49 protein-coding genes and 1 tRNA gene (1 of these 50 running past the window's edge) are annotated in these 57,671 nt (G+C 68.2%); 25 read left to right on the top strand and 25 right to left on the bottom strand.

Annotated elements, in window-relative coordinates:
- The first annotated feature begins 3 nt into the window (after positions 1–3).
- The 4 genes from VPH46_RS13855 to VPH46_RS13870 are packed head-to-tail and all read left to right on the top strand — an operon-like array spanning position 4 to position 4,261.
- Positions 4–849, top strand: coding sequence for an oxidoreductase (locus tag VPH46_RS13855; RefSeq protein WP_416612182.1), 846 nt, complete (start codon positions 4–6; stop codon positions 847–849).
- Positions 850–859: 10 nt separating this feature from the next.
- Positions 860–1,981, top strand: a complete 1,122-nt coding sequence (locus VPH46_RS13860; protein ID WP_416612101.1) for an NADH:flavin oxidoreductase/NADH oxidase — start codon at positions 860–862, stop codon at positions 1,979–1,981.
- On the top strand, positions 1,978–2,253 hold the full coding sequence (locus VPH46_RS13865; RefSeq protein ID WP_416612103.1) for a hypothetical protein: 276 nt from the start codon (positions 1,978–1,980) through the stop codon (positions 2,251–2,253). Before VPH46_RS13860 ends, VPH46_RS13865 begins: the two co-directional genes overlap by 4 nt.
- A gap of 49 nt (positions 2,254–2,302) precedes the next feature.
- Positions 2,303–4,261 carry a beta-N-acetylhexosaminidase family protein gene (locus VPH46_RS13870; protein ID WP_416612105.1) on the top strand — a complete coding sequence of 653 codons (1,959 nt, stop codon included), beginning with the start codon at positions 2,303–2,305 and terminating at the stop codon, positions 4,259–4,261.
- On the opposite strand, the gene VPH46_RS13875 is transcribed toward VPH46_RS13870, so the two are convergent.
- Positions 4,258–5,481 carry an ROK family transcriptional regulator gene (locus VPH46_RS13875; RefSeq protein ID WP_416612107.1) on the bottom strand — a complete coding sequence of 408 codons (1,224 nt, stop codon included), beginning with the start codon at positions 5,479–5,481 and terminating at the stop codon, positions 4,258–4,260. The genes VPH46_RS13870 and VPH46_RS13875 overlap by 4 nt on opposite strands.
- A 373-nt stretch (positions 5,482–5,854) precedes the next feature.
- On the opposite strand from VPH46_RS13875, the gene VPH46_RS13880 reads away from it, so the two are divergent.
- A complete protein-coding gene (locus VPH46_RS13880; RefSeq protein ID WP_416612184.1) occupies positions 5,855–6,757 on the top strand; it encodes an ROK family protein in 903 nt (300 codons plus the stop codon).
- Between the two features lie 79 nt (positions 6,758–6,836).
- Entirely contained in the window at positions 6,837–8,069 is a 1,233-nt protein-coding gene (locus VPH46_RS13885; RefSeq protein ID WP_416612109.1) for an NAD(P)/FAD-dependent oxidoreductase, read from the top strand.
- A gap of 57 nt (positions 8,070–8,126) precedes the next feature.
- Here VPH46_RS13885 and VPH46_RS13890 read toward each other — a convergent pair.
- A tRNA-Arg gene (locus VPH46_RS13890) sits at positions 8,127–8,203 on the bottom strand.
- An 83-nt stretch (positions 8,204–8,286) separates the two neighbouring features.
- Here VPH46_RS13890 and VPH46_RS13895 point away from each other — a divergent pair.
- Positions 8,287–8,778 carry a hypothetical protein gene (locus VPH46_RS13895; RefSeq protein ID WP_416612111.1) on the top strand — a complete coding sequence of 164 codons (492 nt, stop codon included), beginning with the start codon at positions 8,287–8,289 and terminating at the stop codon, positions 8,776–8,778.
- 6 nt (positions 8,779–8,784) lie between these two features.
- Here the strand turns inward: VPH46_RS13895 and VPH46_RS13900 are convergent, their stop codons facing one another.
- The gene (locus tag VPH46_RS13900) at positions 8,785–11,025 is read right to left on the bottom strand and encodes a spermidine synthase (RefSeq protein WP_416612113.1); all 2,241 of its coding nucleotides are present in this window, start codon (positions 11,023–11,025) and stop codon (positions 8,785–8,787) included.
- 66 nt (positions 11,026–11,091) lie between these two features.
- Complete coding sequence (gene hemB, locus VPH46_RS13905; RefSeq protein ID WP_416612115.1) at positions 11,092–12,084, bottom strand: porphobilinogen synthase; 993 nt, start codon at positions 12,082–12,084, stop codon at positions 11,092–11,094.
- A gap of 92 nt (positions 12,085–12,176) precedes the next feature.
- On the opposite strand from hemB, the gene VPH46_RS13910 reads away from it, so the two are divergent.
- Complete coding sequence (locus VPH46_RS13910) at positions 12,177–13,061, top strand: diacylglycerol/lipid kinase family protein (RefSeq protein WP_416612117.1); 885 nt, start codon at positions 12,177–12,179, stop codon at positions 13,059–13,061.
- Here VPH46_RS13910 and VPH46_RS13915 read toward each other — a convergent pair.
- On the bottom strand, positions 13,053–14,624 hold the full coding sequence (locus tag VPH46_RS13915; RefSeq protein ID WP_416612118.1) for a carboxylesterase/lipase family protein: 1,572 nt from the start codon (positions 14,622–14,624) through the stop codon (positions 13,053–13,055). The genes VPH46_RS13910 and VPH46_RS13915 overlap by 9 nt on opposite strands.
- Positions 14,625–14,776: 152 nt before the next feature.
- Between VPH46_RS13915 and VPH46_RS13920 the strand changes: the two genes are divergently transcribed.
- A complete protein-coding gene (locus VPH46_RS13920) occupies positions 14,777–15,928 on the top strand; it encodes a fumarylacetoacetate hydrolase family protein (RefSeq protein WP_416612120.1) in 1,152 nt (383 codons plus the stop codon).
- A 33-nt stretch (positions 15,929–15,961) separates the two neighbouring features.
- Positions 15,962–16,747, top strand: a complete 786-nt coding sequence (locus tag VPH46_RS13925; protein WP_416612122.1) for an SDR family NAD(P)-dependent oxidoreductase — start codon at positions 15,962–15,964, stop codon at positions 16,745–16,747.
- A gap of 59 nt (positions 16,748–16,806) precedes the next feature.
- Here VPH46_RS13925 and VPH46_RS13930 read toward each other — a convergent pair whose 3' ends face one another.
- Entirely contained in the window at positions 16,807–17,901 is a 1,095-nt protein-coding gene (locus tag VPH46_RS13930; RefSeq protein ID WP_416612124.1) for a LacI family DNA-binding transcriptional regulator, read from the bottom strand.
- A gap of 148 nt (positions 17,902–18,049) precedes the next feature.
- Between VPH46_RS13930 and VPH46_RS13935 the strand changes: the two genes are divergently transcribed.
- Positions 18,050–20,518, top strand: coding sequence for a glycoside hydrolase family 3 N-terminal domain-containing protein (locus VPH46_RS13935; RefSeq protein WP_416612126.1), 2,469 nt, complete (start codon positions 18,050–18,052; stop codon positions 20,516–20,518).
- A gap of 18 nt (positions 20,519–20,536) precedes the next feature.
- Positions 20,537–21,331, top strand: a complete 795-nt coding sequence (locus VPH46_RS13940) for an SGNH/GDSL hydrolase family protein (protein ID WP_416612128.1) — start codon at positions 20,537–20,539, stop codon at positions 21,329–21,331.
- Between the two features lie 164 nt (positions 21,332–21,495).
- On the opposite strand, the gene VPH46_RS13945 is transcribed toward VPH46_RS13940, so the two are convergent.
- Entirely contained in the window at positions 21,496–22,623 is a 1,128-nt protein-coding gene (locus VPH46_RS13945; RefSeq protein ID WP_416612130.1) for a PLP-dependent cysteine synthase family protein, read from the bottom strand.
- A 132-nt stretch (positions 22,624–22,755) separates the two neighbouring features.
- On the opposite strand from VPH46_RS13945, the gene VPH46_RS13950 reads away from it, so the two are divergent.
- The 8 genes from VPH46_RS13950 (at position 22,756) to VPH46_RS13985 (ending at position 30,947) form a co-directional block, all read left to right on the top strand.
- Complete coding sequence (locus VPH46_RS13950; protein ID WP_416612131.1) at positions 22,756–23,199, top strand: hypothetical protein; 444 nt, start codon at positions 22,756–22,758, stop codon at positions 23,197–23,199.
- Between the two features lie 55 nt (positions 23,200–23,254).
- Complete coding sequence (locus VPH46_RS13955) at positions 23,255–25,273, top strand: TonB-dependent receptor (RefSeq protein WP_416612133.1); 2,019 nt, start codon at positions 23,255–23,257, stop codon at positions 25,271–25,273.
- Between the two features lie 11 nt (positions 25,274–25,284).
- A complete protein-coding gene (locus VPH46_RS13960; RefSeq protein WP_416612135.1) occupies positions 25,285–26,610 on the top strand; it encodes a PepSY-associated TM helix domain-containing protein in 1,326 nt (441 codons plus the stop codon).
- Between the two features lie 137 nt (positions 26,611–26,747).
- The gene (locus VPH46_RS13965; protein ID WP_416612137.1) at positions 26,748–27,062 is read left to right on the top strand and encodes a hypothetical protein; all 315 of its coding nucleotides are present in this window, start codon (positions 26,748–26,750) and stop codon (positions 27,060–27,062) included.
- A 20-nt stretch (positions 27,063–27,082) separates the two neighbouring features.
- Entirely contained in the window at positions 27,083–28,648 is a 1,566-nt protein-coding gene (locus tag VPH46_RS13970; protein ID WP_416612139.1) for a PepSY-associated TM helix domain-containing protein, read from the top strand.
- A complete protein-coding gene (locus VPH46_RS13975) occupies positions 28,645–28,932 on the top strand; it encodes a DUF3325 domain-containing protein (RefSeq protein ID WP_416612141.1) in 288 nt (95 codons plus the stop codon). Before VPH46_RS13970 ends, VPH46_RS13975 begins: the two co-directional genes overlap by 4 nt.
- A gap of 114 nt (positions 28,933–29,046) precedes the next feature.
- Complete coding sequence (locus tag VPH46_RS13980; RefSeq protein ID WP_416612143.1) at positions 29,047–29,910, top strand: UDP-2,3-diacylglucosamine diphosphatase; 864 nt, start codon at positions 29,047–29,049, stop codon at positions 29,908–29,910.
- Positions 29,907–30,947, top strand: coding sequence for a glycosyltransferase family 4 protein (locus VPH46_RS13985; RefSeq protein ID WP_416612145.1), 1,041 nt, complete (start codon positions 29,907–29,909; stop codon positions 30,945–30,947). Before VPH46_RS13980 ends, VPH46_RS13985 begins: the two co-directional genes overlap by 4 nt.
- Here the strand turns inward: VPH46_RS13985 and VPH46_RS13990 are convergent.
- Genes VPH46_RS13990 through VPH46_RS14000 form a run of 3 tightly spaced genes read right to left on the bottom strand, consistent with a single transcriptional unit; the run spans position 30,944 to position 34,214 of the window.
- Positions 30,944–32,707 carry a DUF885 domain-containing protein gene (locus VPH46_RS13990; protein ID WP_416612147.1) on the bottom strand — a complete coding sequence of 588 codons (1,764 nt, stop codon included), beginning with the start codon at positions 32,705–32,707 and terminating at the stop codon, positions 30,944–30,946. The genes VPH46_RS13985 and VPH46_RS13990 overlap by 4 nt on opposite strands.
- Before the next feature lie 35 nt (positions 32,708–32,742).
- Positions 32,743–33,477, bottom strand: a complete 735-nt coding sequence (locus tag VPH46_RS13995; protein ID WP_416612148.1) for a 2OG-Fe(II) oxygenase — start codon at positions 33,475–33,477, stop codon at positions 32,743–32,745.
- Positions 33,474–34,214: a 2OG-Fe(II) oxygenase gene (locus tag VPH46_RS14000; protein ID WP_416612150.1), complete on the bottom strand. Its 741-nt coding sequence runs from the start codon at positions 34,212–34,214 to the stop codon at positions 33,474–33,476. Before VPH46_RS14000 ends, VPH46_RS13995 begins: the two co-directional genes overlap by 4 nt.
- A gap of 101 nt (positions 34,215–34,315) precedes the next feature.
- On the opposite strand from VPH46_RS14000, the gene VPH46_RS14005 reads away from it, so the two are divergent.
- Positions 34,316–36,082, top strand: coding sequence for a 2OG-Fe(II) oxygenase family protein (locus VPH46_RS14005; protein ID WP_416612151.1), 1,767 nt, complete (start codon positions 34,316–34,318; stop codon positions 36,080–36,082).
- A 66-nt stretch (positions 36,083–36,148) separates the two neighbouring features.
- On the opposite strand, the gene VPH46_RS14010 is transcribed toward VPH46_RS14005, so the two are convergent.
- Positions 36,149–39,145, bottom strand: coding sequence for a TonB-dependent receptor domain-containing protein (locus VPH46_RS14010; RefSeq protein WP_416612153.1), 2,997 nt, complete (start codon positions 39,143–39,145; stop codon positions 36,149–36,151).
- A 210-nt stretch (positions 39,146–39,355) separates the two neighbouring features.
- Here VPH46_RS14010 and VPH46_RS14015 point away from each other — a divergent pair, with 210 nt between their 5' ends.
- From VPH46_RS14015 to VPH46_RS14025, 3 genes are all read left to right on the top strand, one after another.
- Complete coding sequence (locus tag VPH46_RS14015) at positions 39,356–39,898, top strand: hypothetical protein (RefSeq protein ID WP_416612155.1); 543 nt, start codon at positions 39,356–39,358, stop codon at positions 39,896–39,898.
- Between the two features lie 80 nt (positions 39,899–39,978).
- The gene (locus VPH46_RS14020) at positions 39,979–41,634 is read left to right on the top strand and encodes a S10 family peptidase (RefSeq protein WP_416612157.1); all 1,656 of its coding nucleotides are present in this window, start codon (positions 39,979–39,981) and stop codon (positions 41,632–41,634) included.
- A gap of 59 nt (positions 41,635–41,693) precedes the next feature.
- Entirely contained in the window at positions 41,694–42,641 is a 948-nt protein-coding gene (locus tag VPH46_RS14025) for a family 43 glycosylhydrolase (RefSeq protein WP_416612159.1), read from the top strand.
- Positions 42,642–43,015: 374 nt separating this feature from the next.
- Here VPH46_RS14025 and recA read toward each other — a convergent pair whose 3' ends face one another.
- The 6 genes from recA to smpB all read right to left on the bottom strand — a co-directional run bounded on the left by recA (position 43,016) and on the right by smpB (position 50,381).
- Positions 43,016–44,110 carry a recombinase RecA gene (gene recA / locus VPH46_RS14030; protein ID WP_204991356.1) on the bottom strand — a complete coding sequence of 365 codons (1,095 nt, stop codon included), beginning with the start codon at positions 44,108–44,110 and terminating at the stop codon, positions 43,016–43,018.
- A 170-nt stretch (positions 44,111–44,280) separates the two neighbouring features.
- On the bottom strand, positions 44,281–44,634 hold the full coding sequence (locus VPH46_RS14035) for a response regulator (RefSeq protein ID WP_125962084.1): 354 nt from the start codon (positions 44,632–44,634) through the stop codon (positions 44,281–44,283).
- 40 nt (positions 44,635–44,674) lie between these two features.
- A complete protein-coding gene (locus VPH46_RS14040) occupies positions 44,675–47,068 on the bottom strand; it encodes a response regulator (RefSeq protein WP_416612161.1) in 2,394 nt (797 codons plus the stop codon).
- A gap of 93 nt (positions 47,069–47,161) precedes the next feature.
- Complete coding sequence (locus VPH46_RS14045; RefSeq protein ID WP_416612163.1) at positions 47,162–49,255, bottom strand: M13 family metallopeptidase; 2,094 nt, start codon at positions 49,253–49,255, stop codon at positions 47,162–47,164.
- Between the two features lie 56 nt (positions 49,256–49,311).
- A complete protein-coding gene (locus VPH46_RS14050; protein ID WP_416612186.1) occupies positions 49,312–49,842 on the bottom strand; it encodes a DUF2062 domain-containing protein in 531 nt (176 codons plus the stop codon).
- A gap of 56 nt (positions 49,843–49,898) precedes the next feature.
- On the bottom strand, positions 49,899–50,381 hold the full coding sequence (gene smpB / locus VPH46_RS14055) for an SsrA-binding protein SmpB (protein WP_132884226.1): 483 nt from the start codon (positions 50,379–50,381) through the stop codon (positions 49,899–49,901).
- Positions 50,382–50,483: 102 nt separating this feature from the next.
- On the opposite strand from smpB, the gene pip reads away from it, so the two are divergent.
- Entirely contained in the window at positions 50,484–51,440 is a 957-nt protein-coding gene (gene pip / locus VPH46_RS14060; RefSeq protein ID WP_416612165.1) for a prolyl aminopeptidase, read from the top strand.
- Between the two features lie 58 nt (positions 51,441–51,498).
- Here the strand turns inward: pip and VPH46_RS14065 are convergent, their stop codons facing one another.
- From VPH46_RS14065 to VPH46_RS14100, 8 genes are all read right to left on the bottom strand, one after another.
- The gene (locus VPH46_RS14065) at positions 51,499–51,705 is read right to left on the bottom strand and encodes a hypothetical protein (protein ID WP_125962088.1); all 207 of its coding nucleotides are present in this window, start codon (positions 51,703–51,705) and stop codon (positions 51,499–51,501) included.
- Between the two features lie 49 nt (positions 51,706–51,754).
- A complete protein-coding gene (locus tag VPH46_RS14070; protein WP_416612167.1) occupies positions 51,755–52,576 on the bottom strand; it encodes a family 16 glycosylhydrolase in 822 nt (273 codons plus the stop codon).
- Between the two features lie 89 nt (positions 52,577–52,665).
- Positions 52,666–53,253, bottom strand: coding sequence for an alpha/beta hydrolase (locus VPH46_RS14075; RefSeq protein ID WP_416612170.1), 588 nt, complete (start codon positions 53,251–53,253; stop codon positions 52,666–52,668).
- Between the two features lie 73 nt (positions 53,254–53,326).
- Complete coding sequence (locus VPH46_RS14080; RefSeq protein WP_416612172.1) at positions 53,327–54,007, bottom strand: RBBP9/YdeN family alpha/beta hydrolase; 681 nt, start codon at positions 54,005–54,007, stop codon at positions 53,327–53,329.
- A gap of 133 nt (positions 54,008–54,140) precedes the next feature.
- Positions 54,141–55,481 carry a dicarboxylate/amino acid:cation symporter gene (locus tag VPH46_RS14085; protein ID WP_416612174.1) on the bottom strand — a complete coding sequence of 447 codons (1,341 nt, stop codon included), beginning with the start codon at positions 55,479–55,481 and terminating at the stop codon, positions 54,141–54,143.
- A 157-nt stretch (positions 55,482–55,638) separates the two neighbouring features.
- On the bottom strand, positions 55,639–56,700 hold the full coding sequence (locus VPH46_RS14090; RefSeq protein WP_416612176.1) for a glycosyl hydrolase family 8: 1,062 nt from the start codon (positions 56,698–56,700) through the stop codon (positions 55,639–55,641).
- A complete protein-coding gene (gene bcsD, locus VPH46_RS14095; RefSeq protein WP_125962094.1) occupies positions 56,690–57,154 on the bottom strand; it encodes a cellulose biosynthesis protein BcsD in 465 nt (154 codons plus the stop codon). The genes VPH46_RS14090 and bcsD overlap by 11 nt, the downstream gene beginning before the upstream one ends.
- On the bottom strand, positions 57,151–57,671 hold the 3' end of the coding sequence (locus tag VPH46_RS14100) for a cellulose synthase subunit BcsC-related outer membrane protein (protein WP_416612178.1). It continues 2,887 nt past the right edge of the window; only the last 521 of its 3,408 coding nucleotides appear in the window; its start codon lies off the right edge, out of view; the stop codon is at positions 57,151–57,153. Before VPH46_RS14100 ends, bcsD begins: the two co-directional genes overlap by 4 nt.

Raw genomic sequence — 57,671 nt, forward strand, 5'->3', positions numbered from 1 at the left:
CCCATGCCCCCATCCTCCCCCGTCTGGTTCATCACCGGCTGTTCCACCGGGTTCGGTCGCGAACTCGCAACCCGCGTGCTCGAGCGCGGTTGGCGAGCGGTGGTAACGGCGCGCAACCGCGACAGCGTGGCCGACCTGGTCGAAGGCCGCGAGGATCGCGCACTGGCCTTGGCGCTGGACGTGACGGATCAGGCCCAGATCACCAGGGCAGTGGCAGCCGCCGAGGACAAGTTCGGGCGCATCGACGTGCTCGTGAACAACGCCGGCTATGGCTATCAGAGCAGCATCGAGGAGGGCGAAGAGGCAGAGATCCGCGCCCAGTTCGACGCCAACGTCTTTGGGCTGTTCGCGCTCACCCGCGCCGTGCTGCCGATCCTGCGCGCGCAGCGTAGCGGCCGCATCCTCAACATCACCTCGGTCGCGGGGCTGATCGGCTTTCCCGCCTCGGGCTATTATGCCGCGTCCAAGCATGCGGTCGAAGGCTGGTCCGATACGCTGCGGGCCGAAGTTGCGCCGCTCGGCATCCACGTGACCTGCATCGAGCCGGGGCCGTTCCGTACCGACTGGGCCGGCCGCTCGCTACGCCAGACGCCCAACCGCATCGCCGACTATGCGGAAACCGCCGGCAAGCGGATGGACGATACCCGCGGGGTGAGCGGCACCCAGGCCGGCGACCCGGCGCGCGCCGCCGACGCGATGATCGCCCTTTCCGAGCAGCCCGACCCGCCGCGCCACCTGGTGCTCGGCCGCTTCGGCCACGACGCGGTGGTCGCGCGGCTCAAGGAGCGGCTCGCCGAGATCGAACGCTATCGCGACATCAGCCTCGCCACCGACTTTCCCGACGCCTGACGGAGTTCGCATGACCGCCCCAGCCCTTTTCAAGCCGGCGACCCTGGGTTCGCTGAAGATGGACAACCGCATCGTCATTGCGCCGATGTGCCAATATTCCGCCGCCGATGGCTGCATGACCGATTGGCACCAGATCCACCTGGGGCAGCTCGCACTGTCCGGCGCCGGGTTGCTGACGATCGAGGCGACCGCCGTCGTGCCGGAAGGGCGCATCACCTATGCCGACGTCGGCCTGTGGGACGACGCGACCGAGGCGGCGATGGCGCGCACGCTGGAGAGCATCCGCCGTCACTCGTCGATGCCGATCGCAATCCAGCTCGCCCACGCCGGCCGCAAGGCATCGACCGAGGTGCCGTGGAAGGGCGGTGCGCAGCTGCCGCCGGGCGATGCGAATGGCTGGCAGACCGTCTCCGCCTCGGCCCTCCCGTTCGAGACGCATGAGAATGCGCCGACCGCGCTCGACCGCGCCGGCATGGACCGGGTGCGCGATGCCTTTGCCGATGCCGCGCGGCGCGCCGACCGGCTGGGGATCGACGCCATCCAGATCCACGCGGCGCACGGCTATCTGCTGCACCAGTTCCTGTCGCCGCTCTCCAACCAGCGCACCGACGACTACGGCGGCACTCTGGAGAACCGCATGCGGTTCCCGCTGGAGGTCTATGACGCGGTGCGCGACGCTTTCTCGGCAAACAAGCCGGTGACGGTGCGGGTATCCGGCACCGACTGGGTCGAAGGCGGCTGGGACGCGGAGCAGACGATCGCCTTTGCCAAGGCGCTGGAAGCGCGCGGCTGCGGGCTGATCCATGTGTCGAGCGGCGGCCTCGATCCGCGCCAGCAGATCCCGGTGGGTCCGAACTATCAGGTGCCGCTCGCCCGGGCGGTGAAGCAGGCGACCGGTCTCCAGGTCGTGGCGGTCGGGCTGATCACCGACTTCGAACAGGCCGAGGCGATCGTGGGCACCGGCGACGCGGACTTCGTCGGCCTTGCCCGCACCATCCTCTACGATCCGCGCTGGCCGTGGCATGCAGCCGCGCACCTGGGGGCGCGGGTTCGCGCCGCCAACCAGTATCTCCGCTCGCAGCCGCGCCAGTATCGCGCGCTGTTCGACTTCCAGGAAAGCGCGGAGTCATGATCGTGGAGAGCAACCCGCCCGCCGCGCCGCAGGCACTGGCGAACAGCCCCCAGCGCGCGGCCGTGTTCGTGAAGCTGGGCCGGCGCCGGGGACTAAGCGCGACGGTGGAGGTGACGCCGGCCGGGTTGCTCGCGATCGGCGGCCTTGTCTCCTCGATCCTCCTGTCGACGGCGGTGCTGGTTCGCAGCGCCGCCGCGGCAAAGCTTCGGGCCGAGGGCGGCCCGGATCAGGGGGAAGAGCAAAGGCGCGCGCTGGAGGCACCCGGCCCCTAGACAGGGGCGGCATGATCTGAGACCTTTTGGTGACCATTCGGAGACCAAAGTGCCTCAGACCCGCCTCCCCCGATCGATTTTCCTCGCCACCGCAGCCGCCGCGCTGTTTCCGGCTGCCGCATCGGCTGCGCCCCAGGGCACGCTTCCTGCGGTTTTCCCGCAGCCGGTGTCGATGCGCCTGACGGGCGCGGCGCTGGAGCTTGGCAAGCAAGCCACGATCGTGGGCGCGGATGCGGCGGATGCGGAAACGCTGGCGCTGGTCCGCAGCGCACTGGCCGCTGCCGGTGTGGAAAAGGTCGGATTCGCCCGCGCCCTCCCGGCGAAATCGGACGGCACCGTCGTGGTGATCGGCACCACGCGTTCGGCTCCCGTCCGCACGGCCGTTTCGCGCCTTGGCGGCACGCTGCCGGATCAGCGCGAGGGCTATGCCCTGCTGAGCGGTGCGCACGGGGACGGCGCGCTGGTCGTGCTCGCCGGACAGGACGCGGACGGCCTCTACTATGCGACGCAGACGCTGCGACAGCTGACCGCGCGTGGGACCATGCCGGCGGTGTCCATCGCCGACCGTCCCGCGATGGCGATCCGGGGCACGATCGAGGGCTTCTATGGCGCGCCCTGGTCGATGGACGACCGCGCCCGGCACCTCGACTTCCTAGGCAGCGTGAAGGCGAACACGTACGTCTACAGTCCCAAGGACGACCCCTTTGCGCGCGACAAGTGGCGGGATGCCTATCCGCAGGCGACGCTCGACGCGCTGAAGACGCTGATCGATCAGGCGCGGCGTCACCACGTCCGCTTCACCTATGCGATCTCCCCGGGTCCCTCGATCTGCTACTCGCGGCCGTCCGACGTGCAGGCGCTCCAGCGCAAGTTCGAGGTGTTCCGCACCATGGGCGTGCGGTCCTTCTACATCGCGTTCGACGACATCGAATATACCAAGTGGAACTGCGACGAGGATCGCGCAGCGCTGGGTGAGCCGGGCCAGCGTGCGGCGGGCCTGGCGCAGGCGAACCTGTCGAACACCATCTACCGCTGGCTGAAGACCAAGGACGGCGACCAGGCCGAACTGATGATCGTGCCGACGGAATATTTCAACACGACCGAATCGCCCTACAAGGCGGCGCTGCGGGAGGTCGATCCTGCGGTGTTCGTGCAGTGGACGGGCACCGACGTGGTGCCGCCGGCGATCTCGATCGGTGACGCCAAGGCGGCGACCAAGGCGTTCGGCCGCAAAACGCTGCTGTGGGACAATTACCCGGTCAACGACTATGGTGAGTCGACCGGCCGCCTGCTGATGGCGCCCTATGCGCGGCGCGAGGCGGGGCTTTCGGGCGAGTTGAGCGGGATCCTGGCCAACCCGATGAACCAGGAGGCGCCGAGCCGCGTCGCGGTGTTCGGCAGCGCCGCATTCGCCTGGAACGACCGGGGCTATGATGCGGATCGGGCCTGGAAGGCGGCGGCACGGATGCTGGCGTCGGGCGATGCCGCCACCACTGAGGCGCTGATGGTGTTCTTCGACGCGCAGCACCTGGCCACCACCTTCGGCAGCCAGCCCTGGCAGCCCTCCGCGCCCCGACTGAAGGCGACGCTGGACGAAGTGACCGATGCGATCACCAGCGGCGATGCGCCTGCACGTGAGGCGGCTCTGGAGCGGTTGAAGACGACGGCGGACGCACTTGCCACCGCCTCCGACACGATCCGGGCGGGAGTGGCGGACCAAGGGTTCGTCGCGCAGAGCCAGCCGTGGCTCGATGCGCTCCAGCTGTGGGGGCGCTCGCTCCAGGCGACCGCGAGCGGGCTTTCGGCCGCGAACCAGGGCAGCCCGCGCGCGGCCGGCTTCTTTGCCCAGGCACGGGCGCTCGCCGCCCAAGCGGAGAAGTTGCAGACGATCCCCGGCACCACGCGCCCGCAGGGGGCGATCAAGGTCGCCGACGGCGTGCTCGACCGGTTCGTGGCCGAGGCGCCCTCGCTGATCTACGTGCCGGGTTCGGCGGCGGCTGGCGACTAAAGGCCTGTCGCCGCCTCTCCCCCGACCAGGGCCGGCGTCTTCCACAAGGCGCCGGGCTTGGGCAGCAGGAAGTGGCTGAACGGCAGCACCGCAGCCCCGACCGCAGGCGCGTCCTCGGAAAGGGCGGCACGCGCGACCGGCGCGATCGCCGGAAGCACGTCGGCCTGATCCTCCATCAGGGCGTTCACCCGGTTTGCCAATTGCTCCACCAGGGCGGTCGGAAGCCGCCCTCCTACCAGCACCGTTGCCGGATTGATGAGGCAGCAGATCGCCGCCATCGGCGTGCACAGCCGCCGTGCCGCCGCCTCGATCCACGCGTCGACACAGGTCTGCGCTTCGGGCGCGAGTTCGGCGCGATGCATGATGTCCGTCAGGCTGAAGCCGGCGGCCTCCAGATGCCGCGACAGGCCTGACAGGGAGACCAGGGTCTGCACCGTCTCACGCCCGCCGTTTCCGTCCGGGGCCAGCATGAAGCCGAGTTCGCCACTGCGCCCGTTGGCGCCGCGGACATAGGCCCCATCCACCACGAAGCCCCCGCCGAGCCCCGACGAAAGCAGCACGTAGAAGAAGCTGTTGTACTTCTGGCCAAGGCCCAGCTGCATCTCTCCGCTCGCCGCAGCCGCTGCGTCATTTTCGACAAAGACCGGGAGGTCGAACGGCTCTGTAAACAGCGACGCCATGTCGATGCCGTTCCAGGCGTCGTATTCCGGAGGCCGCCCTGGTAGCGCAACCAACTCCAGGTCGTCGGGCACGGCGACGCCGATGCCGACCAGCTTCGACGAGGGCACGTCCGCCGATTGCAGCATCCGCTCGATCGAGCGGACGTAGAGGGAGCGGACGTGATCGGGAAGCGCGAACGCGACTTCCTCCGACACCCGGGCGAGGATCCGTCCCGAGAAGTCGACCAGCACGATGGTGATGTGATCCCGGTCGATGTTGATGCCGATCGCGTAACAGGCATCCCGCCGGACCACGAGCTTCGTCGGCGGCTGCCCGCGGCCGCCACGCCGCTGCCCCGCTTCCTCAATCAGGCCATCCTGCAGCAGGCGACGCGTGATGTTGGCGATGGCTGGCGGCGTAAGCCCGGTGATCCCGGCGAGGTCTACGCGCGTCAGCGACCCGCCGACGCGGATCGCGTGCAGCGTCACCCGCTGGTTGTGGTCGGCAGCCCGTTCCAGGTTGGTCCCGGACAAACGGGCACCAGGCGAGTTCTCCATCATGCGAACGGATCCTCTTTCCGGCCGGTAGTTTGGACCCAATGCCGACACCGAACCGCCCCTGGACGCATCTGCCTCTCCTGCTCGCCGGTCTGCCGGCTGTGATCGATAACATGGCATTAATGCCGCACCCGGCGCGGGATACAACCTTTCAGAAGACAAAGGCTTGGGACAGCTTCATTGTCGCCGCCGGCGTGACTCATTGAGTTACGATATTTGATGTACTAATTCGCTCGACAGCGTAGGCGCCGTGGCACGTCGCGGGGAACGACGGCAGCAAAGGGGAGAGATCAACCATGTTTCGGCTGACCCTGATGGCGGCAGCGCGCCGACCATCTCATCCCAGAATGACACAGCAAGGGAACGCCGACGCATGATGACCGACACGCCCACCGCCCCGGCGCTTCCGCTGGTGGGGATCGAGCTTGGCGGCACCAAGTGCATCTGCACGATCGCGCATGGGCCGGATGCGATCCTGGATCAGCGTACGGTGCCGACGACGGTTCCGACGGAGACGCTGCCCGCGATCCTCGCCACCCTGGTCGAGTGGCACGGGACGCACGGATTTCGCGCCATCGGCATCGCATCCTTCGGCCCGATTGACATCAATCCGCTCTCCCCGACCTATGGTCAGGTGCTGGCGACGAACAAGACCGGTTGGCCGGGCGCCGATGTGCTGGGCACCTTGTCTGCCCCCTTCGGCGTGCCGGTGGCGTTCGACACGGACGTCAACGGCGCCGCGCTGGCCGAGATCCGCTGGGGGTGCGCCCAGGGCCTCGAGGACTTCGCCTATGTGACGGTGGGAACCGGGGTCGGGGTCGGGCTGGTCGTGCATGGCCGCCCCACGCGCGGCATCAGCCACAGCGAGATCGGCCATCTGCGCGTGCCGCGGCTGCCGTCCGATACGCTGAAAAGCGTCTGCCGCTATCATCCGGACTGCATCGAGGGGCTCGCCTCCGGCACCGCGCTGGTAGCGCGGCTGGGTGGCCGGCCCGTGGCCGAGGTCGCGAGCGACGATCCGGTGTGGGAGCCGATCGTCTCTGCGCTGGCGCTGATGTGCCACGACCTCGTCTGCACGACGGGACCGTTGCGCATCGCGATCGGCGGCGGCGTCCTGTCCGGACAGCCGCACCTCCACGCCCGCATCGAAGCCGCGCTGCTGGAGAGCCTGGGCGGCTATATGCAGCTTCCGTCCGATGGGCCGTATATCGTGGCACCGGCACTGGGTGCGCTGGCGGGTCCGCTGGGCGCGATCGCGGTGGCGGCGACTGCCGGCTGACGCGGCGGCGCCCGCCCCCTCCCAAAGTGCGTCGGCCGGGCTATAGGGCGGCCCTCACACCCAGCCGGAGAATTCTGCCGTGACCGACCGCTTCGATATCCTGATCGTCGGAGCCGGACACGGAGGGGCACAGGCCGCGATCGCGCTGCGCCAGCGCAAGTTCGCCGGCACCATCGCCATCGTCGGCGAGGAGCCGGAACTGCCCTATGAGCGGCCGCCGCTGTCGAAGGAGTATCTCGCCGGCGAGAAGCCGTTCGAGCGGCTGCTGATCCGCCCGCCCGCCTTCTGGGAAGAGCGCGCAGTAACGATGCGGACCGGGCGGCGGGTGACGGCGGTCGATCCGGCTGCGCGCAGCGTCGCGTGCGACGATGGCACGACGATCCACTACGGCACGCTCATCTGGGCGGCGGGCGGCCATGCCCGCTCGCTGAGCTGCACCGGCCATGATCTGGCCGGCGTGCACTCGGTGCGCAGCCGTGCGGATGTGGACCGGCTGGTCCACGAACTGCCGACGACCGCGAAGGTGGTGGTGATCGGCGGCGGCTATATCGGGTTGGAAGCGGCGGCGGTGCTGACGAAGCTCGGCAAGCAGGTGACGGTGCTGGAGGCGGAGGACCGGGTTCTCACGCGCGTCGCGGGTAAACCGCTGTCGCGCTTCTACGAGGCGGAACATCGTGCCCATGGCGTGGACGTCCGGCTGGGCGTGCGTGTCGCCTGCATCGAGGAACGGGACGGCCGAGCGACCGGCGTGCAGCTGGCGGACGGAGAGGTGCTGCCGGCGGAGATGATCATCGTCGGCATCGGCATCGTTCCCGCGGTGGAGCCGCTGCTGACGGCCGGCGCGGAGGGGGGCAATGGCGTGGCCGTCGACGCGCACTGCCGCACCTCGCTGCCCCATGTCCATGCGATCGGGGACTGCGCGCTTCACGCCAACGCCTTTGCCGACGGGCTGCCCATCCGGCTTGAGTCCGTGCAGAACGCGAACGACATGGCGACCACCGCGGCGCGCGCGATCCTCGACGACCCCGCGCCCTATCATGCCGTTCCGTGGTTCTGGTCGAACCAGTATGACCTGAAGCTGCAGACGGTCGGTCTGTTGGCCGGTCATGACGCGCTGGTCGTGCGCGGGGAACCGGCGTCGCGCAGCTTCTCGCTGGTCTATTTGCGCGAAGGCCGGGTGGTGGCGCTGGACTGCGTGAACGCGACGCGGGACTATGTGCAGGGCCGTGCGCTGGTGATGGCCGGAACGATCGCGGACCCCGCGGGCCTCGCCGACACGGGCACGCCGCTCAAGGCGCTGGCACAGGGCTGACGCTTTCGGCCAGATACACAAAAGCCCTGCCGGGCTGATGCCTGGCAGGGCTTTCGATGGCGCGCCCGGAACGATTCGAACGTCCGACCCTCAGATTCGTAGTCTGATGCTCTATCCAGCTGAGCTACGGGCGCCCGGTGGAGGTGGCCTAATAGGCTCGGCTTCCGGGGGACGCAAGCCCGTTGCGCAGTTTTTCTGCACGACCTAGACCCGCGTCATGCGCAGCCCCGTCCTTCCGCTCGTCGTCCTTCTCCTCGCCTCCGGTTGCGTCAAGGAACGTGGCGACTTCCCTTCGCTGCTGCCGCGCGCGATCGAGCAGCGCAGCGATGCCGAGCCGGAGCGTCCGGTGCCGGTCGCGACCGCCGATCCCGCGCTGGACGCACAGATCGCCAAGCTGACTTCCGCGGTCGATGCGGCAGACACCGCCTTCCGCAAGGCAGCCGATCGTGCCGAACAGTTGGCGCGTGCCGCAAGGGGCTCCGCACAGGGCAGCGAGCGCTGGCTCGACGCACAGACGGCGCTGGCGGAAGTGGACGTCGCCCGCAGTGAGATCCAGCAGCCGATCGCGGAGTTGGAGCGGCTGGCGATCGATCGCGCCGCCGCGGGCGAGCCCGCCTACCCTGCCCTCGACGCGGCGTTGAAGAGCAGCCGCGAGCGCGCCGATGCGCAGGTGCAGCGGGTCCGCACGATCGAAGCGCTGCTCGCCTGATCCACGCTAGTCGGCGTTGATCGTGACGCCGCGCAGCACCGGCACGATCGAGGCATAGTCGTCGGTCCAGGGCGCGAGGCCTGGCTCGCGGCGGAGGGCACGCCACCCGGCATCTGAGCGCACGAGGCGGCCGAAGCTGTCGCCGCGGCCGAGTACGATCCACTCCGACGCGGTCGCCTCCTGCCCTGCCTCGTCGTCCGTCGGAAAATAGTCGAAGGCAGCCGCCTTCCAGCCGGTGCCAGCGACGGTCGCGGCAACCACCTGTTCCATTGCGAGATAGCGGTTGGAGGTGTGCAGCAGCAGCAGCCCGTCGGGCGCGAGCACGCGGGCATAGGTTTCGAACGCTTCGCGCGTCATGAGGTGCAGCGGCACCGCGTCGGAGGTGAAGGCATCGAGCACCAGCAGGTCGAGATCGCTGCTCCGCTCGTCCGCGAGCGAGAGCCGCGCGTCGCCGAGCTTGATGTCGGCGCCGGGCAGGCAGCGGTCGAGGAAGCTGAAGCGGCGCGGATCACTCGCGATACGCACCACCGCCGGGTCGATCTCATAGAAGCGCCAGCGCTGGCCGGGACGCGCGTAGCAGGCGAGCGTGCCGGTGCCGAGACCGACGACGCCCACGCGGGCATGGCTTCCGAACAGCGTCGGGAGCGCACGCATCGCTTGCCCCACGCCTGAGCCGGGAACGTAATAGGTGGTCGGCTGGCGCAGCCGCGCCTCGCTGCCGAGCAACTGCACGCCGTGGAGGGTCGTGCCGTGCGCGAGATCGCGCGCCTCGGGACGTTCGGTGATGGTGTAGACGCCGAAGTAGCTCCGCGTGCGAGCGCCCGGAACCGCCGAGAGCCGCAGCGCGTCATAGACGCCGAACAGGAACAGCGCGCCGGCCAGCACGCCAGCGAATACCGGTCGCACCCCGATCGCGAACAGCCCGAGCAGGGCGAGCGCCACGAACACGACCCCCTGGCGAGCTCCGCCCGACAAGCCGGCTTGATGGTCGAGGCCGAGCCAGACGGCGAACGCGGTCACAGCCAGCATTGCGGCAGCGATGATCCGCCGCCGGGCACGCCCTTTCCCCCAAAGCTGCGCGGTGATCGGCAACAGGAAGTGCTGGGGCACCAGCACACCCGCTGCCAGGATCAGCAGCGGGAACTCATAGGTCCAGTCGAACAGCACGGGTGCGATCAGCCCGGCGAACACGCCGCCGAGCGCCCCGCCCACGGACATGGCGAGATAGAAGCCGGTGAGCCGTTCTGGCGCAGGCCGGTTCTCGTACATGCAGCTGTGAAGGGCGACCGACACCACGAACAGCAGCAGCAGCGCCACGGCGGCATTGGCCGCGGCGTTTCCGTGGTGGCCGGCGATGACCATGGTGCCGAACACCAGCACCGCCACGGGTGCGTAGCGCGTGAGGAAATTGGCGAGGCCACGCCGCGCGGCAAAGGCGACGGTGAAGCTCAGGAGATAGAGGCCGAGCGGCAGCACCCAGAGCAGCGGCACCGCGACGATGTCGGTGGTGAGATAGCTCGACGTCTCGATCATCAGCCCCGAGGGCACGAACGCGAGCGCGATCCACCACCACAAGCGGGCGCGTGTGGGCGCCGGGCTGGTCAGCGGCGCACGGTGGGCGGCCGGACCGCTGCGCGGCAGCAGCAGCGCGCAGGCAAACACCAGCAGGACGAGGAAGAGATAGCCGGCGGTCCAGAGCCAGCTCTGCCCCGCCAGCGCGAGCTTGGGCTCGACCAGCAGCGGATAGGCGAGCAACCCGGCGAAGCTGCCCACGTTGGAGGCGGCGTAGAGCGCATAGGGGTCCCGCCCGCCGGTTGCCGTCGAGAACCAGCGCTGCATCAGCGGAGCCTGGGCCGAAACGGCGAAGAACAGCGGGCCGATCGAGGCGCCGAGCAGCCACGGCACCCAAAGCCCCGGCTCCGCGCCGGCCGGCAGGCGCATTGCCGACAGGCCGATCGGAAGCCACAAGGCAGCGAGGGCCAGAACCGAGAGGTGGGTCAGCGCCTGCGTACGGGGCCGGCGATGCGCGAGCCAATGCGCGTAGGCGTAACCGCCGAGCAGCAGCGCCTGGTAGACCAGCATCGCCGAGTTCCAGACGGCGGGGGCGCCGCCCAGCCGCGGCAACGCCATGCGCGCGACCATCGGCTGGACCAGGAACAGCAGGAACGATCCGGTCAGGATCGTCAGAGCGAAGAGCGCGCGCGCAGGCCCGGGGCGCGGAAACGCCGGCTCAGTCCCCTCCATCATCTGGGCAACAGGTCCATACCGGTGACCCAGTCGGCTCGTCGGGTACGCAGACGCACGCGGTTCAGATCACGCGCCGAGCAGGCGGGCGGCGTGCGCCGCATGATAGGTCAGGACGCCGGTGCAGCCCGCGCGCTTGAACGCCATCAGCGTTTCCAGCACCAGGGCGTCGCGGTCCGCCGCGCCAACCGCGGCAGCCGCCTCGATCATCGCGTATTCTCCCGAGACTTGATACGCGAAAACAGGCACTTCGAAGCTGCTCTTCACCCGGACGATGATGTCGAGATACGGCAGCCCCGGCTTCACCATGACGCTGTCGGCGCCTTCGGAAAGATCCAGCGAAACCTCCCGCAGCGCCTCTTCGGCGTTGGCGGGGTCCATCTGATAGGTCTTCTTGTCGCCCTTCAGCAGCCCGCGCGAGCCGACCGCATCGCGAAACGGCCCGTAGAAGCCGCTGGCGTATTTGGCGGCATAGGCCATGATCTGGACGTTGTGGTGGCCGTCGCCCTCCAGCGCGTCGCGGATCAGGCCGATCCGGCCGTCCATCATGTCGGAGGGCGCGATGATGTCGGCCCCGGCGCGTGCCTGTGCCAGTGCCTGGCGGACCAGCTGTTCGGCGGTCGCATCGTTCATCACATAGCCGCGATCGTCCACCAGGCCGTCATGGCCATGGGTCGTATAGGGGTCGAGCGCGACGTCGGTCAGCAGCCCGACTTCGGGCACCGCATCCTTGATGGTCGCGATCGCGCGGCACATCAGGTTGTTCGCGTTGTACGATTCCTCGCCCAGATCGGTGCGCAGGTGGGAGGGCGTGTTCGGGAACAGCGCCAGGCACGGGATGCCGAGGTCGCGCGCCTCGCGAGCCCGCTCGACCAGCCCGGCCATCGACCAGCGCGACACGCCGGGCAATGCGGCAACCGGCTCCTCGCCTTCCCCTTCCATGATGAACAGCGGCCAGATCAGGTCTGCAGGGGTCAGCACCGTTTCGGCATGCAGCCGGCGGCTCCAGTCGGCGGCACGGGTACGACGAAGGCGAAGGGCGGGATACGCGGCGATAGACATGCCCCGCTGTGTGGGCCAAGCTCCGGCGGTGCGCAAGCGCAGGCCACGCAACCCCGCGTGCATCCGGCGGCCCCTTTGCGCGTTGAGGGTGCATGGACAAGATCCGCTCGGCCGCGCTGGTCGTCAATACGCAGTCCCGCACCGGGCAGGATCAATTCGAGCAGGCATGTGCCGCCCTGTCCGGCCTCCCCTTCGAGGTGGCGCCGTATCCGGTGGAGGATCCCAAGCGGCTGCACGAGACGGTGGAGCAGGCGATGGCCCGCAAGCCGGACCTGCTGATCCTGGGCGGCGGCGACGGCACGATCAGCAGCCTGGTGGACCATCTGGTCGGCACGGACACGATCCTGGGGGTGCTGCCGCTCGGCACCGCCAACAGCTTCGCGCGCACCCTGGGCATTCCGCTGGAGATCGAAGGCGCGGTGGAGGTGCTGCGAAACGGCACGCCGCGGCAGATCGACCTAGGGATGATCGACGGCGACTATTTCGCCAATTGCGCGGCGATCGGCATTTCACCCCAGATTGCCAGCACCATCCCGCACAAGCTCAAGCGCTGGTTCGGTCGTGCCGGCTATCTCGCCTGGGCGACGCTGCAATTCGTCCGTTTCCGCCCGTTCGAACTGGTGATCGGCGAAGGTGCGGATGCCAAGCGGCTGTCGGCGACGGAGGTCCGCATCTCCAACGGCCGGTTCCACGGCGGCGTCGAACTGATCGAAGAAGCGCGGCTGGATAGCGGCGAGATCATCGTTCAGGCTGTGGCCCGAAATGGTCGCCGCGGGCTGCTACGCAACTGGGGCGCGACCGTGCTGGGGCTCGACTCCCGCCGCGACGACACCGTCACCTTCCACGCCCGCGAACTGCGGATCGCGACCCATCCGCCCTTGCCGATCTCGATCGACGGCGAGGTGCTGGCGAAGACGCCGGTGACCGCCCGCATCGCCGCAGGCGTGATCCGGGTGATGGCGCCCGCGTCAGCCTAGGCGGGCTTCCCAGAAGTCGCAGCGGTAGCGTTCGGCGAAGTCGGTCTCCCTGCGGTCGCCTTCGGGTGAAAACACGCGCACGACAGGCTCCGCGCGGGTGAACTGCGGCCAGTCCGCCACCGCCTCGCCACGGGCAAAGGCGCCCCAGACATCGCGCATCCGGCGTGCAAGCACCGCCTGCGCAGGGGTGAAGCGCGCCGGATTGGCGAGCACCCAGCGGGTGCCGAACACATAGGCGAGTTCCCCCGCATGATAGGCGCGCATCGGCATCGGCGCCCAAGGGTGCGGGATGGTGAATGGCGCGTCGGCGTCATCGAAGCGATAGCCGTAAACCGGCGACTGGCCGGCAAGCAGGCGCCGCATGCGATCGGCCGGATGGGCAAAACGTGCGTCGGTAATGACCGCGGCGAAAGCAAGCTGCGCCTCAACCCGCGTTTCCGCCCGGTAGCGGGCAAGCACCGCATCGGCATCACTGCCCCAGTCTGCGCGCACGCGTGCCGCAAAGTCGGCGCGGTTGCGGATGGCGAGGCCGAACATCCGCCCCTCCTCGCTATTGGTGCCCACGATCACTGGGATCTGCTGGTAGTGTCCGTCGGCAAAGGCGCGCGCGGGCTCCTGCGGGATCACCGCGTCGCCCCAGACGGGCCCCCAGCTTTCCGGACCCAGGATACCGCGCCGCACCGGGGCCGTGCGGGCGATCTCCACCGCGGGAAGCGCGCGCAGGCGATCGAGTGCGTAGGGTTCGTGGGCGTCGAGCCGCTCCGCGAAAACCTGGCCGTCGGCCAGGGCCTCCGCTGCCGCCACGATGGAGAGTGGGTCCACCGCCACGCCGCTTTGCAGGATGGCGCGGTGGAACAGCCCCGCTGCTCCCGGGGAGAGCATCTGGTAGGAGGTGCTCCAGGCCCCGGCGGACTCGCCGAACAGCGTCACCTCCCCCGGGTTTCCCCCGAAGGCGGCGACGTTGTCGCGAACCCAGCGAAGGGCCGCCTGCTGATCGAGCAGTCCGAAGTTGCCCGACCCGCCGTCCGGCTCTTCGGCAGCAAGTGCGGGATGCGCGAGAAAGCCGAAGGCGCCCATCCGGTAGTTGGGCGCGACCACCACCACCTGCTGCTCGGTCGCCAGCAGGCTCGGGTCGTAATTGTCTGCGGCGCCCAGCGAGAAGGCGCCCCCGTGGAGGAAGACCATCACCGGCCAGCCCCTGATCGGGGCTGTTCCCGGCGGTGTATAGACGTTCAGATACAGGCAGTCCTCGCTCCCTGCGACGGGCGCGAACCGACCCTGGCCGACGCTCTGCACCGCGGGTGAGCCGGTATGGGTCGCATCCCGCTCACCCTGCCACGGCTCGACGGGCCGCGGTGCTCGCCAGCGAAGCGCGCCCACCGGCGGCGCCGCATAGGGAATGCCGAGGAACGCCCGGCCGTGCCCCGCCGCGACGCCCGACAGGAGACCGGACGCGATCCGAACGGTTTCCCGCCTCGCATCGGGCGCCTGGACGAGGTGCGACACCCGCCCGGGATAGACCAACTCGCCCTGAAGCAACGGCAGCAGACGCTTCCATCTCATCGCGCAAACCTGGGCCATCGAAGAAAGCCCCGCAAGGGGGCGAACTGCGGATGTGGCATAGCGCCCGGGCCGGAGGATGACGCATCGGCGCCATCGCTCACTTGACGGACCGCTTCGGCGTGAACGATACCGCTAACAGGGACGGAGAGGACATGACAGAAACTCAGCACTCGATTCTCGGCGCGCTGCCGGCTGACTGGCGCAGCGCCACCTTGCTCGGCCGCATCGATCGCGGCGCCGGCCCCTCCCCCGTGCTGATCAAGGACGGCATCGTCCACGACATGGCGCGCGTGGCTCCGACCGTCTCCGCACTGGTCGCACAGGGTGTGACGGATGCGACCGGCGGCGAAGCGATCGGCGACCTGGAGACGCTGGGCCTCTCACCCGATGCCGACGCGGCGGTGCGGCTGCTGAGCCCCATCGACCTGCAGTGCGTCAAGGCCGCCGGCGTGACCTTTGCGGTTTCCGCGCTGGAGCGGGTGATCGAAGAAGGGGCGCGGGGCGATCATGAGCGCGCCGCCGAAGTTCGCACGCGCCTGGAAAGTGCGCTGGGCGGCAGCATCCGCTCGGTAGTGCCGGGTTCTGCCGAGGCTGCGGCGCTGAAGGATGCGCTGATCGCCGACGGCCTCTGGTCCCAGTATCTGGAGGTCGCGATCGGCCCGGATGCCGAGATCTTCACCAAGGCGCCGGTGCTTTCCACCGTCGGCTGGGGCGCCGAGGTCGGCGTCCGTTCCGATTCGACCTGGAACAACCCGGAGCCCGAGGTCGTGCTGCTTGCCGACGCGAACGGCCGCGCGGTCGGCGCGACGCTGGGCAACGACGTCAACCTGCGCGATTTCGAGGGCCGATCGGCACTGCTGCTCGGCAAGGCCAAGGACAACAATGCGTCCTGCTCGCTCGGGCCGTTCATCCGGCTGTTCGACCACGGCTTCGGCATCGACGACGTGCGTGCGGCCGAAGTGACGCTGCGGATCGAGGGCGCCGACGGCTACACGCTCGACGGCTACAGCACGATGCGCGAGATCAGCCGCGACCCCGAGACGCTGCTCGCCCAGGCGATGAGCGAACACCAGTATCCGGATGGCTTGGTGCTATTCCTGGGGACGCTGTTCGCGCCCACCCAGGACCGCGACGCGCCGGGCCGGGGCTTCACCCACAAGGTGGGCGACCAAGTGACGATCGCGAGCGCCCGGCTGGGCACGCTGGTGAACACGGTCACCACCTCCAAGGCGGCAGCGCCGTGGAGCCAGGGCATCGGTGCCCTGATGCAGAACCTGGCGCAGCGCGGCCTGCTCGCCCGCTGAGCGCCGCCAGAACATCAGTTAAAAAGGATTTCCGTGTTGCAGCAAACGAGTACGGCCGAACGGCGGGCGATCTACCCGAGCCTGAAGAACAAGCGGGTGATCGTCACCGGCGGCGGCTCGGGGATCGGCGAAGGGCTGACCGAGGCTTTCGTGGCGCAGGGTGCGCGCGTTGCCTTCGTCGACATCGCCCAGGAAGCAAGCCAGCAGCTGGTCGCGCGCCTTTCCCCGGACGCGGAGCATGCCCCGCGCTTCTTCAGCTGCGACCTGACCGACATCGCGGCGCTGCGCGCCTGCTTTGCGGAAATGGAAGCCGAGCTCGGGGGCGTCGACATCCTGATCAACAATGCCGGCAATGACGATCGTCATACGGTGGAGCAGGTCACCCCGGAATATTGGGACGAGCGGCTGGCGGTGAACCTGCGCCACCAGTTCTTCGCCGCGCAGGCGGTGGCCCCGGCGATGAAGCAGAACGGCGGCGGCGTGATCCTGAACTTCGGTTCGATCAGCTGGCACCTCGCGCTGCCCGAACTGGTGCTCTACCAGACCTCGAAGGCGGCGATCGAAGGGCTGACGCGCAGCCTGGCCCGCGACCTGGGGCGTGAGAACATCCGCGTGAACACCATCGTTCCCGGCAACGTCCAGACGCCCCGGCAGGAACGCTGGTACACGCCCGAAGGCGAGGCTGAGATCATTGCCGGCCAGTGCCTGAACGGCCGCATCCAGCCCTCGGACGTGGCAGCCCTGGTGCTGTTCCTGGCGTCCGACGACGCCCGGATGTGCACGGGCCATGACTATTTCATCGACGCCGGCTGGCGCTGAGGCGTCATCAAGCAGGGGGAACGGAGGGGCCTGGATGCGGAGCGTCCAGGCCCCTTTTGCTATCGCTCGGCGCGCACCACGACGCGCGGCCGCTTGCGGGGCGAGGCGTCGGACTGGCGTCGGATCAGGGTGTAGTCGAGGACGAGGCGGCGGGCCGGCTCGTCGTTTCCGGCGCGGCGAGCGCGGATTCGCTCGGCGAGCAGATCCACTGCGGCGCGCGACATGTCGGCGATCGGCTGGTGGATCGTGGTGAGTTCCGGCCAGATGGTGGTCGCAAGCGCGCTGTCGTCGAATCCGCAGACGGTCAGGTCACCCGGCACGTCCAGCCCGCGGCGGTGCGCCACGGCGACCGTAGCTGCGGCCATGTCGTCGTTACTCGCGAAGATCGCCGTCGGCCTAGCCTGCAAGTTGAGCAGGGTCTCGGCCGCATCCAGGCCAGACCGGTAGGTGAAGAGCGCCGCCACCTCGAGTGCCGGATCGTGCCGGATGCCCGCTTCCGCCAGCGCGGCGCGATACCCCTCCAGCCGCAGGGCGCTGGCGGTCTGGTTCGGGTTGCCGATGATAAAGCCGATGCGGGCATGGCCGAGCGACAGAAGGTGCCGCGTCATCGCATGGGCGGCGGCACGGTCGTCGATCGAGACCGCAGTGGCGTCCTCCGGCGGCTTTCCGGTCGCCACGACCACGGTCGGAATGCCCTCTTCCGCCAGATAGTCCAGCACCGCGCGCGAATCGCACAGCGGAGGGGGGAGGATGATGCCGTCGATGCCAGCGACGAGCCGCTGCACGACGCGGCGCTCATCGCCGTCACCTTCGCATTTCTCCACCACCAGCTGGATGTCGCTGCGCCCGGCCTGGTCGAGGCTCCCGACCAGGAACTCGCTGAGATAGGCCGCACTGGGATTGCTGTAGAGCAACGCCATCCGAAGCTGCGCGGCCCCTGCCAGGCTGCGCGCCGCCCGGTTGGGCGCATAGTTCAGGTCGGAGATCGCCTGAACCACCGTCTCCCGAGTGGAGTCCCGGACACTTCCTTCGCCGTTGATGACGCGCGATACCGTCATGGTGGAAACGCCGGCGCGCGCCGCGACGTCCGAGATCGTCGGCGCGCCGCTCTGGCGAGCGCTCCGCGCCCTGGGTTTCCTGTTGCTCTCTGGCATGTTGCGGCTGATGAAGCATCTGCGGCAGCCGCCGCCAAGCCCGCAAAGGGCCCTAAACGCAAAAATTTTCAGATGGCGCACTTTAAGTCCAAATAACGGGACAGGACGCGCCGGTGTGCCGAAAACGGCAACAGGGAGGGAGAGGTAGATGAACAGGGTCTCGACGCTGCGTGGACTGCTCGCCGGTGCGGCGATCTTCGCGACTCCGGTGGTGGCCCAGCAGGCGAACCAACCCGTGCCCGGGCCGCAGGCGAGCACCGCCCACCCGGATCGCTGGCCCGCCGCGAAGAGCCGCGACCTCGTCGATCCGGCCACCGAAGCGTTCGTCACCCGCCTGATGGCTTCCATGTCGCTGGAGGAGAAGGTCGGCCAGATGATCCAGGCCGATACCAGCGCGATCACGCCGGAGGACCTGCGCCGCTACCCGCTGGGGAGCATCCTGGCCGGCGGCAGCTCGCCGCCGCTGGGGGCCCCCGATCGCTCGCCGGCAGCGCCGTGGGTCGCGACCAGCCAGGCGTTCAACAAGGTCGCGCTGGAGAAGCGCCCCGGCCATGTGCCGATCCCGCTGATGTTCGGCATTGACGCGGTGCACGGCAACAACAATGTCGTCGGCGCGACGATCTTTCCCCACAACAGCGCGCTGGGCGCGATGCGCGATCCTGACCTGATCCGGCGGATCGGCGCGGCGACGGCGGCCGAGACGGCAGCGGCTGGCTTCGACTGGGCGTTCGGGCCGACGCTGGCGGTGCCGCAGGACGATCGCTGGGGCCGTGCGTTCGAAGGCTATTCGGAGGATCCCGCCGTGGTCCGCTCCTACGCCGGGGCGATGATCGAGGGGTTGCAGGGGCGCGGGAAGGCGACGGGCGGCGGCAAGGGGCCGATCCAGCAGGGCCATGTCTCCGCGAGCGTGAAGCACTTCCTGGGAGACGGCGGCACCAAGGACGGCGTCGACCAGGGCGACACGCAGGTCGACGAGGAGACGCTGATCCGCATCCACAACGCGGGCTACCCGGCCGCGGTGAACGCCGGCACGATGACGGTGATGGCATCGTTCAGCAGCTGGAACGGCGCCAAGATGCACGGCAACAAGTCGCTGCTGACGGACGTACTGAAGGGCCGGATGGGCTTCGACGGCTTCGTCGTCGGCGACTGGAACGGCCATGGCCAGATCCCGGGCTGCACCAACGCCGACTGCCCGGCGACCTTCAACGCCGGGCTCGACATGGCGATGGCGCCGGACAGCTGGAAGGGCTTGTTCGAGACCACCGTCGCGGCGGCAAAGGACGGCCGCATCCCGATGGCGCGCATCGACGATGCCGTGCGCCGCATCCTGCGGGTGAAGGCGAAGCTGGGCCTGTTCGATCTTGCGCGCCCCTATGAAACGCGGGCCGACGTGTTCGGATCGGCAGAGCACCGGGCGGTTGCCCGCGAGGCCGTGGCCAAGAGCCTGGTGCTGCTGAAGAACACCGGCGTGCTGCCGATCAAGGCGAGCGCGAACATCCTGGTCGCAGGCGACGCCGCCGACGACATCGGCCGCCAGTCGGGCGGCTGGACGCTGAGCTGGCAGGGCGACGGCAACACCAATGCGGACTTCCCGAACGGCCAGTCGATCTATGCCGGCATCGCCCAGGCGGTGAAGGCCGGCGGCGGCACCGCAACGCTGAGCGCCAACGGCAGCTTCACGAAGAAGCCGGACGTCGCGATCGTCGTGTTCGGCGAGATGCCCTATGCGGAGATGCGGGGCGACGTTCGCACGCTGGAGTTCCAGCCGGGCGACAAGCAGGCGCTCGACCTGCTGAAGAAGCTGAAGGCTGCGGGCGTGCCGACCGTGTCGGTGTTCCTCTCCGGCCGTCCCATGTGGGTCAATCCGGAGATCAACCAGTCGGATGCGTTCGTCGCCGCCTGGTTCCCCGGTACCGAGGGCGCCGGCGTGGCCGACGTGCTGGTGGGCGATCGCAACGGGCGGCCGCGCCGCGACTTTGCAGGCAAGCTCGCCTTCAGCTGGCCGAAGACCGCGGGGCAGTTCACCCTCAACAAGGGTGCCCCCGGCTATGACCCGCTATTCCCGTTCGGCTATGGCCTGTCCTACGCGCGCGGCGGAACCGTCCCGCGGCTGGCGGAAGTCGCGGGTGTGGACGCGAGCCTCGGCAACACCAGCCTCTACTTCGCGCGCGGCCAGGTACCTGCCCCGTTTAAGCTGGCGGCCGATGCAGGCGTGACCGTCGCGGCGGTCGACGGGCCGCAGACCCAGGAAGGCGCGCGCCAGTTCAGCTGGAACAGCGCTGGGACCGTGCGGATCACCGGGCCGGAGATCGACCTGACGCGCGAGACCAATGCCGACCTGCTGCTGCAGGTGACCTATCGCGTCGGTACGCCCGCAAAGGGGCCGGTGACGCTAGGCTTCGGCGCCGGCCGCATCGACGCACGCACCCTGTTCGACGCGGCAGGCGCCCAGTGGCGGACGGTGCGGGTGCCGCTCAAATGCTTCCGCGACAAGGGGGCTGACGTGGCCAAGGTGGGCGAGGTCTTCTCCGTCACCAGCAGCGCGCCGCTGCGCTTCGCGGTCGCCGACCTCCGGCTGGTGACCGACCCCGCCGGCGCCGTCTGCCCGAACTGATCCTTGCGGAGACCCGTGATGAACCATGCTGTCCGTCTGTTCTTGGTGCCGCTTCTCCTGGCGGCACCTGCCTCTGCCCAGGTGAAGCTTCCGGGCGATCCCCATGCCAGCGATCCCGTGGGGATTGTCGCGGACCCCTGCCCCAGCCGTGCCGAGGAGACCGATCCTCAGGGACGTGAGATGCGCAAGCTGCACCAGGTAACGCGCGACTGGGCGCAGCTGTGCCGCTATCACCGCGACAATGCCGCGGTCCGCGGGCAGCCGGTCAGCGTGGTCTTCATGGGCGACAGCATCACCGACGGCTGGATCAAGGGCGATCCCGATTTCTTCAAGGAGGGACGCATCGACCGCGGCATCGGGGGGCAGACCACGCCACAGATGCTGGTGCGCTTTCGTGAAGACGTGATCGCGCTGAAGCCCAAGGCGGTGCACATCATGGCCGGCACCAACGACATCGCCGGCAACACCGGAGCCGCGACCATGGCGATGGTCCAGGGCAACATCCAGGGCATGGCCGAACTGGCGCGGGCCAACGGCATCAAGGTGATCCTGGCGTCGATCCCGCCGGCCGCAGCCTTTCCATGGAGCCCGGAGACGCGCCCGGCGCCGCAGATCGCAGAGATGAATGCATGGCTGAAGGGCTATGCGGCAGCCGAAGGCTTCACCTATGTCGACTATCACCCGGCGCTCGCAACGGCCGAGGGCGCGATGAAGCCGGGGTTCGCGAACGACGGGGTGCACCCGACACCAGCCGGCTATGCGGCAATGCGGCCGGTGGCGCTGGAGGCGATCCGGCGGACGCTGGGCAAGTGACTTCGCGGACCGGGTGAAGCGGCCTGCTGACTCTGTATCCCCGCGCCGGCGGGGATACTGGGCCGAGCAAAACGGAGCGTGTTGCTCGGCGCCCTAGGCTCCTGCCTTCGCAGGAGCACGGAAATATGCAGCCGAACGCTTTGGTTTCGCTGCATTTTGCAACCTCAAATGCCGGCCTGACGCTCGCCCTGCCCGACGATGCGCTCTATCCGCGCCGCGTGGTCGGGACAGACGAGGCCGCGGCTCGCCATCCATTCGTCGGAGAAGCAGGTGGAGGCATAGCGCTCGCCGGGATCGCACAGCAGCGTGACGATCGATCCCTGCTCCCCACGCGCGGCCATCTCCTCGATCAGCGTCAGGCAGGCGATGAGGTTGGTGCCGGTGGACGGACCGCAGCGGCGGCCGAGCACCGCGGAGAGCTGGCGGGCGGCGCCGAAGCTCGCGGCGTCGGGCACCGCGATCATCCGGTCGATGACGTTCGGCACGAAGGACGGCTCGACCCGCGGGCGGCCGATCCCCTCGACCAGCGTCATCGGCCCGTCCCAGGCGGTGACGCTGCGATCGGCGAAGTAGCGGTGGAAGACGGAACCCTCAGGGTCGGCGACGCACAGCCGGGTCGCGTGGCCGCGGTAGCGGAGGTAGCGGCCGATGGTGGCGGAGGTGCCGCCGGTGCCAGCCCCGCACACGATCCAGGTCGGGATCGGATGCGCCTCCAGCGCCATTTGCGCGAAGATCGACTCCGCGATGTTGTTGTTGCCGCGCCAGTCGGTCGCACGCTCGGCATAGGTGAACTGGTCGAGGTAGTGGCCACCGGTTTCGGCCGCGATCCGCTCCGCCTCGGCATAGACGGTGCGCGGGTCGGCGACCTTGTGGCAGCGGCCGCCCAGATGCTCGATCGCGGCGATCTTCTCGGGCGAGGTCGAGTGCGGGAGCACGGCGACGAACGGCAGCCCGAGCAGCCGGGCGAAATAGGCTTCCGACACCGCCGTCGAGCCTGAGGAGGCCTCTACCACGGTGGTGCCCGCATCGATCCAGCCGTTGCACAGCGCGTGGAGGAACAGCGAGCGGGCGAGCCGGTGCTTGAGGCTGCCGGTCGGGTGGCTCGACTCGTCCTTCAGGTACAGGCGCATGCCGCCGGCCGCGGCCGAGAGCGGCACCTCGATCAGGTGCGTGTCCGCGGAACGTCGCTGCTCCGCCGTCAGCCGCGCGATGGCGTCCGCCACCCAGCCGCGATCGCCCGGGCGCGACACGCGCGATTGAACTTCCCCAGGGGCTGTGTCGTTACGGAGCACGGATGATCCTTTCGTGGCACCACTCTGCGCGCGCTCGTCGCGCAAGCCTTGGGGCAGGTCAATGCGGCGGCCCTGCGGCCGGTGCAGAGCGCCGCACGTGACTTGCCTGCACCCTCCCGGTACAGCGGAGTTGTGACCGCGCTTCGCCGCCACCTCCTGGCCCATCGCCGGTCGGCCGCCTGGCTGATCGCGGCGGCGCTGTTGATGCGGCTGCTGATCCCGACCGGCTACATGCTGGTAGCTTCGCCGGCTGGCCTTCCGACCTTTGCCATGTGCTCGGGCTATGGCGCGGTCCTGCCCGCGGCGGCCGCGCTCGGGGCGGGCCATGGCGCCCACGACAGCCACGCGACCACGGGCGGCGGGGATCACCACGGCCAGCAGCACGATGCCAAGGAGCAGCCCCCTTGCGCCTTCGCGGGGGTCGCGACGGCGGCGCTTGCCGCGACCGATCCGCTGCTGCTGGCGATCGCGCTGTTCTTCATCCTGGCGGCCGGGTTCCGGCTGCCCGTGCGGGCGCCCGTCGCGGCGAGCCCGTTCCTGCGTCCGCCGCTCCGGGGGCCGCCCGCCACCGCCTGATCCGCTCATCACGTCAAAGGCGTCCCCAAGGGGGTCGCCGGATCAGGATATTTGCATGACCTTGTTTCGAACCGCCGCATGCGCGGCGTTCGTCGTCGCGGCCTCTCCCGCGGCGGCGCAATCGAGCGACCGTGACGTCGCCGACACCAGCCTGACGGTGGGATCCGTCGTCGTCACCGGAACCCGCCTCCCCCGCTCCGGGGAAGAGGTGCTCACCTCCGTCGACGTGCTGGGCGCCGATCTCGCCCAGCGCCAGAGCGTGGACAATACATGGGAGCTGTTCGCGCGCCTGCCCGGCGTGACGCTCACCGACTTCAACCAGGGCAATACCTCCGGCCGCTTCTCCATCCGCGGCTTCAATGGCGAGGGGGAGATCAACGCGGTCAAGCTGCTGATCGACGGCATCCCCAGCAACGCCAACGACGGCGGCATGGTGTTCATCGACATGGTGATGCCGCTGGACATCGCCGCGGTGGAACTGGTCCGCGGCACTGCGGACCCGCGCTATGGGCTCCACAACATCGCGGGCAACGCCAACATCCTGACCCGCATCGGCGGCACCTACCTGGACGCGCGGGCGCTGGCGGGGGCGTTCGGGACCTATGAAGGTCAGGTCTCCGCCGGGATCGAGCGCGGCGGCTTCAGCCAGAACTACTTCGTCGGTTATCGCCAGACCGACGGCTTTCGCGAGCATGCCGACCTGCGCCGCGCCAACCTGGCGGGCAAGTGGTTCTATGATCTGGGCGGCGCCACCGTGGGCGCGATCGCGCGCTATTCCACGGCGAAAGCGCAGGAGCCGGGTTATCTGACGAGCAGGGACAATGCCGAGAACCGTTCCACCTCCTACGCGATCTCCGAGACGGACGGCGGCAAGCGGCGGCTGGGCGAATACAGCCTGCATCTCGACGCGGATGTCGCGTCGGAGTTGAGCCTCGCTGCCAAGGCCTATGTCACCACCCAGTTCGACGACCGCTACGTACGCTTCTCCGCCAGCGTGCCGCAGCAGCGACGGCTGACGGAGGAGACGCAATATGGCGGGCTGCTCACGCTCCACTATCGTCCAGAAGTGGCGTTCCTGCACCGGCTGCAGATCGAAGCGGGCGGCGACGTGCAGGTGCAGGATAACGAGAGCCGCCGCTGGCTGACCGAGCGTCGGGTCGCGACGCGGCAGACCCGGGACCAGGCGTTCGACCTCACCGTCTATGGCGGCTATGTCCAGGCAGTGATCGAGCCCACCGCTTGGCTGAAGATCACGCCCGGCTGGCGGGTGGATCGGGTGTCGGGCGCGCTTGAGGACGGCCTCGCCGGGGCGCGCTATCCGGTCAACGACTATGGCACCATCAGCCAGCCCAAGGTCAGCGTCGCGGTGACGCCGCTGGCGGGGCTGACCGCCTATGCCAACTATGGCCGCACCTTCCAAATCGGCGCGGGATTGGGCGCCTATAAGGTGCCGCCGCGGACGACCGATCTCGCCCCTTCGATCAACACCGGCTGGGAGGCGGGGGTGAAATACGCCCGCGGCAGCTGGCTGGAGGGGCGCGTCGCCCTGTGGCGGCAGACCGCAACCGGGGAGATCAAGCGCCGGCTGAACGATCCCAACGGCGACTTCGACAATCTGGGCGAGACGCGCCGGCAGGGGATAGACGTGCAGCTGAACCTGAACCCGGTTCCCGGCGTGAGCCTGTGGGGCGCCTATTCCTACCAGCATGCCCGTATCCGGACGCCCGATCCCGCCACCCCGGCGCAGGCGGGGAACTGGATCGACCACGTTCCGCAGAACCTGTTCTCGGGCGGGCTGGACCTCGTCCCGGCCGCACGCTGGCGCGTGTCGCTGTGGGGCAACGGCCAGTCCTCGTACGAGCTTACCGCCAACAACGATCGCGGCCGGTACGGCGCCTATGTGGTGGTGTCGGGCGAGGTCGCGTTCGAAGTGACGCCGCAGGTCGAGCTTTCGGCACAGGTGAAGAACCTGGGCGACGAGCACTATGAATATGTGTGGTGGGACGGCACCCAAATGCTCAACGCCCCTGCGGACCCGCGCGCGCTGTATGGCGCGGTGCGGCTGCGGTTCTGAGGGAGGTGCGCGTGGCGACGTCCGCAGCCGCGACCGGCGGCCTCTATCGCGCAGTGTGGCGCTGGCATTTCTATGCCGGGCTGCTGGTGCTGCCCTTCCTCAGCTGGCTCGCGATCACTGGCGCCTTGTACCTGTACAAGCCCGAGCTGGAGCGGCTGATCTATCCCGATCTGGTGATGGTGCAGCCCATGGCTGCGCCGCTCCCGCTTGGCACCATCGTGGAGCGGGTGCGCCGTGAAACCGGCGGCGTCGTGGCGGAGGTGGATCGGCCCGCCAGCGCGGCCGAAAGCTGGCGGATGCTGGTGACCACGCCCGAGGGGAGGCAGCGGACCGCATGGGTGGATCCGTATCGCGGAACCGTGCTGGGGCTGACGCGCAAGGGCGGCGCGTTACAGACCGTGCGCGATCTTCACAGCCTGATCCTCACCGGCTCCATCGGCAACGCGCTGATCGAAGCGGTGGGCGGCTGGGCGATCCTGCTGGTGGTCACGGGCGTGTACCTCTGGTGGCCGCGCGGCGGCAGCCCGGCCTTGCGCGTGCGCGGCACACCGGCAGGCCGCCTGTTCTGGCGCGATCTCCACGCCGCGATCGGCATCGTCGCTGGCGCAGTGGTGCTGTTCCTGGCCATCACCGGCATGCCGTGGACCGGCACCTGGGGCAATGCGCTGCGCGGCACGATCGCCAGCCAGGGGCTCGGCCGCCCCGAGCCGCCACAGGCAAGCGCGATGCCGGGCCACGGCGCCCACGCAGGCCATGACGTGGCCGAGGCCCTGCCCTGGTCGCTGCAGGAAGCGCCGATGCCGCATGGCAGCCATGGCGACATCGGAATCGACCAGGCGGCGGCGCTGGCGGCGCGCCATGGCATGACGGCGCCTTGGGTGCTGAGCCTGCCCGCGGCGCCGGGCGCCCCCTATCTCTTCTCCCGGACGATCCGCCGGGCGGAGGACGGGCGCGCGCTCTATCTGGACGCAGGCAGCGGCCGCGTGCTGCAGGACGCGCGCTTTCCCGGCTTCGGCGCAGGCGCAAAGCTCGTCGAGTGGGGCATCGCCACGCACAAGGGAGAGGAATATGGCGAGCCGAACCGGCTGCTGATGCTGTTCGGATGCATCGCCGTGGTGCTGCTGTCGATCACCGGCGCGGTCATGTGGTGGAAGCGGAGGGCGCCGGGGACGCTTGCCGCCCCGTCCCGCCACCCGGACCGCCGCGCTGCCCGGGCGCTCCTCGTCATGATGGCGGTGGCCGGCGTCCTGTTTCCGCTGACGGGGCTCACCATGCTGGTGGCACTCGGGATCGAAGGATTCTTGCGAATGGCTCGCACGGAGCCTTTACAGTTGTGACGGGCGGTTTATTGAGAACCACACGCAATAGCGGAGTGGGGAATTACCGTGACCGTGTCCTTCGGCTGCCTTCAGGCTGCACGTCCTGTCCCGTTCGCGGCGGCATTCCCTAGCGTCCTCGCTCCGGACAGCGGTCGGTGAGCGCCGCCGCTGCCAAGCACAACGGTGGTCACCGCCAGTCGCTGGCGCTCAGCGCCCGCATCGTGGCGGCGACGCTCGGCAATTATGTCGTGACCTCGCTGGCTACGGCGCTGCTCGCGCGGACCTGGCCGATCGCGCCGGCGCAGGCGACGATGGCCTCGACGCTGCTGGCGTTCGTGATCTTTCCGGTGATCGCGCTCACCGCTTTTGCCATTCGCTCCCCCTGGAAGCTCTGGGCGGGGCTGATCGCCGCCGCCGTCCTGCTGGGCGGCGGGCTCTGGCTCACGCTGGCATCTGGAGGCCGGCTGTGAAGGACGGGTTCCGCCAGTGCATGGCCTGGCTGCACACCTGGACCGGCCTGCTGTTCGGCTGGCTGCTGTTCGCGGTGTTCGCGACGGGAACGGCCGCCTATTTCCAGGACGAGATCACGCGCTGGATGCGGCCCGAAGTGAGCGGCCATCCCTCCACCGTGCAATCCGCCGAGGGCGCGGTGCGCTGGCTGGGCGAGCATGCCGGAGACGCGCGCAGCTGGTACATCACGCTGCCGAGCGCGCGCGGTGCCGAGACCACGGTGTTCTGGGTACCCGGCGAAAAGGCGGGTGCGCCGGCCAAGCGCGGTGGGCGCGGCGGTCGCGGACGCGGCGACACGCAGGCGGTGCTCGACGGTGAGGGCAACAAGGTTTCCGCACGCGAGACGCGGGGCGGCTTCTTCCTCTACCGCTTCCACTTCGACCTTCACTACATGCCGGTGCTGTGGGCCCGCTACCTGGTGGGCATCGCCGCGATGTTCATGCTCGTCGCCATTCTTTCGGGCATCATCACCCACAAGAAGATCTTCGTCGATTTCTTCCTGCTGCGGTTCGGCAAGGGGCAGCGCAGCTGGCTCGACGCGCACAACGTCACGGCGGTGATGGCGCTGCCGTTCCATCTGATGATCACCTATACCGGGCTGGTGACGCTCGCCGTCCTGTACATGCCCTGGGGCATTGCCGCGAACTATGCGGAGCCCACCGGCTACTATCAGCAGCTGCGGGGAGAGGCTCCACCGGTCGAGCGCTCGGGAATCGCCGCGCCCATGGCACCGATCGCGCCGATGTTTGCGGAAGCGCAGCGCCGCTGGAACGGTGCCGATGTGGGCGTGGTCACCGTCGCCAACCCGGGCGACACCACCGCGACCGTGACGCTGGTCCGTGCGATGGGAAGCGGCATCGGCACGCGCGGGCCCTCTCTCACCTTTTCGGGAGAAACCGGCACGCTGGTATCGGCGAGCCCGGACCAGGGCGGCGCGGCGGCGACCGAGAGCGTGATGGTCGGCCTTCACGCCGGCCGCTTCGCCGACATCGGCCTCCGCTGGTTCTACTTTCTCTCCGGCGTGGGCGGTACGATCATGGTCGGCAGCGGCCTGGTGCTTTGGACGGTGAAGCGTCGTGCGAAGCTGCCCGACCCTGCCCGACCGCATTTCGGCTTTCGCCTGGTGGAGCGCCTCAACATCGCGACGATCGGCGGGCTGATGGCGGGCATCGCGGCCTATTTCCTCGCGAACCGCCTGCTGCCGGTGCAGATGGATGGCCGCGCGGAGTGGGAGATCCACAGCATGTTCATCGTCTGGGGCGCCTCGCTCGTGTGGGCGATCGCCCGCCCCGCCCGCCGCGCCTGGGTAGAGGTGCTGACGGCCGGCGCGGTGCTCTATGCCGCCATCCCGGTGGTCAACGCCGTCACCACGTCGCGCAATCCGATTGCGAGCATCGCCGCTGGCGACTGGCTGTTCCCGAGCTTCGACCTGGTGATGCTCGCCATCGCAGCGGCGCTCGGGTGGAGCGCGCGCAAGGTCCACCGCAGCACGTCAAAGGCGACCGGTGTTCGCGCGCCGCGTGCAAAGGAGCTCGCACTCGCATGATCCACCTGCTCCTCCTCCTGGTCGCGGCGCTGAGCTTCAGCGCCCTGATGCACGGCCTGCCGCGCCATCAGGGACCCCTGCTGCACCGCATGCTGCCCCGCCTAGCGAGCCGGCGCCTGCGGATCGCCGGCTGGGCCGGCATCGCGCTCGGCACCGCACTGGCGGTACTGGCCTTCGGCTGGGGCTATGGCCTGATCGTTTGGCTGGGAGCCTGCACGTTAGGCGCGACCGCTGCGGTCCTGCACCTCGCCTTTCGCATCCAGGCCCGGCGGCACGTGCGCTGACTCCATCCGTGACACGCACGTGACCGGGCGATGACAGCGGCGTCACCCGATTGCAAAGCGCCTGTAGCCTGTCCGCCCTAAAGCTCCCCTCGGCCCGACGATGGGAGTTCGCACATGCCGCGCACCGCACTCGCCCCCGCCCTCAAGACCCTTCCCGCCTGGATCGCCGAACCCGAATCCTACACGCCCGAGGCGCCACGGCGGGCGTTCCGGACGGTGTTCGTGTCCGACGTCCATCTGGGCACGCCCGGCAGCAGCGCACGCGCGCTGGTGGAGTTCCTGCGCTCCGTCGAATGCGAGACGCTCTACCTGGTCGGCGACATCGTCGACGGCTGGCAGATCCGCAAAGGCTGGTACTGGCCGGCCAGCCATAATGACGTGGTCCGCACCATCCTGAAGTTCGCCCGGCGCGGCACGCGCGTCCTCTACCTGCCGGGCAACCACGACGAGGCTTTCCGGGATTATGTCGGGCTGGAGTTCGGCGGCGTCGAACTGCTGGACGAGGACATCCACACCACCGCGGATGGCCGCCGCCTGCTGGTGCTGCACGGCGATCAGTTCGATGGCGTGGTGCTCTACGCGCGCTGGCTCGCCTTCCTGGGGGACCATGCCTACACGCTGCTGCTGAAGGCGAACCGGCTGTGGAACGCAGGCCGCAGGCGGATGGGCCTGCCCTATTGGTCGCTCTCGGCCTACGCCAAGAACCGGGTCAAGAACGCGGTGAGCTTCATCTCCCGCTTCGAGGAGACGGTCGCCCATGCCGCCGCGGAACGCGGCGTCGACGGGGTGGTTTGCGGGCATATTCACACCGCGGAGATCCGCCGGATCGGCGACGTGACCTATTACAACGACGGCGACTGGGTGGAGAGCTGCACCGCGCTGGTGGAGCACGCCGACGGCCGCATGGAGTTGATCGACTGGCATGCCGAGGCGGCAGTCGCTGCCGCGGCGCATGCCGGCCTGGCGGTCCCGGCATGAGGATCGCGATCGTTACCGACGCCTGGACCCCGCAGGTGAACGGCGTCGTCCGCACCCTCGTCGCCACAATCGACGAATTGCGCCGACGCGGTCATACCGTAGAGACCGTGACCCCGGACGGGTTCGTCACTTGGGCATGCCCAGGCTATCGCGAGATCCGCCTGGCATTTGGCCAGTCCTGGGCAGTGGCGCACCGGCTGGAGCAGTTCCGGCCCCAGGCGGTGCACATCGCGACCGAGGGGCCTCTCGGCTGGGCGGCGCGGCGCTGGTGCCTCGATCGCGGCCAGCGCTTCACCACCTCGTTCCACACCAACTTCCCCGACTATCTGGCGCTGCGGACGCATCTGCCGGCGCGGTGCTTCTGGCCTGCATTCCGGCGGTTCCACCAGCCCTCCAGCGCCGTGCTGACAGCCACGCCATCCGTATCCGCGCGGCTCGCGGCGCAGGGGCTTCGCCATACCAAGCCGTGGTCCCGCGGCGTGGACCCGGCGATCTTCCGCCCTGGCGCCCCCCGATCGGCGCTGCGCCGCACGGCCGGACCCGTGATGCTGCATGTCGGGCGTGTCGCGGTGGAGAAGAACCTGGAGGCTTTCCTGGCGCTCGACCTTCCGGGAACCAAGCTGGTGGTCGGTGATGGTCCGGCGCGGCCGATGCTGGCGGCCCGCTATCCGGAAGCACGCTTCCTCGGCACGCTGCACGGGGCGGCGCTTGCGGAGGCCTATCGTGCGGCCGACGTGCTGGTCTTCCCCAGCCGCACCGACACCTTCGGCCTGGTGATGATCGAGGCGCTGGCCTGCGGCACGCCGGTTGCCGCCTTCCCAGTCGAAGGGCCGATCGACATCCTAGGGCCCGAGGGCCGCGGTCTGGGCGGCCGGCGGATCGGCGCAGTGGACCGGGACCTGGCAAGCGCGATCCGCATCGCGCTCGCTGCAGACCGCGACGCCTGCGCAGCCGAAGGCAGGCGCTACGGATGGTCGGCGTGTACCGACCAGTTCCTCGCCCACCTCGCTACCGAGCGGGAGGCCCTGGCGGGCTAGGCGGCGGCCGCGTTCGGGTTCTTGCCGCCACCCTGGATCCAGCGGTCGATCTCCTGCTCCAGCACCGGCAGCGGCACGGAGCCGAGCCCCAGCACCACGTCGTGGAACCAGCGCTGGTCGAACGCGGTGCCGAGCTGCCGCTCAGCGTCGGCGCGCTTGCGGCGCAGCGTCATCTCGCCAAGCTTGTAGGCGAGCGCCTGACCCGGCCAGCTGATGTAGCGATCGACCTCGGTCTCGATCTCGTGCTGCGATAGGGCGGTATGCTGCGCGAGATAGGCGATCGCCTGCTCACGGCTCCAGCCCTGGTGGTGGACGCCGGTATCGATCACCAGGCGACACGCGCGCCACATCTCGTAAGAAAGCCGGCCGAAATCCTCATAGGGCGTGCGGTAGATGCCCATGACGGTGCCGAGCCATTCGGTGTAGAGCCCCCAGCCTTCGCCATAGCCGGAGAAATAGGTCTGGCGGCGAAAGGCGGGGCGGTCCGGTCCCTCCAGCGAGATCGCCGCCTGCAGACTGTGCCCGGGATTGCATTCGTGCAGCGTCAGCGCCGGGATCTGGTAGAGCGGGCGCGACGGCAGGTCGTAGGTGTTCATCGAACACGCCTCCAGCCCGCCGCGGCCGGCGGTGTAGAAGGGCGCAATCGCATCCGGCACCGGCACGATGGTGAAGCGGTAGCGCGGCAAGCGGCCGATGGTGTTCTTCAGCTGGCCGTCGACCCGCTTCGCGGCATAGGCGGATACGCCCAGCAGCTCGTCCGGCGTGCGTGCGTAGAACTTGGGGTCGGTGCGCAGGAACTTCAGGAACTCGGCCATGCTTCCCTGGAAGCCGGCCGCCGCCTTGGTCTTCTCCATCTCCGCGCTGATTCGCGCGACTTCCTTCAGCCCCAGCGCATGGATCTGCTCGGCGGTGAGGTCCAGCGTCGTATATTCACGGACCTGCGCCTGGTAGAAGGCCTTGCCGTCCGGCATCGCCTCTGCCGCCAGCGTGGTGCGGGTTTTCGGCAGATACTCGCTTCGGAAGAAGCGCAGCAGCCGATCATAGGCGGGCGCCACCTGGCCGGCGATCAGCGCGCGCGCTTCTTCGCGCAGCTTTGCCTGCCCGGCCGCCGGAATGCTCGACGGCATCGTCGCGAACGGCGCGTAGAAGGGGTTCTTCTCCACCTCTGCCACCGCATAGGCGGCGATCGAGGAATCGCGGCCGGCGAGCGTCACCCGCGGCACGCTGAAGCCGCGCTTCAGGCCGGCCCGCATGTTGGCGATCTGCTCGTCGAAGTAGCGCGGGACGTCGCGCATGCGGCCGAGATAGCGCCGGTACTGCTCTGCACGGGCATAGGGCTGGCGCGCAGCCAGGCCGGACCAGAAATTGCTGTCGGCGTTGAGCGGCATTTCCCAGTGGCGAAACTTCTGGTTGGCGATGTTCGCCTCCAGCGTCGTGCGGAAGACGGCAGCGTTGATCCGCTCCTCCGGCGAAAGCTCCGCGGCGGAAATCGCGTCGAGTTCCCGGGCGATCCCCTGCCAGTAGGTGAGCCGGCGTTGCTGGGTGGCGGCGTCGACGTGGGGCAGATGGTCGCCGCTCGCGCTCCAGCTGTCGTCCTCGGCGACGCGGGCGAACTCGTTCTGCCGCCATGCCCACTCCTTTTCGTAGAGCGTCCGCAGCCGTGCGTCGGCAGCGCCGGCGGGCACGCTCGTCTGGGCGAGCGCCGGCATCGGGGCGAGCGGAACGAGCGACAGCAGCACGGCAGAGGCAAGAAGACGCATGAAGGAGCTTCCCCGGATTCTGGAGTGGACGAAGGTCAGGCGCGCGGTGGACGGGAACGCAGCCAGCCGGTGATCGCATAGCGGCGGTACGCAGCCTCGGGCGCGACGCGGGAGACGCTGTGAAGCTGCGGGACGGCGAACACATCCAGCGTGTTGAACCCCGGGGACATGCCGGTGACCGCGCCACGTTCCTCGTGGAAGAGCAGCAGCCCGCCCCACTCCGTCCGCCATTGCGGCGTGAGGCCGAAGACATAGGCCGCATGACGGTGCTTGCCGGGGACCTCGTCGGTATGTCCGGTCAGGAAATCTCCAGGCGCATAGGCGGTCGCCTGCCCGTCCGCGAAGTCGATCGCGTCCACACCGGTGAGCTGGCGAAGACGGTCACGCGCGGCCCCGCCCGATATCCAGCGGGTGAAGGTGGAAAGCTCCGGATCGCCCGGATTGCCGCCGCCATCGCCGTCGGTCAGCCGGAGCGTCTCGTAGCGGTACTGAAAGCCGGACCGGGCGCCGGCCTGTACCGCCGCCTCCAGTGCCTGAGCCTGTTCGGCAGACATGGCGGCGCGGGTGGGGCGATCAAGCTCGAACAGCTTGTCGCCGCTGTTGACCAGCTGGCGCCAGTCCTCGCGCCGGCGCAACTCTGCATGGAGCAGTGCCGGCACCGGATCGGCGAGGAAGCCGTGGATGCGGATGCGCCCTCGCGCGGCAAACTCTGCCGCGAGCGCGGGCCAGTCGAGCGCGGGGTTGAGCTGGAGCCCGTCGAGCACGCTCACCGATCCCGGAACCAGCCGGTGATCGCATAGCGGCCGACCGGGGCGAAAGGAGGCACGTAGCTGACGTTGTGCCGCTGCGGTACGCGGAAGAGGTTCAGGCAGTTGAAGCGGGGTTTCATGCCCGCGATCACGTCGTCGTCATCGTCGTAGAAGAGCAGATAGCCGCCCCAGTCGGGGCGCCATTCCCGCGCGAGGCTGAGGACGTAGGCGACCTGCCGCCCCTCCTCGCCAGTGCCGCGGTCGTCGTGCATCGCGAGGAAGTTGTTGGGCGCGAAGAGCGTCGCCTGCGCATCCGCCTTGATGAGCGACGGCATGCCGGTGATCGCCCGCACGAAGCCGAGGAACTCGGGCGTGTTGATATATTCGAGGACCAGTTCCAGCGGATGTCCCGGCGCCCATTTGCCCAGATAAGCGTCCAGCATCGGATACTGGCCGTAGATGAAGCCATAATCCCCCTGCCCCACCCCGGAGCCGATCGACTGCCACAGGCGCCCGTGCTCGGCCCGCGGCATGGCACGCACCGCATCCGCGCGGACCGACTTCGGCGCCGATCCCGGCTCGCGATAGGCCAAACCGTACGGCGTCTGCCGCTGGATCACGTCGGCGAGCACATCGACCGAGCGAGGGGTGAGCAGGTCGCGCACCTGCAGGCGGCCGGTTCCGGCGAACTCCCGTGCAAGTGCCGCGACATCTTGCGCGGGGTTGAGGTCGAACAGCGGCAGGGGCTCGTTGGGCATGCCCCCACCTTCCGGGCTCGGAGCCGAACATTCAAGCGCTTGTGTTCGTCCGCACACGAAGTCCTGCTGGACAGGCGGGAGCAAAGCTTAAACCATGCGCCATGGACACCAGACTTCTCCTTGCGCGCGCTGAATCGGCATTTCGGGCAGGCGATCTGAACGGCGCGCGCGCGGAACTGGAGCCGGTGATCGCACAGGAGAACGCACCGGCGGCAGCGTTTCATCTGATGGCGCTCATCGCGCGGCGGCAAGAGCGCCTTGCGGACGCCGGCGAACTCTTTCGCCAGGCGCTGGCGCGCGCGCCGCAGGACGGGCAGATCAACAACAATTACGCGAACTTCTGTGCGCACACGGGCGACGTAGAGGCAGCGCTTCGGCATTATTCGGTCGCGGCAGGAGGCTCGCGAAAGGCACGCATCGACGCGCTGGTAAATCGCGCCGTGCTTCGGCAGCAACGAAAGCAGCTGGACGAAGCGCTGGCCGATGTGGATGCGGCGCTGGCCTTGGACCGGCGGGCGGCGAACGCGCACAGCATCCGCGGCACCATCCTGCGCGACCACGACCGGCTCGACGAAGCCGCGGCGGCATTCGACCAGGCGCTGTCGCTCGAGCCGGCGCGGCCGACCGCCTTGCGAGGGCGCGCGCGTGTCGCCCTGGAACGCGGGGAGGCAGATGCGGCGGCGCGGTTTCGTCACTGCGCGACGGCGGGTGCGGCCGGGCCGGACGTGCTGCTGGGACTGGCCAATGCGCTGGAGGCGGATGGCGATCCGGGCGGGATGGCGTTGCTGGAGGACGCGGTGATCCGGGTGCCCGAGTGGGTGGAAGCGCATGAGGAGCTTGCCCGCATGCGTTCCGAAGCCGGGCTCGCCGATCGCCTGACCGAGAGCCACGAGGCGGCGCTCGCACGGGTCCCAACGAGCGTCGCGCTGCACCAGTCCCGCTGGCGCCTGCTGCATCGGGCGGGCCGGCACATGGATGCGCTGGCGGCGCTGGAGGCGGCACGAAACACGCTTGGGCAGCGTCCAGAATGGCTGCTGGAGGAAGCCGATCTGGCGATCGAGGCGCGCGATCTGGATCGGGCGCACCGTGTGCTTGACGCTCTGCCGGACGCCGAAGAGACGCTGATGCCGCGCGCGCGATGCGCATTGGCGCAGGGAGACGCGCACCTTGCCGCCCGGCTGCTGGAGCGCCACGTGGCGGCGGATACCGCAAGCGTCGCGGGCTGGGCCTTCCTCGACCTGGCATGGCGGCTGCTCGACGATCCGCGCCACCAGTGGCTGAGCGGCCAGCCCGGTCTTTATGCTCCCAGGCAACTCACCATCGACGCGGCCGAGCTGGCGCAACTGGCGAATCTGCTGCGCGACCTGCATCGAAGCCGGGCACATCCGGTGGGGCAGTCGCTGCGCGGCGGGACCCAGACGCGCGGTCGCCTGCTTGCCCGGACCGAGCCGCAGCTACGCCGGCTGAAGGCGCTGTTGCTGGAGGCGATCACGGCCCATATGGCCGCCCTTCCGCCGGCAGACTCGCGTCATCCGCTGCTCCGCCATCGGGATGCCCTGCCCCGTTTCGCGGGATCCTGGTCCGTACGATTACACGGTGCCGGCTTTCACGTCAGCCACATCCATCCGCGCGGGGTGCTGAGCTCAGCCTTGTATGTGAGCGTGCCGGAAACGCTTGATCGCGTCGCACGCGAGGGGTGGCTGGAGATCGGGCGCCCGCCGGACGCGGCGAACCTTCCGCTGGGACCGCTCGCCCAATTCGAGCCGCAGCCGGGGCAATTGGTGCTGTTCCCAAGCTATCTGTTTCACGGCACCCGGCCTTTTTCCAGCGGAGAGCGGCTGACCGTGGCCTTCGACGTGTTCTTCTAGGCCGGACAAGGAAATGGCCCGGGGTTTCCCCCGGGCCATACCTTTTTGCTCCGCTGCGCGAGCGCGTCAGAAGCGGAAGCGAACCGCCGCGTAGAAGTCGCGACCCAGCACGTCATAGACGCCCGGATAGGTGTTCGCCTGTTCCTGATCGTCGCCGATCAGCTGCGGCTTCACATTGCCGACGTTGTTGACACCGAAGCTGAAGTTGTAGGTGTCGGTCAGGTCGAACGAGAAGGCGAGGTCGATGTAGTTCTTCGCCTTGAGCTTCGGCACGGCCAGCTCTGCCGGATCGACGTCCGCGTTGGCGATCGAGTCCGCCTTGACGCTGGACAGGTACCGCCAACGCAGGCTGGCGGTCATCGGACCATCGATGAGCGACAGGCGCGACGACCACTTGTACTTCGACTGCGGGGTGCCGCAGTAGTTGGCACCGAAATACCCCGCACAGGTATAAGGTGCCTCGCCGACCACCGGAGCGAACTCGTTCTTCTCCGTCCAGGTACCCTGGAAGAAGGCGTTGAGCTTGCTCTCGGCCCCGAACAGACCGAAGCCCAGCGTCTGGGTGTAGTCGGCCGAAACGTCGATACCCGAAGTCTTGAGGCTCGCCGCGTTGGCATTCACCGCCGTGACGAAGCTCGGGTTCTGGATCGTGCCGTCGTCGTTGCGAGAGATCGCCTGGCAGTAGATGCTGTTCACGTCCCGGAAGACGTTATAGCAAAGGTTCAGGATGCCGCCGACGCCGCCGCCCAGCGAGGTGACGACGTTGTCGACCTTGATGTTGAAGTAGTCGGCAGTCAGGTGGAAGCCCGGCAGGAAGCGGGGCGCCAGGATGACACCAGCGGTATAGGTATCGCTGACTTCTTCCTGAAGGTTCGGGTTACCGCCGAACACGCCCTCGATCTGGGTAGCAGGCTGCAGCGAGGTGCCGGAGCCCACAGCACCGGCGGGAACGCCGGTGGCGGTGCAGATGGCGACGAGCCCGGCGTCGTTCTGCGCACCCGGCGTTGCGCAGGGGTCGGTCGCGCCTGGGAAGCCGTTGGACTGGCCCCCGAACAGCTCGGCAACGTTCGGCGCACGCACCGCCCGCGAATACTGGCCCCGGAAGGTGATGTCCCGGATCGGCGCCCACTGCGCACCGCCCGTGTAGGTCCAGACGCCACCGACGCCGCCCAGCGAATAATCCGAATAGCGGAACGCGCCGTTCAGTTCGAGACGCTCTGCGAACGGCATGCCGCCCAGCAGCGGAACCCGAAGTTCGCCGAACACTTCCTTGACGTTGTAGCCGCCTGCGGTCGGATCACCACCGTTGAAGCCCACGACATCGCCCGAAGACAGCGCCTGATCGGGGATGAACTGGCTTTCCACCGAGCGATACTCGGCGCCCAGTGCAAAGCCGACGTCGCCGCCACCCAGACCGAAATCGAACAGCGAGCCCGAGATGGATGCCTGCGCCACCTGCAGCTCGGAGATATCCGTATTCTGCGTGGTGATCGAGATCGCCGCGACTTCCTCGGCCGAAAGCAGGTTCGGTCCGAAGATGTTCAGGCGATTCGCCAGCAGCTCGGCCGCAAATGCGGAGCGCGAGACGTTGCCGTACTGGATGTTCGAGTTCCGGGTACGGGCGTAGCTGTAATAGGCGTCATACTTGATGTCGCCGGTCACCGCGCCCGTGGTGCCGATCAGGACACGGAACGCGTTGCGATCGTCGAGCGCCTGACGCGAAGAGACCGCGTTGGTGCGCGACGCGAGCGCGACGTTGACCACGCCCGGGTTGCCGTAGCGCGCCGTGCCGCCGGCCGCGATCAGCGCTGCGTCGATCGCAGCTTCCTGCGCATCGATGGCAGCCAGCGACGAGGCATCCGCCGCCGAGAGGAACGGGTTGTCCAGCGCGATGCCGAACGTGCCGCTGATCGGCGTCGCCGCCAGTTCGTTCTGAACGCGGTTGTTGACGAACGACACCTCCAGATACGGGTTGAACCACTCGTTCACCTCGTAATTGGCGTAGGCGCCCAGCATCCAGCGTTCTTGCGGAACCTGGAGCAGGTTGTCCGGTGCGTAGTTGTAGTAGTCGTCGGTCGTGAACGGGCGCGACGTATTCGGGCCGGTGTAATATTGACCAAGCGTGCCGTTCGCCGACAGCGAACCCGCGCCGCGGGTGAAGTTCGTGCCACCGGTGCACGCCGCGCCAGTGCCACCCACGCAGACTGTCGAGGGGTTCACGTAGAAGCGGCCGTTCGGAACCGACGGGCTCCCCAGCGGCACCAGGCTGGTGCCGTCGTCGCCCAAGGCAACAGCCGAGAAGTCCCGTGCCCCCTGGAAGATCGCGCCGCGCTGGTAATACTCACCATAAGCCGTGATGTGGCCGCGACCCTCGTCGAAGTCGGTGCCCATCGCGAGATAGGTGTCCCAACGACGGCCATCGCCTTCGCCGGTGATGCTGTACTGGCTGCCGGCTTCAACGCCGTTGATGTCGTTGCGGAGGCGGAAGTTGACCACGCCCGCAATCGCGTCCGAGCCATACACGGCCGAGGCGCCGCCGGTGACGACGTCGACGCCGTCGATCAGGAACGCCGGAATCGTATTGAGGTCGACCACCTGCGAGGTGTCATAGAACATGTACCGGCGACCGTTGACCAACACCAGGTTCCGGTTGGAACCGAGACCGCGAAGGTTCAGCGTCGCGACGCCGCCACCAGGGTTGTTCGAGAATCCGGTCGATCCCGGAATGACCTGCGGCAGCGTGTTCATTACACTTTCGACGTTCACTGCGCCGGAAAGCTTGAACTCTTCCTGGGAAACGACTGCGAGCGGGCTGTCCGAAGTCAGATCGCGGCGTGCAATACGCGATCCCGTAACAACGATCGTACCCTGGTTTTCGTCAACACTCTGGTTCGGCTCGCCGCTGCCGGTCGGCACGGCGCTGATGCCGACATTCTGGGAGGTTGAGGTGCTTTCCTGAGGCGCATCCTGTGCGAAAGCAGGAAAGCCGAGTGTAGCGGCCATCAATACCAAAGGTGCGGCGCCGGCGCGCAGCGCCAGGCGGCGTCCACGATTGCGATTCATGCAGTTCCCCTTCTGTTGCCCCCGAGCCAGACGGGCTCGAATCTTTCAGGATCATGCCTCTCGAACTTTTGTTCGTCCGCCTACGATGCACTGCACAAAAATAGTTGCAAGACTGCTTTCACGATGAAAGAAAATGGCGCGACACTGTCGCATAAATGCAACGTTCAGGAACAGCGCGCCGCCATCGGCGCGCGTTGGGGGATCGAAGTGATGGCTTCCGCACATAGGGCTTTGGGAATGGCGTTCGGGCTGGGACTTGTGCTCGCCTCCCCCACTGCCCTCGCCCGCCAGGCCGACCCGGGTCGGGCCGAGCCCCTGCAGGCCCTGCTCCAATGCCGCACGATCACCGACGCGGCGGCGCGACTGCGCTGCCTCGACGCCCGCACCGCAGAGGTGGAGGTGCTGCTGAACAAGGGGGATCTGGTGGTGGCGACCCGGACCCGGATCGCGGAGGCGCAGGCGGCGCAATTCGGCCGCAGCGCTCCCGCCCCGCCGATCGCCGTGCGCGAGCAGGAACAAGCGCCGCCTCCGCCTACCCGCATCGATACCAGCATCAAAGGCGTCAGCACGACGCCCGATGGGAAGTGGGTCATGGTGCTCGCCGATGGCGCGCGGTGGCAGCAGATCGACGGACGCATCCTGGCGCGCGATCCGAAGCCGGGAATGGCGATCGCAATCCGCCGGGCGGCAATGGGCAGCTATCTGGCGAATGTGGCAGGCCAGCCTGCCATGCGGGTGCGGCGGGTGAACTGACCCTGCCGATGGCGCGGCCAGCCTCGTGTGAGCGGCCGGGCGCCGGTGCCGAGTTCGTGTTTTCTTCTGGGGGTTTGTGGATGTCGATCGGTTCCAGGTTTCTCGTCGCCGTGCTGCTTTGCTCTTCCGCCGCAGCGACTGCCCAAGGGGCTGCGGAGCCCAAGGTGGAGCGCGGGCGCGCGGGGGCCGAGGATCACAAGGACAAGATGAAGGAGCAGGCCGAGGCAGGCTGGGCCATTCCTCCGGTCGAGGAGCAGGAAGCGCGATCCAAGGGCCGCGTAACGGTCAGCGGCAGGTCGCTCGGCTATACGGCGACCGCGGGCACGCTCACCGTGCGCGACATCGAAGGCAAGCCGACGGCGAGCATGTTCTACACCGCCTACACGCTCGATGGCACCAAGCCCGGCACCAGACGCCCGATCACCTTCTTCTACAACGGCGGTCCCGGCAGCCCGACCTTCTGGCTGCACATGGGCTCCTTCGCCCCCGTTCGCCTGAAGACCACCAACCCGGAGTTCATCAAGCCGGCGCCTTATGATTTCGGGCCCAATGGCGAGACGCTGCTCGACAAGACGGACATGGTGTTCCTGGACGCGATCGGCGCGGGCTATTCCCGGCCGCTCGGCGATGCGAAGCCCGAGGCTTTCTACGGTGTCGACGAGGATGCCGATGTGTTCGCCAAGGCGATCCTGCGCTACGTGACGAAGAACGGACGCTGGAACAGCCCCAAGTTCCTGTTCGGCGAAAGCTACGGAACGTTGCGATCGGGGGCGCTCGCCTATCAGCTGCAGGACCGGGGCATGGCGCTGAACGGCGTGGTGCTGCTCTCCTCGATCATGAACTACGGCTATCGCCAACCCGGGCTCGATCAGCTGTACCTGAACTACCTTCCGAGCTTTGCAGCGACCGCCTGGTATCACCGCAAGCTGCCGAACCCGCCTGCCGACGTGGCAACGGCCGTCGCCCAGGCACGCGCCTTTGCGGTCGGACCCTATGCCGCAGCACTCGCCAAGGGGCAGACCATCTCGCCCGCGGAAGAAAACGCGATCGCCGAGCAGATGAGCGGGCTGATCGGACTCTCGCCCGCCTTCATCAAGCAGGCGAACCTCCGCATCGACCTCGCGCGCTTTCAGAAGGAGTTGCTGCGCGACCGGCGGCAGACCATCGGCCGGTTCGACTCCCGCTACACCGGGATCGATCCGGACGCGGCGGGCGAACGGCCGGAGACCGATGCCTCCTCGGACGCGATCAGCGGCGCGTTCATCGCGACTTTCCACGATTATGTGACTCATACGCTCGGCTACAAGACGGAGATGCCGTACCGGCTGAGCGCCCGAGATGCCGCCGGATGGACGTGGAACTGGCAGCACAAGGCGCCGGGACGTGGCTTTGGCGCGCAGAACAACCCCAACACGGCGCTGGACCTCGGCGCGGCGATGCGCGCGAACCCGTATCTGAAGGTGCTGTCGCTGAACGGGTACTACGACATGGCGACGCCGTTCTTCGGAACCGAGAACGACCTGGGGCACATGATGCTGGAGCGGTCGCAGCAGGGGAACCTCTCGTTCCGCTACTATCCCGCGGGGCACATGACCTATGTGAACCCGGAAGCGCTGCACCAGATGAAGGTCGACTTGGCGGGCTGGTACGACGAAGCGGTCGAGGCGGCGGGCAGCCCCGTGCCGCCGCAGGCGCCATCGCTCTCCGCAGGCGAGCCTGGGCAAGGGCCGAACTGAGGCTGGCAGCCGTTCGGATACGCTTGCGCTACGAGCGGCTGCACCGGCAGAGTGTGCGGATGACGTACAGGATGCTTTCCCACCACCGTCGTAGCGCGCTTGCAGGCGCGGCGGCTGCTGTGCTCCTCTCCGCCACGGCGGGTGCGGCGCAGGACGTTCCGTCGGTCTTTGCGGGGGCCGACCCCTCGGCCATGGTGGCCAAAGGCAAGATGTGGATCTATCCAACCGGCGGGGACGGCCTCCAGGCTTGGTCCACGGCGGACCGGCGGAACTGGAAGAAGCACCCCCTGCTGCGGTTGAGGGACATTCGCTGGACCAAGGCGGACGGCGCGCCGATGCACTACCTCTGGGCACCGGACATGGTCGTCGATCAGGGCCGCTACTATTTCTACTATTCGATCGGCCCGCAGAATCCGACGCCGAGCCGACTGGGCGTTGCCGTCTGCTCCAGCCCTGCCGGCCCCTGTACCGACAGCGGCAAGCCGCTGCTGACGGGCGGCGACGGCTTTGAGGCGATCGATCCCAGCGTGTTCATCGACCCGAAATCCGGACGCCGACTGCTCTACGCGGGGGGCAGTGCCGGTGCGAAGCTGCGGGTGTTCGAACTCGCCCCGGACATGGTGACGATCGCGCGCGAGATCCCAGTGGAGCAGCCGCCGCACTTCACCGAGGGCGCGTTCGTCCATGAGCGCAACGGCGTCTACTATCTTTCATACAGCCACGGTCGGTGGAACCGCTCGGACTATTCCGTCCATTATGCGACCGCATCCTCGCCGACCGGGCCCTGGCAGTATCGCGGCGCGATCCTGACGGCCGATGCCAAGTACAAGGGCCCTGGGCACCACAGTTTCGTGCGGGATCCGAAAACGGGTGAGTGGCTGATCGTCTACCACCGTTGGGAGGGGCAAACCGGTAACGGCCCCTATGTCGGGGAACGCCGGGTCGCGATCCAGCAGATCCGCTATGACGCGTCCGGGCTGATCCAGCCGGTCAAGATGAGCGACTGACGCAGCGAGCGTGCTGGTCTGCCGGGCCGCCCGCGCGAGGGAAGTCGCGGCACCTTTTGGCGATCTGGACGGCCGCCGGAGCCGAGCGTCGATGCGGAGACCCTTGGGGCACTTCGTGCGTCACCGACCGGCGCCGGCGACCTGGGGCCGTGAGGCGAAGGCTTACGCTGAAATTCCGCAGCCATCGGTGCTGAGCTCCGGCCTCCGCCGGGCTACGCAGTGGGTGAGCTCTCCTTCCTCGGCTTGAAGCCGCGCTGCCAGGAAAGCTCCCCAGCATTCGGCAGCGAGAAGATCCTGGCCGCGGCCGTCATCGCCATAAAAAAGGCCCACCGGCGGGAGCCAGCGGGCCTTTTTCTCAGTGCATCAGCGGGCGATCAGAGATCGTCGCCATCGTCCTCGGCATCGGGGCCGGTCATCATTTCCTCGGCGACCTTTTCCGTGCGTGCACGGATCGCGCGCTCCAGGCGATCGCGGAGTTCGTCATTCTCCTTGAGGAAGGTCTTGGCGTTCTCGCGCCCCTGCCCGATGCGGACCGAGTCGTAGCTGAACCAGGCGCCTGCCTTCTCCACCAATCCGGCCTTCACGCCCAGGTCGAGGATTTCGCCGATCTTGGAGATACCCTCACCGTACATGATGTCGAACTCGACCTGCTTGAACGGCGGGGCGACCTTGTTCTTGACGACCTTCACCCGCGTCGAGTTGCCGATGATGTCCTCGCGATCCTTGATCTGTCCGGTGCGGCGGATATCGAGGCGGACCGAAGCGTAGAACTTGAGCGCGTTACCGCCCGTCGTCGTCTCCGGATTGCCGTACATCACGCCGATCTTCATGCGCAGCTGGTTGATGAAGATCACCATGCAGCGCGAGCGGCTGATCGAGCCGGTGAGCTTGCGCAAGGACTGCGACATCAGGCGGGCCTGAAGGCCGACGTGGCTGTCGCCCATCTCGCCCTCGATCTCCGCCCGCGGCACCAGCGCCGCGACCGAGTCCACCACCAGCACGTCGATGGCGTTCGAACGCACCAGCGTGTCGGTGATTTCCAGCGCCTGCTCGCCGGTGTCGGGCTGGGAGACGATCAGTTCGTCGATGTTGACGCCCAGCTTCTTGGCATAAACGGGATCGAGCGCGTGCTCGGCGTCCACGAACGCGGCGGTGCCGCCGTTCTTCTGCGCCTCTGCGATCACGTGGAGCGCGAGCGTGGTCTTGCCCGAGCTTTCCGGGCCATAGACCTCGATCACACGGCCGCGCGGCAGGCCGCCGACGCCAAGCGCGATGTCGAGGCCGAGCGAACCGGTCGAGATCGCCTCGACCTGCATGGCTTCCTTCTGGCCCAGCTTCATCGCCGAACCCTTGCCGAACGCGCGGTCGATCTGCGCGAGCGCTGCGTCGAGCGCCTTCTGCCGCTCGCCCGCAGCCTTGTCGTTGGTCGCTGCCATCTTGCTGTCGATCACCTTGAGGTTTGCCGCCATTCGTGGCCTCCATCGCTAGAGCAACCGCGCGAGCCGTTCAACGCGTTGTTCGCCATGTATTCCATTTGTTCCGTGAGAACAAGAGGCGAACCACATGAGACGGACGCACCGCGTCACGCCCGTGGATGGAGCGCTCCGGACGTACAACAACTGGAAAAACAGAACGGCGCTTAGCCGAGCTCGGTAAGCGCCTTCTCCACGCCGTCCATGGTGAACGGCTTGGGCAACACCGGGCGGTCGCGGTGCGTGGGCTCCACCGCGTCGCCGGACCCACCGGTGGCAAGCACGAACGGGATGCCGGCAGCGGCGAGCGCGTCCGCGATCGGCCAGCTCTTCTCACCGCCGCGCAGATTGACGTCGAGGATCGCGGCATCGATGCCGCCCTCCTCGATCCGGGACAGCGCATCGCTGACGCAATCGGCGGTGCCGGCGACGGACTTGCCGAGGATGTCGAGGAAATCCTCGAGCATCATCGCGATCAGGGGCTCGTCCTCGACGATGAGGATACGCTGGGGAGCTGTCATGCCCGCGCGTCTAAGCAGATGGCGGCACGAACGCCAAGCCTCATTTCGTTGCCAGAACGTCACGAGCAGCTTCGCCAAGCTGCTGAACGGAGAAGGGTTTCGGCAGAAAGGCGACGTTGCCGAGATCGATCGAGCGGCGAAGCTGCTCCTCGGCATAGCCCGACATGAAGAGGATCGGCAGATCCGGATAGATGCGCCGCACGTGCCGGGCCATGGTCGGCCCGTCCATCGCCGGCATCACCACGTCGGATACGAGCAGGTCGATCTGCGGATGGTCGGCGAGGAGCTCCAGCGCGGCTTCGCCATTCTCCGCCGTCAGCACCTTGTAGCCCTGGCGCGTCAGCGCGCGTTCGGCGACGGAGCGCACCATGTCCTCGTCCTCCACCAGCAGGATCGTGCCGGTGCCCCAGATGTCGCTGGGCCGCTCCCGCCGCGGCAGCACGGGCGCGGGCGGAGCAGCGATCGCCGGCGCCGAATGGACGGGAAGATAGATGGTGAAGGAGGTCCCCTGCCCCACCTGCGAGTCGGCGAAGATATAGCCGCCCGACTGCTTGATGATGCCGTAGACGGTCGAGAGGCCGAGCCCGGTACCCTTGCCCACTTCCTTGGTGGTGAAGAAAGGCTCGAAGATCTTGGGCAGCACGTCCGGCGCGATGCCGGTGCCGGTATCGGTGATGCGCACCGCGGTATAGTCGCCGACGGGCAGCACTTCATTCTCCATCGCCCGCACCTCGGCCGCGCCGATCGCCAGCGTCTCGATCACGAGGCGGCCGCGGCCGTTGGGGTTCTTGGCGACCATGGCGTCGCGCGCGTTGACCGCCAGGTTCACCACCACCTGCTCGAGCTGACCCGGGTCCGCGCGCACGGGACCGAGGTTGCGACCGTGCCGCACCACCAGCTCGACCGCCTCTCCCAGCAGGCGCTTCAACAGGTTCGACACTTCGGAGATCACGTCGGGAAGCTGCAGCACCTGCGGCCGGAGCGTCTGCTGGCGCGAGAAGGCGAGCAGTTGGCGGGTCAGGCTTGCCGCGCGATTGGAGTTGGCGCGGATCTGCTGGATGTCGTCATAGTCGCTGTCGCCGGGGGTATGGCGCATCAGCATCAGGTCACAATGACCGATAATAGCGGTCAATATGTTATTGAAATCATGGGCGACGCCGCCGGCCAGCTGGCCCACCGCCTGCATCTTGGTGGCCTGGGCGACCTGGCGCTTCAGGCGCGATTCCTCGCCGGTATCCTTGAGGGTCAACAGCACCGCAGCGTCGCCGAGCCCCCGCCCGCCCCCGATGGTGAGCGCGATCGGCTCGTCGGGGTGGCTGATCAGCCGCACCGCCATGTCCGAGGCGTGCTGCGCCCCTCCCGCGAAACGACGAATTGCATCGGCAAGCGCGCCCTTGTCCTCCCGCACGACGAGATCGCCCGGGTAGAGCGGCGGTGCGTTGGTATTGACGCCGGTTGCGCGTGCAAAGGCGTGGTTCATGTGCAGGAAGCGCCCGTCGCGGTCGACCAGCGCCATGCCGACCGGAAGCAGCGACACCAGCGCGCGCACGTGCCCCGCAGCGCCGCCGGAGATCGGCGCCACCGCCTCCGTCGCCTCCTCGTCGAGCAGCACGACCAGCATCGGTGCCCCTTCATCGGGAAGGAACGGCACCTGGAGCAGCCGCAACGGGTTGCCGCCTGCGCCCTCGCGTTCGAAACGGATGCGCCCCTCGCCGTCCGTCGTGAGGAAACGCGCGAAGTCGCGGCCGGCGATCGAGCCTTCCTCATGCCCCAGGGCCCGGGCGCGCAGCACGCGATTGGCGGAACGGATACGGCCGTCGGAGCCGAGCAGTGCGGCCATGATGCCCGCCCCGCCCAGCCGATCGCCATGTGGGCCCGACAGCCACTGCTCCGCCTCCACCGAAGCGGTGGCGCGGCCGCCACCGAAGAAGCGCCACACCAGCGTCCCGTCGCCGACGCGCTCGATCGCCGCTTCCAGTACATTGCCGTCCGCACGGATCCAGGCGGAGGCGCGGCCGTCGCGCCACGCGGCGCGGCCGGCGGCTGCAAGCTGGGCTGCCCCCTCCTCCTCCAGCGGAAGCCCCGGCGGGGTCGGATAGCCGCCGAACCGCTCGGCGAAGCGGCCGTTCGCGCAAACCAGCTGCCCTGCGCGATCGGTGACGGCAAGCGCTTCCTCGCTCGCTTCGGCAAGGGCGTGCGCGAGCGCCCAGTCGGCGGGCGGCGCCTCGACCGCAGGCACGCTCGAAAACCGGTACCAGGCGAACAGCGCCGCCGGCACGATCAGCGCCGCCGCGAGGAAGCCGGCCGCAAGCACGGGCTCCCCGACCATCTTGAGGACGAGAAGCGCCGCGACGAGGCCGATGCCGAGCGCAACGAAGAACGGGAGACGGTCGACCTTGGCCGGACCATCGGTGGCGGTGGAAACGCGTGCCATCGCGGCGTGTTGGGCGCCCTGCCGGGCACCGTCAAGCGGGCTGACCGCAGGCCGGCGCGCACCACGGTTGACGTGGCGCGCGCCGGGGCGGGATCACCAGATGCGGACGCGCGCGTCCGGTGCCAGGTACAGCTTGCTGCCGGGTGCCGGCTTGAAGCCTTCATACCAGGGATCGAGGTTGCGCACGACCCCGGCGCGCTGCTGCGACGGCGAGTGCGGGTCGGTCAGCAGCCGCTGGCGAAGGTTCGCCTCACGGTAGCTGCGCCGCCACACCTGCGCCCAGCCAAGGTAGAAGCGCTGCTCACCGGTGTAGCCGTCCACGACGCCGGCCGGCTTGCCGCCCAGCGCGTGCTGATAGGCGTCCCACGCGACGGTGAGGCCGGCGAGGTCGGCGATGTTCTCGCCGAGGGTCAGCGCGCCCTTCACGTGCAGGCCCGGCAGCGGCTCATAGGCGTCATACTGGCGGACGAGCGCTGCAGTGCGTTGTTCGAACCGCGTCACGTCCTCCGGCGTCCACCAATCGGTGAGGCTGCCGTTCGCGTCATACTTGCGGCCCTGGTCATCGAAGTGATGGCTGGTCTCGTGGCCGATGACAGCGCCGATGCCGCCATAGTTCACCGCCGGATCGGCATTGGGATCGAAGAACGGCGGCTGCAGGATCGCGGCCGGGAACACGATCTCGTTCATGACAGGGTTCGCATAGGCGTTCACCGTCATCGGGGTCATGTACCATTCCCACTTCTGGATCGGGCGACCCAGCTTGGAGAAGTTGTCGGCATGCGCCCAGTTGGCGGCGCGGATCGCATTGCCGAGCGCATCACCGGCGCGGATCTGGAGGTTGGAATAATCCTTCCACTTGTCCGGATAGCCGATCTTGGGCGTGAAGGCCGCGAGCTTGGCGCGCGCCTTCTGCTTCGTCTCGGGCGCCATCCACTCGAGCTGGTCGATCCGGCGGCCCATCGCCTCGGTGACGTTGCGGACCAGCGCATCGGCCGCGGCCTTGGTCTCCGGCGGGAAATACTTGGCGACGTAGACCTGGCTGACCTCGTCCCCGAGCGCGTCGCTGGTGAAGTCGACCGCGCGTTCCCAGCGCTGCTGCTGCTCCGGCGTGCCCGAAAGCGTGGTGCCGTAGAAGGCGAAGCTCTCCTGGTCGAACGCCTTCGGCAGGACGCCGGCATATTGGTCCAGCGAGCGTACCAGCATCTGGTCCTTGAGGACCGACACCGGAGCTGCAGCAATCGCCTTCGCGATGCCTGCCACCGCGCTCGGCTGCGCCACGATCACCGTGTCAACATTCGCTCCCATGCCCTTGAAATAGGTCGGGAAGTCGAATCCGGGGGCCTGCTTCTGAAGCTGCGCCAGCGTCAGCTTGTTGTAGGTCTTGTCGGCGTTGCGGCTTTCGACCCGGGTCCAGTGCGCCTTGGCGATGCTGGTCTCATAGGCCAGGATCGCAGCAGCGCGCGCCTGCGCATTGGGCTCGCCCGCCAGGGTGAACATCTTGGCGATGTGCGCGACATAGGCGTTGCGCGTCTCGACCATCTTGGCGTCGGTGGAGAGGTAATAGTCGCGGTCCGGCAGGCCGAGGCCCGACTGGCTGAGGTTCAGCGCATAAACGTCCGGGTGCTTGTCGTCCGGGCCTACATAGCCGCCGAACGGACCCTCGATGCCGTTGACCGAAGCCTCGGCCGCGAGCGCTGCATAGCCGGCCTTGCCGGACAGTGCCTTGATCTTGCCGAGCCAGGGCTGGATCGGGGCGAGGCCCTTGGCGTCGATCGACGCCTGATCGAGGTAGGTCGCATAGGCGACGCCGATCTTGGAGTTCGCGTCGGTGCGCACGCCGTCCAGGATCTCGCGGGTGCGGCTGCGCGACAGGTCCTCCAGCACCGTGAACATGCCGAAGTTCGACTTGTCGGCAGGGATCGGCGTGGTTCTTTCCCACGTGCCATTCGCGAAGCCGTAGAAGTCGTCGCCTGGCGCAATCGTGCGGTCCATGCCGGCTTCGTCGAAGCCGAAGGTGCCGATCTGCGGCTTGGCACTGTTGGCGGCGCTGACCGGGCCGGTCGCAGCCTGGCCGACGACCTGCGTCTGCTCGGCGACGGCGGCGGGGTCGGCGGCGCCAGTCGTGGCGCACGCGCCGAGCAGCGCGGAGCCCGCGAGCAGAGAGGATAACAGAAGCGAACGCCGCATGATGTGTCCTTCACACTGGGTGGAATGCGGCTGTCTTAGTGGGCGGGGATCACCCGTCAATTCAAAGACGTATCCTCATGCCGTGCGGAACGGCGATGGCGGCGGCGCCACTTGCGCCCGATCCATAAGCGCCACCCGAACGCGCTGCCGAAATAGCCGAGCAGCGCACCCAGCAGGGAGAAGAACAGCAGCCCGACGAGCGTCGCGGGACCGGCATCGACCAGCAGCCAATCGAGCCAGCCGACATTGACCTGCGCATGGGTGGCAAGCGGTTGGCCGGGCACCTTCGCATCGAACCGCAGCAGCCAGGCCCCGACCCAATAGGCTGCCACCCACAGCGGCGGCGTCGTGATCGGATTGGTGAAGAAGGTGGTGAGCGCCGCGGCGGGAATGTTCGCCCGCAGCGGCAGCGCCAACACGGCGGAGGCCGGGATCTGGCCCATCGGGATCAGAATGCCGGTCACCATCCCGAGCGCGACGCCGCGCGGCACCGAACGCCGGGTGAACCGCCACAGCTCCGGGGCAAGCACGCGATGGGCCACCGGGCGGAGCCAGCGGTTCTCGCCCATGCTCTCGCGCGTCGGCATGTTCGCCGCCGCCCACCGCAGGATGCGGACGCCGAGCTGCTTGTCGTGCAAGCGCGTCAGCCGCGATCGCGCAGCAGGCGCTGCTGCTCGCGCTTCCAGTCGCGTTCCTTGATGGTGTCGCGCTTGTCGTGCGCCTTCTTGCCCTTGGCGAGCGCCAGCTCCACCTTCGCGCGGCCGCGACTGTTGAAGTAGATCGACAGCGGGACCAGCGTCATGCCCTCGCGCGCGACGGCGCCGTGCATCTTGTTGATCTCACGCATGTTGAGCAGCAGCTTGCGGGGGCGCTTCGGCTCATGGTTGAAGCGGTTGCCGTGGCTGAACTCGGGGATGTTGGCGTTGATCAGCCAGACCTCCTCGTCCTTCACCTCGGCATAGCTTTCGGCGATCGAGCCCTCGCCAAAGCGCAGCGACTTCACCTCGGTACCGGTGAGCGCGATGCCAGCCTCGTAGGTGGTCTCGATGAAATAGTCGAAGCGTGCGCGCCGGTTCTCGGCGACGGTCTTGCGCTTGTCGAAGGTGGCGGGTCTGGGTCGGGCCATGGGAGGCCGGACATAGGCGCTCGCATCGCGCGAGGAAAGGTACTCGACGGCGCGATGTGCACGCCGCTGGACGACGCGGCCGCGCAACTGCAAGAACGGCGCATGACCGGACCGCTGCGCAGCCTCTACCCGCCGATCGAACCATATGAGACCGGCATGCTCGACGTCGGCGACGGGCACAGCATCTATTACGAACGGTGCGGCACGCCGGGTGCCAAGCCCGCGGTGTTCCTGCACGGCGGTCCCGGCGGCGGCATTTCCGCCGATGTGCGGCGCCTGTTCAATCCGGCGCGCTACGACGTGCTGCTGTTCGACCAGCGCGGCTGCGGACGCTCGACCCCGCACGCCTCGCTGGAGGCGAACACCACCTGGCATCTGGTCGCCGACATCGAACGGCTGCGCCGCCACGTCGGCGTGGAGCGCTGGCTGGTGTTCGGCGGCTCCTGGGGTTCTACCTTATCGCTTGCCTATGCCGAAACGCACCCGGAGCGGGTGAGCGAGCTGGTGCTGCGCGGGATCTTCACGCTGACCGAGCGCGAATTGCACTGGTACTACCAGTTCGGCGCGTCCGAGGTGTTCCCGGACTATTGGGAAGCGTTCCAGGCGCCGATCCCGGAAGCCGAGCGCGGGGACATGCGGGGCGCGTACCGCCGGCGGCTGGTGAGCGACGATGCGGAGGCGCAGATCGAGGCGGCCAAGGCGTGGAGCTTGTGGGAAGGGCGGACGATCACGCTGCTACCCGACCCTAACCTGAGCGCCGGGTTCGAAGACCCGCACTTCGCCCTAGCCTTCGCGCGGATCGAGAATCACTATTTCGTGCACCACGGATGGCTGGAGCCGGACCAGCTGATCCGGGACGCGCACCGGCTCCGCGGCATCCCGGGAACGATCGTGCACGGGCGCTACGACATCGTCTGCCCGCCGCGCACCGCATGGGCGCTGCACCAGGCGTGGCCGGAGGCGGACTTCCGGCTGGTGGAAGGTGCCGGCCACGCGTGGAGCGAGCCGGGGATCCTGGACCAGCTCGTCCGCGCTACCGACCGGTACGCGGTGGAGTAATCGTCCCTCAACCTTGGTACCCAGCCGATGGGCAGGGACAGTATCGTCTCCTGGGTGCTTAGCCCGACTTCTTCGGCGTAACCCAGACCGACACCGGCACCACCACCTTGCCCGGTGCGGGCTTGCCCACTTCGACGCGGTCGGCGGTGACGAGCTCGCCCGTCTCCAGCGTGAAGGAAGCCCACGGCTTCGGCATGCGGCCGAAGCTCATCCGCTGGATCGGCTGGCCCGTGGTCGTGTTCATGATCGTTGCGATGATACCCATCGCCGGGTCGATAGCGGCGCCGTCCTGCCGCTGTCCAGCCGCCGTGCGATCAGTTGTCGTGCTTCCAGTAGCGGACATAGTCGATGGCCATGCGCTGTGGAAAGCTGCGGTCGTCAATGCCCTTCGCCCCGCCCCAGTCGCCGCCTACGGCAAGGTTCAGGATCAGCGGATAGGGCCTGGTGAACGGCCATGCCGTTGCCCCGCCCGGCTGATCGTTCGCAACCCGCATATAGGCGCGGCCGTCGACGCCGATGGTGATCGAATCCGGCCTCCAGTCGAGCTGGTAGTTGTGGAAGGCGGTGCACGCGGTCGCCACCCGCTTCTGCGCGCCGCGCTGCGTCCCGAGCCGATGGTTGAAGGCGCCGCTGTGCAGGGTCGCATGGATGACGTTGGGGTCCCAGCCGACCATCTCCATGATGTCGATCTCGCCACCGGCGGGCCAGGAGGCATCTTCCGGAATCATCCAGATGGCGGGCCAGGCGCCGCGGCCGCAGGGGAGCTTGGCGCGCACCTCATAGAAGCCATAGCCGAGCGTCCGGCGGGTCACGAGCTTGGCGGAGCTATAGACCTGCCCGCCCCAGTCGGGGAACTTCGCCTTGGAGAGCGGCTCCCGCCGCGCTTCGATCACGAGCACGCCGTCTTCGATGCGGGTGTTTTCCGGCCGGTCGGCCGCGTAATATTGCTTCTCGTTGTTGTACCAACCCGCGGCGTTGCGGGAGGTGTCGAACCGCCAGATGCTTCGGTCCACCTTCTTGGCCGCGAATTCGTCTGCGAAACTGGCCGGAGCGGCGGGCGGCGCCATCGGGGCGTCCACGGCATAGTTGGTGGCGCCAAGCGTCGCCGCCTGCACCGCGAGCAGCATCCATTGCATCGGCATCTCCTCCGCTTTCCCGGTCTCCAGCCGCCGGATGCGACGATCCTAGGCGCTACCGGCAAGACTGGGAAGCGGATGACAGCCGTCTACGCGCCCGCACCGAGCCCGCGAAGTGCCCGCGCGCGCTGCACGTCGTGCTCGACCACCGCAGTGGTGAAGCGCCGGAACAGGCGCTGTGCCTGCCGCCAGGAGCCGCCGGCGGGTGCGCTCCGTTCCCGGGTGCGCACGAGCCCGCTGCCCCAGTCGGAAGCGATGCGCTGCAGCTCCGCATCCTTCTCGTCGATCGCGTCGTCGATCACCAGCGAGGAGAAGGGCATCGCGATCCGGGGCGCGGCGAAGCGGTCACGCAGGTCCTCCCGCGCTTCCCCCGGCGCGAACAGCAGCGCGCCCGCGACCCGGGCGGCATAGTTGGCGGGCGACAGTTTCGCCCACCAGCCGACGGCGAAGCAGCTGAGGCCGCTAGCGATCAGCAGGACCGACCGGTCCGACTCGGTGACGGCGCGGTCCAGCTTGGCTGCCCAGCGTGCCCGGTCGGACCGCGTCGCGAAGCCCCCGCTCAGATGCCGCGCCCCTTCGGCCGGCCATCCCAGCTTCCGCCATGCAGGCAGCGGGTCTTGCGGGTCCGAAAGCGTGATGACGGAGAGATCCTCTCGCCACATCGCCAGACTGGTCATAGGCAGCTCCCTTCCCTGTTTTATGCGGCGGTCGCGATCCCTCGCCGCCTTGCTTATTTCCCTGACGCCGAGCTCACGTCCCGTGTGCCTCGAAGCCGCCGGAGCCCGCGCGGCGCCGTACCTCGCGTGCGACCAGGCTGCGTGCCTCGGTAGGGGCGGTGCCGTGCCCGCCCGCTTCGAAGCTTTCGAGGAGGACGCCGTCGAGCAGTTCCTGTCCCGCGCGCCAGTCGCCCAGGCCGCTGTCCGCGTTCAGGTGGCCGCGCTCTCCGGCATCGATGAACTCGCTGCCCCAGTCCGCGGCAAGGCCGCGCGCACGCTCCAGCGTGATCCAGGGGTCGTCCCGGGAAGCGACCACGATCGAGGGAAACGGCAGCCGCAGGCGCGGCGTCGCGGCAAAGCCCTTGACCTCGGCAGGCGCCTCCGGCCGATCGACGTCCGCGGGTGCCACCAGCAGCGCGCCGACGACGGGCCCGTCCGGCAGTTGCGGCGAAAGCTCCGCCCACCAGGCGACCGCAATGCAGCCCAGGCTGTGCGCGGCCAGCACCACCGGCGCCTCCACCCGGCGGATTGCCTGGTCCAACTTGGTGACCCAGCTGTTGCGATGCGGGGTGTGCCACATGCCGAGATCGACGCGCACCGTATCGGGGCGGCGCTGCTCCCACAGCGTCTGCCAGTGGGAGGGCCCCGATCCGTTCAGGCCCGGCACCGTCAAGATCGTCGGATGCAGTGCTTCGTTCGAAGAGGAACTCGCCATCGTGCTTCTCCTGGTTCCGAGAAGAACCCTTTGACTATAACGCCCGCCAGCCAGTTCGAAGATAATCCTACTATGTAGCTAGACAATCAAGCTGCGCCCGAACGGCCTTGCCGTGCGGCCAATGATGTGCCCGTCAGGCGGAAAGCGCCTGTCGCGGCTGGAGGTCCGCAGCGCCGCCGGCTTCGTAGCGTGCCAGATCGAGCATGCCGGCGCGCTTGGCGACGATCGTCGGCACCAGCGCCTGCCCGGCGACGTTCACCGCGGTGCGCCCCATGTCCAGGATCGGATCGATCGCGAGCAGCAGCCCCACGCCGTCGAGCGGCAGCCCGAGCGTGGAGAGCGTGAGCGTCAGCATCACGGTCGCGCCCGTCATGCCGGCGGTGGCGGCAGAGCCGAGCACCGAGACAAACACGATCAACAGATAGTCCGCGAAGTGGAGCGGTACGCCGAAGAACTGCGCGACGAAGATCGCCGAGATGGCCGGGTAGATGGCCGCGCACCCGTCCATCTTGGTCGTCGCGGCAAGCGGCACGGCGAAGGACGTGTAGGCGCGCGGCACCCCGAGCGCCCGCTCCGTCACTTCCTCGGTCAGGGGCAGAGTGCCCACCGACGAGCGCGAGACGAAGCCGAGCTGGATCGCCGGCCAGGCGGATGCGAAGAACCGCAGCGGGCTGAGCCCGTGCGCCGCCAACAGCAGCGGGTAGACGACGAGCAGGACGAGCGCGAGGCCGAGGTAGATCGCACCTGCGAAGGACCCAAGGCTTGAAAGCGTCCCCCAGCCGTAGCGGACCGCGGCATCGCCGATGAGCGCGGCGGTGCCGATCGGCGTCAGCGCGATCACCCAGCGCAGCAGCCGCCGGAAGATCTGGAGCGCCGATGCGTTGAACGCGAGGAACGGCTCGCCCGCCGCACCGATCCGGACTGCCGCCGCACCCACTGCAATGGCCGCGACGATGATCTGGAGCACGTTGAACGACAGCGTGGTCGAAAGCTTCGCGTCCGCCTGCGTGGTGGTGGCGCCGATGCCGAGGAAGTTTGCGGGGATCAGCCCCTTCAGGAAATCGACCCAGCTGCCGGTGGTCGCCGGCACCGCGGCCGCTGCCTGATCCACGCCCGCATGGAGACCCGGCTGGATCACGATGCCCAGCACGATCCCGATCGTCACCGCGATGCCCGCGGTGATCGCGAACCAGACCAGCGTCTCTACCACCAGCCGGGCGGCGTTGCGCAGCTCGCGAAGCGCGGCGATCGAGCCGACGATGGCGGTAAATACCAGCGGCGGCACCAGCGCCTTTAGAAGCTGGACGAAACTCTGCCCCACCGTGTGCAGCGTCTGCGCGAGCCAATTGGCGTCCCCGCCCGGAATCGAGCGTGCGAGCAAGCCGAGCAAAACGCCCGCCACCATGCCGAGGAGAACCTGAACGCCGAACGAAGGTAAGCGAACCGCGCTGCCGCTTGCAGAAACCTGGGTCATGAACCCGATCTGGGGTTCGCCAGGAGACATCCCAACGTAGCTTTTCTGCTGGACGGAAAAGCTGGCGCCCACTCGGGATTACGGCCGGGCCATCAGCATGCGCAGCGTACCTGCCGTCGTTCCGGTCGAAGTCCTGAACGACGGCGGGTACTACGGCTCAGAGATAGGCGAGTGCCTGCAGGACGCTGGCGTAATAATCAGCCTGCGGGGTCGGCGCCGGCAGCGGCTGGCCGAGCAGGCGGCGTACGCCCACCATCGCGCCGCTCGATAGCGCAAAGGGTGCGGTCTGCCCGGTGCGAACATCGATCCACGCGGGAATTGGCCCGGCGCCATAGCCGCGCCAGAAGCGCGCGATCGCGTCCGCCTTGGCACCGCGCCCCGCCATTGCGAGGTAGAGCGGCACGCGTACCGCGTCGAAGCCGAAGCGCGGATCACGCCCCGCAGCCGGCGACATGCTGCCGTCCGGCGTCACGTCCACCCAGTCGGTGGGCAGTGCATGCTGGCCGAAGCGCGCCCGGGCGATCAGCGCCTCCCCGCCCTTGATGACGGCATCCCACTTCTTGTCGCCATCCGCCGCCCGGAACCGTTCGAGCGCGGGCCACACGTAATAGGAAGGATTGAGCGTCAGCCGGCCCTGCTGCTCGAACCCGGTGCCGCCAGGAACCAGGAAGAGGTCGTTCCCGACCTGCCGCAACATGGTGTCGTGCAGCGCGTTCCGGATGGCCGCGGCCCGCTCCGCCAGGAAGCGCTCGCGCCAACGGTCTGCACCGATCATCAGCCCCCAGGCGATCAGCATGTCGCCGTCGGTGGCGTTGTTCGGATCGCCGACGGGCTGGGCGGCATTGGGGTCGTAGCGCCAGGAATAGAGCGGGTCGCTGCTGCGCGTCAGCGTCTTTTCCGTCCAGGCGAGGATGCGATCGAACGCGTCGCGGTCGCCTGCCGTGGCGGAAAGGACGAGCGCATAGCCCTGCCCTTCCGTGTGGCTGACGCCGTTGTTGCCGGTATCGATCACCCGGCCGTCCGGCTGCACGAAGCTGCCCTTGAAGCCGGTCCAGAGGGACGGGATCAGAGCAGGGTTGCCGCCTGTCACCGGGGGCGTCTTGCGCGGTGCGGCTGCATTGCCGGCGGTGTCGTGGCCATTGTCCGCCGCGCGCCCCGAGCATGCGACGACGAAGCTGCTGCCGGCACCGAGCAGCAGCGCGCGTCGATTAAGCACCATAGAAGAATTCCACGCTCCGTTCGCTGGAACCGAGGACACGCGTGCGGATGCTCGCGCTGCCGCCGAGCTGGCCGAGCCAATGGTCGTAGATGCCGGCGAGCACGGCCACCGCAGTGTCGTGCCAGCGACCGTCGTCCATGCCGTGCGGCGCCGGCGGCAACTCCGAATGGAGGATCTGCAGCCCGCCTTCGGCAAAGCGCAGCACCACCCGGCCCCAGCCGCTTTCGGCCCAGAAGGCGTTCATGGCGGCAAATATCTCGTCGTTGGACTGCGCCTCGCCGAGCGGATAGGCACGCGCGATGCGGGCGCCGATGGCACGGAAGAACGCCTGCGCCTGCTCGGGCTCCGCTACCTCCCACGCCTCGTCCACCATGTGGCATGCGAGCATGACCGGCGGCTGAAGCCCGGTTTCTGACGGATCAAGCCGCCAAGGCATCAGCATCGGCTTGCTCACTTGTCGCCTCCCAACGTCTGTTTGATACCTACCGAGGTACGCACTTCGTTGTATTGGCCAAAAGTGTTAACATTGATGTCACCACCCACGCGGGTGCTGCCGGCGAGCCCGTAGTAGACCGACGCCCCTGCGGCGAGGCCGAAGCCGGTATCGCTGAGGCTGTCGTAGCTCGCGCGGACGTCGGTATTCTGGGCCTTCAGCTGATCCAGAACCGTCTGCGCGCCCGGATCGGTCGGATACAGCGGCGCCGCGTCCTGCTCGTAGCTCTGATAGCCGGGCGCCGCATTGGCGCTGATCTCGAAGCCGTTCGTGTTCATCGCGAAGCGCACCGGGAAGCTCACGCTGAAGAAGCTCTGCGGGCTGAAATAGCCGCCGTGCCCATAGCTGAAGTAGTTCTGATTGTTCCCGAACGCCTGGTAATTGGCATTGATCCCGATCGTCAGCGACGAGCGCGAATCGCGATAGGCGCGGGTGTAGCCGCCCGCGTTGAACTGGATCGAGTGGTTGTCGCGAACTT

Source organism: Sphingomonas sp. MJ1 (PH-R8) (assembly GCF_048058635.1).
Lineage (GTDB): Bacteria > Pseudomonadota > Alphaproteobacteria > Sphingomonadales > Sphingomonadaceae > Sphingomonas.

Coding starts and splice junctions, on each gene's coding strand:
- VPH46_RS14090 (WP_416612176.1), bottom strand. CDS start 56,700: ATGGTGCTTAATCGACGCGCGCTGCTGCTCGGTGCCGGCAGCAGCTTC.
- recA (WP_204991356.1), bottom strand. CDS start 44,110: ATGGCGGCAAACCTCAAGGTGATCGACAGCAAGATGGCAGCGACCAAC.
- VPH46_RS13895 (WP_416612111.1), top strand. CDS start 8,287: ATGCGCAGCCCCGTCCTTCCGCTCGTCGTCCTTCTCCTCGCCTCCGGT.
- VPH46_RS13970 (WP_416612139.1), top strand. CDS start 27,083: ATGGCCTGGCTGCACACCTGGACCGGCCTGCTGTTCGGCTGGCTGCTG.
- VPH46_RS14075 (WP_416612170.1), bottom strand. CDS start 53,253: ATGACCAGTCTGGCGATGTGGCGAGAGGATCTCTCCGTCATCACGCTT.
- VPH46_RS13940 (WP_416612128.1), top strand. CDS start 20,537: ATGAACCATGCTGTCCGTCTGTTCTTGGTGCCGCTTCTCCTGGCGGCA.
- VPH46_RS13855 (WP_416612182.1), top strand. CDS start 4: ATGCCCCCATCCTCCCCCGTCTGGTTCATCACCGGCTGTTCCACCGGG.
- VPH46_RS13985 (WP_416612145.1), top strand. CDS start 29,907: ATGAGGATCGCGATCGTTACCGACGCCTGGACCCCGCAGGTGAACGGC.
- VPH46_RS14020 (WP_416612157.1), top strand. CDS start 39,979: ATGTCGATCGGTTCCAGGTTTCTCGTCGCCGTGCTGCTTTGCTCTTCC.
- VPH46_RS13880 (WP_416612184.1), top strand. CDS start 5,855: ATGACCGACACGCCCACCGCCCCGGCGCTTCCGCTGGTGGGGATCGAG.
- VPH46_RS14025 (WP_416612159.1), top strand. CDS start 41,694: ATGACGTACAGGATGCTTTCCCACCACCGTCGTAGCGCGCTTGCAGGC.
- smpB (WP_132884226.1), bottom strand. CDS start 50,381: ATGGCCCGACCCAGACCCGCCACCTTCGACAAGCGCAAGACCGTCGCC.
- VPH46_RS13910 (WP_416612117.1), top strand. CDS start 12,177: ATGGACAAGATCCGCTCGGCCGCGCTGGTCGTCAATACGCAGTCCCGC.
- VPH46_RS14005 (WP_416612151.1), top strand. CDS start 34,316: ATGGACACCAGACTTCTCCTTGCGCGCGCTGAATCGGCATTTCGGGCA.
- pip (WP_416612165.1), top strand. CDS start 50,484: ATGACCGGACCGCTGCGCAGCCTCTACCCGCCGATCGAACCATATGAG.
- VPH46_RS13915 (WP_416612118.1), bottom strand. CDS start 14,624: ATGAGATGGAAGCGTCTGCTGCCGTTGCTTCAGGGCGAGTTGGTCTAT.
- hemB (WP_416612115.1), bottom strand. CDS start 12,084: ATGTCTATCGCCGCGTATCCCGCCCTTCGCCTTCGTCGTACCCGTGCC.
- VPH46_RS13980 (WP_416612143.1), top strand. CDS start 29,047: ATGCCGCGCACCGCACTCGCCCCCGCCCTCAAGACCCTTCCCGCCTGG.
- VPH46_RS13955 (WP_416612133.1), top strand. CDS start 23,255: ATGACCTTGTTTCGAACCGCCGCATGCGCGGCGTTCGTCGTCGCGGCC.
- VPH46_RS13865 (WP_416612103.1), top strand. CDS start 1,978: ATGATCGTGGAGAGCAACCCGCCCGCCGCGCCGCAGGCACTGGCGAAC.
- VPH46_RS13935 (WP_416612126.1), top strand. CDS start 18,050: ATGAACAGGGTCTCGACGCTGCGTGGACTGCTCGCCGGTGCGGCGATC.
- VPH46_RS14015 (WP_416612155.1), top strand. CDS start 39,356: ATGGCTTCCGCACATAGGGCTTTGGGAATGGCGTTCGGGCTGGGACTT.
- VPH46_RS14040 (WP_416612161.1), bottom strand. CDS start 47,068: ATGGCACGCGTTTCCACCGCCACCGATGGTCCGGCCAAGGTCGACCGT.
- VPH46_RS14065 (WP_125962088.1), bottom strand. CDS start 51,705: ATGGGTATCATCGCAACGATCATGAACACGACCACGGGCCAGCCGATC.
- VPH46_RS14045 (WP_416612163.1), bottom strand. CDS start 49,255: ATGCGGCGTTCGCTTCTGTTATCCTCTCTGCTCGCGGGCTCCGCGCTG.
- VPH46_RS14080 (WP_416612172.1), bottom strand. CDS start 54,007: ATGGCGAGTTCCTCTTCGAACGAAGCACTGCATCCGACGATCTTGACG.
- VPH46_RS13875 (WP_416612107.1), bottom strand. CDS start 5,481: ATGATGGAGAACTCGCCTGGTGCCCGTTTGTCCGGGACCAACCTGGAA.
- VPH46_RS14085 (WP_416612174.1), bottom strand. CDS start 55,481: ATGACCCAGGTTTCTGCAAGCGGCAGCGCGGTTCGCTTACCTTCGTTC.
- VPH46_RS13920 (WP_416612120.1), top strand. CDS start 14,777: ATGACAGAAACTCAGCACTCGATTCTCGGCGCGCTGCCGGCTGACTGG.
- VPH46_RS13975 (WP_416612141.1), top strand. CDS start 28,645: ATGATCCACCTGCTCCTCCTCCTGGTCGCGGCGCTGAGCTTCAGCGCC.
- VPH46_RS14000 (WP_416612150.1), bottom strand. CDS start 34,214: ATGCCCAACGAGCCCCTGCCGCTGTTCGACCTCAACCCCGCGCAAGAT.
- VPH46_RS14035 (WP_125962084.1), bottom strand. CDS start 44,634: ATGACAGCTCCCCAGCGTATCCTCATCGTCGAGGACGAGCCCCTGATC.
- VPH46_RS13860 (WP_416612101.1), top strand. CDS start 860: ATGACCGCCCCAGCCCTTTTCAAGCCGGCGACCCTGGGTTCGCTGAAG.
- VPH46_RS14070 (WP_416612167.1), bottom strand. CDS start 52,576: ATGCAATGGATGCTGCTCGCGGTGCAGGCGGCGACGCTTGGCGCCACC.
- VPH46_RS13930 (WP_416612124.1), bottom strand. CDS start 17,901: ATGCCAGAGAGCAACAGGAAACCCAGGGCGCGGAGCGCTCGCCAGAGC.
- VPH46_RS13990 (WP_416612147.1), bottom strand. CDS start 32,707: ATGCGTCTTCTTGCCTCTGCCGTGCTGCTGTCGCTCGTTCCGCTCGCC.
- VPH46_RS14010 (WP_416612153.1), bottom strand. CDS start 39,145: ATGAATCGCAATCGTGGACGCCGCCTGGCGCTGCGCGCCGGCGCCGCA.
- VPH46_RS14050 (WP_416612186.1), bottom strand. CDS start 49,842: ATGCCGACGCGCGAGAGCATGGGCGAGAACCGCTGGCTCCGCCCGGTG.
- VPH46_RS13900 (WP_416612113.1), bottom strand. CDS start 11,025: ATGATGGAGGGGACTGAGCCGGCGTTTCCGCGCCCCGGGCCTGCGCGC.